Source organism: Bradyrhizobium sp. WSM4872 (assembly GCF_055811715.1).
Window position 1 is genome coordinate 55,665 of sequence record NZ_JBVVPT010000016.1, and the last position, 56,634, is coordinate 112,298.

Below are 56,634 nucleotides of genomic sequence, written 5' to 3' on the forward strand. Positions count from 1 at the left end.
CGCACCGGCGACCTGCGCAATCACATAAGGCAGGATCTGTCCGGCCGGAAAACGTCCGCCGGCGGCGAGACCGACGGTGACGGCCGGATTGAGGTGGCAGCCTGAGATGTGTCCGATCGCATAGGCCATCGTGACCACGCTCAGCCCGAATGCGAGCGAGACACCGACCAGACCGATGCCAACCTGCGGAAAGCCGGCTGCGATCACAGCGCTTCCGCAACCTGCGAATGTGAGCCAAAAGGTGCCGATAGCCTCGGCCGCGTATTTCTTCATATCCATGTGTCGTCCCCTGCTTTCAAAGATTCCGGAACAAAGCTCCGGAAACGGCCCCACCCTGGGCGTCAAATCTCCCAAATCAGGGCCGCACCGAGGTATTTTGCCTCATTTAATGGCTGAACTTGGCCCGAAAGCCCGCTTGGCCGGTGGACATCCCAGGTTTTGTCTGATACATCCGCGCCCTCAAGGTTAAGGGCTTGTGCGTTTCGCCATCCCCTTTGACTTACCAGAATTCAAATCCGATCCACTGAAGAGGATGCCGCGTGCAGGTTCTCGTTCGCGATAACAATGTCGACCAAGCCCTCAAGGCGCTGAAGAAGAAGATGCAGCGCGAGGGTATTTTCCGCGAGATGAAGCTCCGCGGTCACTACGAAAAGCCCTCCGAAAAGAAGGCCCGCGAAAAGGCCGAAGCCGTGCGTCGCGCACGCAAGCTGGCCCGCAAGAAGCTGCAGCGCGAAGGCTTGCTGCCGATGAAGCCGAAGCCGGTGTTCGGCGCTGGCCCCGGCGGTGATCGTGGCGGTCGCGGCGGCCCGGGTGCCGGTGCAAGTGCAGGTCCGCGCGGACCGCGCTGATTTACCGGACTTGAGAGATTTCAGTTTTCGATGACGCGGGCCCCTGGCCCGCGTTATTGTTTTGTGAGCGGTGCCTTCCTGGGATAGGGCACTACCGATGCGGCACTAGCGCGAGCGAACCGTAGATGGCCTCCCCTTTCCCCAAGCGCGGCTTGGCGCAGTTGCGCCAGATCTTGCTGCAGCCGTTTGCGCTGGCCTTGATGGGGATTTCGCTGTGCGGCTGCTCCTTCGACCTGGGATCGCTGACGCCGGAGAAGGAGAAGCCGCAGGAGGCACCCAAGGCAGCTGCGACCGCAGAGAACGTGGTCAGCGCAGTCAACGTCAGCGAAGCCCAGGCCCATACGGCAAAGGCCCAGGCTCTCGCAAAGTCCGGCGACGCAGCGGCTGCGCTTGATGAGTTCAACCGCGCGGTCGGGCTCGATCCCTATAATGCGCAGGCGCTCTATGGCCGCGCCCTGATCTACCAGGGCAATAACCAGCATGATTTCGCGATCGCCGATTTCAGCGCCGCGAGCGGACTCAATCCGCAGAAGGTCGAGCCGCTGCTCGGCCGCGCCATCAGCTATCTCGCCCTCGGCAAGGTCAAGGAGGCCGCGGCCGATCTGGATGAGGCTTCCGAGGCCGATCCCCACAATGCCCAGGTCTGGACCATACGCGGGCAAGCCTATGAACGGCTGGGCGACAGGACCAAGGCGGCGGCGTCCTACACCAAGGCGGTCTCGCTTCGCCCACGCGACGACGCCGCCCGCAGCGGCCTCGCCCGCGTCGGCGGCTGACGATTCTGGCGCAGCCGCAGGTGCGGTCCTAGTCCGGGGTGACGCTCTTCGGCAGAACGGAATGGAACATGGACTTGACGCCCGACAACATGTCGTCGGCGACATTGGTCTTCGGCCGCGGCATGGACAGGCCGGCATCGGCGCGCAGATCGAGCGGGGGCGCAATCATCGGGACCGGAATGTCAGCCGGGGGCGTCAGCCGATTCGGGTTCTCGTTGCCGATCGAGGCGGTATAGGGCGGGCTCGTCTGCGACGAGCCGCCATTGCCATAGGCCTCGGCTGCGGGTGTCGAGACCGTGATCGGCGGCGGCAACGGACGCACCGTTGACTGATCCAGGGGGATGACACGCGGTGCCTCTGGAGTGCGGGCGGCTTCGCGCACCGCAGGCTCCTGGATCTTCTCGGGCGCCTTGACCTCGGAAGCTCTGGCCTCCGAAGACCTGGCCTCCGAAGACCTGGCTTCCGAAGACTTGGTCTCAATCGACTTGGCCTCAACGGCCTTGCCCTCAGGCGACTTGCGCAGGCGCTCGATCGCGGCGCGCACGAGATCGTTGGCGTCGGGGGTTGCGACCGGCGCGGCAGCAGCCGGCGCCGAATTGGCCTCCACCACCGGAGTGGCGGAAGCGGGTGCACTGATGGCCGGGGTGGACTTGGCGACCGCCTTGTCGCGCGCGGACGGCTTGCCGCGCGGGGCAGCCTCGGCCGGTGCCAAATCCGCCGTCGACGTCTTCGACTCCGCGGCTGGCTGATCGGCAGCCTTCTCGGTCGCCGGCTTGTCCGTCACCTTCTTCTCGGAAATGCCCTTGGCCTTGACGCCGGGCGCGGGGAGGTTGGCCACATCCGCGGGCTTGCCGTTCTTGCCCGCCTCGGCAGGGGCCGTCACGGCAGCGGGTGCATCCGCCGCCGGCTTGGCGTTGATGTAATGATTAACGATATACGCCCCGATGATCGTTGCGAGCACCGAGGGGAAGATGTCCATCGAGATTTTAGCGATGTATTTCAGCATTCCGGCCACTCCCCGCGCGATCTGATGCGGGAACTTTGAGGCATAGTGAGGGATCAACTGCGACGGATCAATGGCAAAGGGGTACGCCGGACTTACGACTTCAGCTCAACCTCAAGGAACACGATCTCGGTTGCGGTTTCGTTAAGCACATCGTGCTGGACGCCGGCCTTGCGAAAATAGGATTTCCCGGCCGCAAGCTGCGCTTTGGACCGCTCGCCATTGGGTGCCACGATGGTCATTTCCCCTGCGACCACGGGAACAATGACGTAGTCCATGCCGTGGGTGTGATGCCCGGTGGCGCTGTCTGGCGCGAGCCGCCACTCGGTCACCCGAACCTGCTCATTGTCGACCTGAACTTCGGACTTGGCGGCAAGCATCGGAACTCTCCTGGGGCATATCCGGAAAACCGGTTCAGGGCACGAAAACCATGAACACGTAGACGGCAAATACCACCATATGGACCAGCCCGAACAGGACATTGGTCCTGCCCGTACCGAAGGTCAGCATGCTCAGGAAGAAGGTCAGGAGCAAAAGGACGCTGCCCTGCTCGCTGAGGCCGAGCGTGAGCTCCTTGTCGAGTGCATAGGTGGCGACACCGACGGCCGGGATGGTCAGCCCGATGGTGGCGAGCGACGAGCCGAGCGCGAGATTGATGCTCTTCTGGAGGTCGTTCTTGCGGGCAGCCGACACCGCCGCGACGCCTTCCGGCAGCAGGATCAGGAGCGCGACCAGAAGTCCGGCAAAGGCAGGCGGCGCACCAATTTTGGCCCCGACGGCGTCGACGACCAGCGAGAATTTCTTGGACAGCAGCACGACCGCCAGCAGCGCAATCAGCAGCAGCACGATGCTGAGCACCATGGTCCGGCCCGACAGATGCGCCTCGCCGCTGCCGCCGCCCGCCCGTTCGTGAACGAAGTAATCCTTGTGCAGTACGGTCTGGGTATAGAGAAACACCCCATACAGCGCGAGCGTGACCACGTCGACGAAGCCGAGTTGAACCGCCGAATAAACCGGGCCCGGCGTGGTCGTGGTGTAGTTCGGCATGATCAGCGTGATGGTCGCGAGCGCGAACAGCACGCTGAGATAGACGTTGGCGCCGGAGAGCTGAAAGCCCTGCTCGCGATAGCGCAGGCCGCCGATGAAGATGCAGAGCCCGACGAGGCCATTGCAGACGATCATGACCACGGCGAACACGGTGTCGCGCGCCAGTTCCGGGGCCGGCTTCTCGCCCAGCATGATCGTAGTGATCAGCGCCACCTCGATGATGGTCACCGCGAGCGTCAGCACCAGCGTGCCATAGGGTTCGCCGACCCGCTCGGCGATCACTTCGGCATGATGGACCGCGGCAAACACCGTGCCGAACAGGATGACGAGGAGCACGAGGGCGAAGACGAGCCCGCCGAACGACAGCGTGAACACGTAGCCCGTCGCGCTGACGGCCGCGAACAGCAGCACGGCAAGCGCCGGAAAGATCCAGGCCGACCGAGGCATCGGATTATGCGCGCTCATCCATCGGCTCCAATTGCTTCGCGCAAATTCATCGCATCTTGGGCGAGCAGTAGCAAATCGGCAGGCAGATTCAATGCCAGCGCAGGATCGGAGCGAACGGCAGCAGCGTCAGCAGGACGAACAGCGGGATCAACACCGCGCTGGCGCGCACGAAATAGCCGAAGAAGCTCGGCATCTCGATGCCGTTCTCGCGAGCGATGCTGCTCACCATGAAATTCGGCGCGTTACCGATATAGGTGAGCGCGCCCATGTAGACTGCGCCCATGGAGATGGAGGCGAGCGTGCCCGAGAGCTCGTGCATCATCACCTGCGGGTCCCCACCGGCCAACTCGAAGAACAACAGATAGGTCGGCGCATTGTCGAGGAACGCCGACATCAGACCGGTAAACCAGAAATAGGCAACCTCGCGCGGCGTGCCGTCCGGCGTCGTCACGGCCGACAGCAGCCAGGCGAACGCGCCGTGATGGCCGGCATTGAGCATGGCGATGACCGGGATGATCGCGATAAAAATGCCGGCGAACAGCTTTGCGACCTCGCGGATCGGCTCCCAGGTGAAGCCGTTGGCCTGCCTGTGCTCGTCGGGCGTCAACCACACCGACAGGCCCGCTATGGCCAGCAGCGCCGCGTTGCGGGCAATATCTTCCAGCTCCAGCCTGGTTCCAAGAATGTCGAAGGCGATGCCGGACTTCCACATCGCCGAGGCCAGCAGGCTCGCGACGATGGCTGCGATCAGCACCAGGTTGACGAGGCCGCGGATGCGGACCGGCTTCGCGGCGCCGGCAGCGCCAAGGAAGGGTTCGCTACGGAAGCGCCAGACGTCGATGACGACGAAGATCGCGAGCAGCAGTCCGGCAACGATCGCCGTCTGCAGCCAGATGGTCCGCGTGGTCCAGAAGAAGTCGACGCCATGCAGGAAGCCGACGAACAGCGGGGGATCGCCGAGCGGGCTCAGCGCGCCGCCGACATTGGCGACCAGGATGATGAAGAAGATGACAACGTGGGCGTTGTAGCGCCGCGGCCGGTTGGCGCGGATCAGAGGGCGGATCAGGATCATGGCCGCCCCCGTGGTGCCGACCACGCTCGCCATCACCGTACCGAGCGCGAGGATGCCGGCATTCGCTGCCGGCGTCGCCTTGATGTCGCCCGTCACGAGAATGCCGCCAGCCACGACATAGAGCGAGAACAGCAGCATGATGAAGCCGAGATATTCGGCGAGCATGGCGTGAACGAGCGCCGCCAGCGTCGCCATGCTCCCGGCAAGGATGACCAGCGAGGCGAGTGCCAGCAGCGACCAGGCCGCGGCGATCTTGCCGTAATGATGGTGCCAGAATCGTGCAAACAGTAGCGGACCAAGCGCGATCGACAGCAGGAGGCCGGCAAAGGGCAGCGCATAGGGCCAGCCCATCGCCGCGCCGTCGAGCGCGGTCGCCGCCCATGCGTGCTGTGGCAACAACATCACGAGGATCGCGGCGATGAACCCGCTCGCGCGCCGAACGACAAGTCGTCTAGAAAGCAATGAAGCGCCTCGCCGTTTCAATCGCACCGAATGCATCGAGATTGTCGTGTCCACCGCCTGCAAAGCGAACGAACTGCTTCGGTTCGTGCGCAAGCGCGAACAGACGCTCTCCGAACACGATGGAAATGGCAAGGTCATTGGTGCCATGCATCACCAATAGCGGCACAGTGACGCGCGGGATGCGCTCGTCGGAATGGAATGGATCGCGCATCAGCAGACGCACCGGAACGAACCAGAACGATGATGCTGCAATGTCGGCCGTCGATGTATAGGGCGCTTCCAGGATGAGTTTTCCAACACGATGCTCCGAGGCGACCGCGACCGCCACGCCAGTCCCGAGCGAAAAGCCCCAGACTGCGATTCGTTCCGCCGCGTAGCGCGCGGTGGTGAAGGCGTAGGCGGCCGCGGCATCGCGCAGCAGGCCCGCCTCGCTCGGTGCCCCGCTGGAGCCGGCATAGCCGCGATAGGACAGCGCGACGAGGCCGGTGCCGTCCGCCGTCATGGCCTTGAAACGACTGACGCCACCGGCGAGATAATCGCCATTGCCCGGAAAATACAGGATCACGGGGCGGCCGGGCCTCGCCGGCACGTGCCAGACGATGACCTTCTCGCCATCGGAGGTGGTCAGGACGTGCTCTTCGGCCTGAGGAAGGCCTGCGGCGTCCGGCGCGGTGCGACCGACCGGCGGGATCGGAAACAGCATCTCGCGCTGCCTGACATACAGCACGAGGAGACCGGCGCAATAGACGGTCACGAGCAGGATGGCGATCCACTTGACGATGGTCATGATGACACGGCCCGGCCCCGGTTCAGGGCCTGCACTGGCTCCGCAGCAATTTCATGACCTCGCGCGTGGCGCGCCGGAACGGCACAGCAGCCGCACGCCGCCGCATGGCGGCGCGCTTGGCAATGGCCCGCTTGCCGCCGCGCTACATCGCCTTGACGATGTTCTCGGTGACCTTCTTGGCATCGCCGAGCAGCATCATGGTATTGTCGCGATAGAACAGCGGATTGTCGATGCCGGCATAGCCCGACGCGAGCGAGCGCTTGATGAACATCACGGTGCCGGCCTTCCAGACCTGGAGCACGGGCATGCCGTAGATCGGCGAGGTCTTGTCCTCTTCGGCCGCGGGATTGGTGACGTCGTTGGCGCCGATCACGAAGGCGATATCGGCCTGCGCGAATTCGGAGTTGATGTCCTCGAGCTCGAACACCTCGTCATAGGGCACGTTGGCTTCGGCCAGCAGCACGTTCATGTGGCCGGGCATGCGGCCGGCGACTGGGTGAATGGCGTATTTCACCTCAACACCTTCCTTCTTCAGGACGTCGCCCATTTCACGCAGCGCATGTTGGGCCTGCGCCACCGCCATGCCGTAGCCCGGCACGATGATGACCTTCTGCGCGTTCTTCATGATGAAGGCCGCATCATCCGCCGAGCCGAGCTTGGCCGGCTTCTGCTCGCCGCCGCCACCGCCGGCAGCGGCGGTCTCGCCGCCGAAACCGCCGAGGATGACCGAGATGAAGGAGCGGTTCATCGCGTGGCACATGATGTAGGACAGGATCGCGCCGCTTGATCCCACCAGCGCGCCGGTGATGATCAGCGCGGAATTGCCGAGGGTGAAGCCGATGCCGGCCGCGGCCCAGCCCGAGTACGAATTCAGCATCGAAATCACGACCGGCATGTCGGCGCCGCCGATCGGGATGATCATGAGGACGCCGAGCGCCAGCGCGATGATGACGATCAGCCAGAAGTCGAGCGCGCTGCCCGACATCACCAGCCCGACGATGAAAACGACGAGCGCGATCGCCAGCGCGATGTTGATGATGTGGCGGAACGGCAGGATGATCGGCGCACCGCTCATGCGTGCGGACAGCTTCAGGAACGCGATCACCGAACCGGTGAAGGTCAGCGCGCCGATGGCGACGCCGAGCGACATCTCGACCAAGCTCTGCGGATGGATGTTGCCGGGGCTGCCGATGTCGAAGGCCTCCGGCGCGTAGAACGCACCGGCGGCGACCAGCACCGCGGCCATGCCGACCAGCGAATGGAACGCGGCGACCAGTTCCGGCATCGAGGTCATCGGCACCCGGCGGGCGATCACCGCGCCGACGCTGCCGCCGATCGCGATGCCAAGGATCACGAGGATCCAGGCGAGGCCGTCCGCCGGCGGATGGCTGGCGAGTGTGGTGGCGACCGCGATCGCCATGCCGATCATGCCGAAGAAATTGCCCTGCCGCGATGAGGCGGGGCTGGACAGCCCGCGCAGTGACAGGATGAACAGCACACCCGCCACGAGATACAGAACTGCAGCCAGATTGGCGTTCATCTCAGGTCCCCTTTGTCTTCGTCACCCCGAGGTGCACGCCGCTCACTTCACCTTCTTCTTGTACATCGCCAGCATGCGCTGGGTGACAAGGAAGCCGCCGAAGATATTCACGCAGGCGAAAATGAGCGCGATGAAGCCGAAGCCGCGCGCCCAGCCCGAGCCGCTCGAGATCATGCCGACGCCGACCGCGAGCAGCGCGCCGACCACGATCACCGAGGAGATCGCATTGGTGACGCTCATCAGCGGCGTATGCAGCGCAGGGGTCACCGACCACACCACGAAATAGCCGACGAAGACGGCGAGAACGAAGATCGACAGCCGGAAGACGAAGGGATCGACGACTTGTGCAATATGCTCCATGACGGCTCTCCTTACGCTTTCGGCTGGAAATTCGGGTGGATGACGGCGCCGTCCCTGGTCAACGCGGTCGCTTTGACGAGCTCGTCGTCCCAGTTCACGGCCAGCGCCTTGCTGGTCTTGTCGACCATCGTTTCGATGAAGTTGAACAAATTGCGCGCGTAGAGGCTCGAGGCCGACGCCGCGACGCGGCCGGCGACGTTGGTGTAGCCGACGATCTTGATGCCATCGACATCGGCGACCTCTCCCGCCTTGACGCCTTCGACATTGCCGCCGCGTTCGACGGCGAGATCGACCAGCACCGACCCTGGTTTCATCGACTTGACCATGTCGGCTGTGACGAGCTTCGGCGCCGGCCGGCCCGGAATGAGCGCGGTGGTGATCACGATGTCCTGCTTCTTGATGTGCTCGGCGGTGAGCGCGGCCTGTTTGGCCTGGTATTCCTTGGACATTTCCTTGGCATAGCCGCCGGCGGTCTGCGCGTTCTTGAATTCCTCGTCCTCGACGGCGAGGAATTTTGCACCGAGCGATTCGACCTGCTCCTTGGTGGCGGGCCGGACGTCGGTCGCGGTGACCACGGCGCCGAGACGGCGCGCGGTCGCGATCGCCTGGAGGCCGGCGACGCCGACGCCCATCACGAACACTTTGGCGGCGGGCACCGTGCCGGCTGCGGTCATCATCATCGGGAAGGCGCGTCCGAAGGCCTCGGCGCCCTCAATCACGGCGCGGTAGCCGGCGAGGTTGGCCTGCGAGGACAGCACGTCCATCACCTGCGCGCGCGTGATGCGCGGCATCAATTCCATCGCGAAGGCGGAGACGCCGGCATCGGCGATCGTCTTCAGCGCGGCCTCGTTGCCGTAGGGGTCCATGATGGCGATGACCAGCGCGCCGCGCTTGTACTGCGCGAGCTCGGAGGCTTCAGGGCGCTTCACCTTGATGATGATGTCGGCGTCCTTCAGCGCGTCGGCGCTGACGGTGGCGCCCACGGCGGTGAATTCGGAGTCCGGCAGACCCGACTTGAGGCCGGCGCCCGGCTCGACGGCGATCTCGGCGCCCAGCGCCTTGAACTTCTTCACCGTATCCGGCGAAGCGGCGACCCGCGGCTCCGACGGATCGATTTCCTTGGCAACGGCGATCTTCATAGGCCCTCCGGCGACGCGGGAAAGAGCGCGCACGCGAACTTAGCGTTACTCCCGCAACGTTGGATACCGGTTTTCAATCCGGCTTGATTGCAAATTTTATGGGCACCGACGACGCTGGCGGTGCTGCAGGAGATGGATCAGGTCAGGAAGATCGCCATCAGGATCACGATAAGCGCGACCGAGACCGTGCCGTACTTCACCAGCTTGATGAAGCCCTCGTAGGTCTGCTCGTGGGCAACGTAGTCGTTGCCGTCGGCGGTGCTGTACGCCACTTCGTTATGGTCAGCCATGAATTGTCCCCAGTCGAAAGTCGAATTTCATGGCTGGGATACCGCAAACTTTCGGGCAGGGCAACGGCAGGCAGGCGCGGTTTCCCGGCAAATCGGGTCATTTGGAATTCCGATTGGCGGAATCCCGCTCAGACCGGAGGTCCGCCCGTTGCAGGCGATCTCCGGTGCCACGAGCCGAAGGCCTCTCAGCGCAGGCCGAGCGCCCGGCGGACTGCGCCGATCGGCTCCACCTTGCTATCGCAGAAGTTTCGCTTTGCGCAGCGTTCTCCCGGAACGTTGACGACGATCGCATCTGCCCCCGCATCCTCAGTGAGAAAGCCGTGGGTCATGTGGAAACCCAGCGCGCGGTAGACCTCGAACTGCTCCTCCGAGAAGAACTGGTCACCGGTGGTTTCGTGCGGGAAGGTGTCGTTGCGGCGTGCATAGTCGCGGATGTAGTCGTTCTCGTCTCCGGTCAGGGACGATTTGATGTACACGAGGTACCCCTTTTCCCCCGAGCCGTAGTCGATGGTGCCGACCGCCATGTGCGGTCCGCCCGCGGCGTGCCGGGCCGCGCCCGGGGATTTGGCTGCGTTGCACTTCATCCACTCGCGCGTCGTGTTGCGGATCGGGGTCCACGGCAGGTCGATGATGATCCCGAGATCGATGCGCGCATAACGCTGCAGCGTCACCAGAGACGAGAAATTCATCGGCGCATCGGCTTCGGCGTCAACCGCGATGATCACCTTGCAGCGTCGTCGCAACAACTCGTAGACACCGAGATTCTCGATGTGTCCGCCGTCCGTCAGGTAGACCGCATCGGCATTCTCGTAGAGCCGGCCCGAGATCTCAGACCATAGAAACAAAGGGGTCGAGTGGTGCTGCGGCCTGTCCTTTGTCGAGACCCAGCGCGGGTTCTTCAACCAGTACCCGAGGCGCACGTTGAGGAGCGCCAGGGTCGGGGTCAGCGAGCGGATCGACCCCGAGCCCATGTTCGACGAAGCGGCGGCCCCGGAGATCGCCATCGCGGTCGCAAGATCGAGGCCCAGCGCGACCTTCTCGAACGCCGGTGTATTCGCATAGCCGGTGGCCTCGCTGCCGACGTGCAGCGGCGAGAATATGAAGAAATCAGCGTTCCGTCCCCGCCGATTGGCGAAGTCGGATCCTTGGATGTTCAGGGCGGCGTTGATGATGGGATATGGCGAGGCCAGGCTGCTTTTTTTCGATGTCGTGACCGTCATCGCTCCCGCTGGATCGACGCCGTAGTCCAACTGATGCAGCAGACCGCTCAGCTTCTCCTCGTCGAGCGGAAGGAAATCCCTCCCCTGGTCCAGGCTCGGCATGTTCCGCGACGGCTCCCCGTCGGCGTAGTAGAGCGGATTGAACAAGAAGGCCTTGCTGAGGCGATCACGATAGAGCCGGTGCAGCGAATTGGCATTCGGCCCGAGGATCCACGACAGGCTGAATAGGGCCGAGCCCGAGAAGAAGTAGAGCAGCACCATCCGCCAGCTGACACTGTTGCCGAACTGGTACTTCGACCAAGTGAATGTGCCCGGGGATTGCAATGACGCAACGGAAAACAGCCATGGGGGGATGTGCGAGATCGGCCCCACCGGCTTGGAGGCGACGACCTTTGCTTCGCTATTGGTGATCTCTGCCGAGAGCTTACGCGTCGCCGAGTCGAACTGGACATTTCCCTTGACGTCGACACCGGCCGCGGGCGGCACGGGTTGCACGCCAGCCGCTCCCCACTCCTCGATCATGGGGTATTGGCGGTAGGCGGCGTCGAGCGTCTTGTCGTTCGCGATACCCCAATAGCAAAGATAGAGATATCCGACCCAGATCAGTAAGGGCAGCGCCAGTCCCGCGACAAGCACGGCTGCTTTCGCCGCATGGGCGAGCAGGCGTGGGCCAAGGTCCGAGGCGCCGGCGCCCTTCAGCAGGTCGGCGAATTGCTGCCGGAACAGCGTGACGGCCGCCGCAACCGGCGCAGTAATGGCCGCAAGCGATTGGAGCCATTTGATTGCAACACCCCCAATGATGCCGCCGGACTGAGCCGTGTTGGCGTCGGCGAGGTCGAACATCTGGGCGATCATGAAGGGCTGAAATTCGAAGAAGCAGATGGCGGCAAGCAGAACGAGATAGGTCGCGCCGACAGTCGACGGATAGCCGCGGAATTCACCTCCCTTGGTCGACGAAATCGAGCGCAGCACCGCCCAGCCGAAGAAAAGCACGAGGCCGAGCAGGAGCGCTGCAAGCGAAAGCCCAAAGTGATCGACGTTCAGGCAGCTGGCGATCGCGCAGATGAGTCCCAGCGCAAACGCAAGACCGGCCAGGTAGCGAAAAAGCTCGCGCCGCCCGAATTTGAAAAGGCGCCCGACCAACAAAAGCAGCAAGGCGGCAACAAGGCCGCCAAGAAAGAAGGCAGGCATCAATCCCAGGCTGGAGAGGGGACCAAGATTGCTGGTGTCGTCGACGCTCAGCCCGAAGAAATTGGTCGTATAGAGTGACGAGCGTGCGGCGTTGGACAGGATCGTGATCACGGCAACGAGCAGTACGACCGGCAGCGTAAGGCTCAGATTGGCAACGAGTCCACGCACGACGATTGCGACGCCGGTGATCAGATCTCGCGCGCCGGCCGGAACGAGGTAGTTCGAGTAGTTCCGGATATGGCCCACCGCAGGCGTGTCACTGATCTCATTGGCGCTCTCGGCGCCAGGTGTCGGCGTGCTTCCGAACACGAAATTCTGCGCCCGCGTCATGGTCGCCGTGAACGAACAGCCGGTGTAACCGCCGCCCGATACGGTCGACAGATAGTCGATGTGCTTGATCAGCCCGTGGTGATTGAAAGCCTGCAAGACGCCGAGGCAGATTGCGGAGGATCGGATTCCGCCGCCCGACAACGCAAGGCCGACCGTGTCGATCGCCTTTTCGTCGCCAGGGTATGCGACGGGATCTATGCCTTGGGCGCGGCGGCGGTTGTTGATGGCTGCGAGCTCGCGCTTGACGATCTTGCGGTGCTGCGTCCCCCACAGCTGCTGTTCCTCCACAGCCCGTGGCGGCTCCACCTTGGGGTCTGGGGCACTGATCCTGGCCATGTTCGCCTCCCTGGCAAAGCACACCACGACGATCAACAATCACAGATTGCATTACAGGCCGAAACCGCCCGCAAGAATTAGTCTGGCTTTAGGCACAAACGTTCAATGTGCAGGGCGGGAACTATACAACCGGCCTCGCCCGTCGCCGGAACAACGGGACACTCGGACGGCCGACCCGACCTGCTCGCTGCAGCGCCGAAGACGGCGCGGCTCAGCCCATCGCTTCCAGCTCGTCGATCATGCCGGCGATGACGCTCAGGCCTCCGTCCCAGAACTTTGGATCCTTGGCATCGAGCCCGAACGGCCGCAGCAGCTCGGAATAATGCTTGGTGCCGCCGGCGGCGAGCATGTCGAGATAGCGCTCGGCAAAGCCTTCGGCCGCGTTCTCGTAGACGGCGTAGAGCGAGTTCACCAGACAATCGCCGAACGCATAGGCGTAGACGTAGAACGGAGAATGGATGAAGTGCGGGATGTACATCCAGTAGTTCTCGTAGCCCGCTTTGATTTCGATTGCCGGCCCGAGGCTCTCGCCCTGCACCGAGAGCCAGATCTCCCCGAGCCGCGTCGCGGTGAGCTCTCCGTTCTTGCGTTCGGTGTGGACCGCGCGCTCGAAGGAATAGAACGCGATCTGCCGCACCACGGTGTTGATCATGTCCTCGACCTTGCCGGCGAGCAGCGCCTGGCGCTGCTTTGCGCTTTTGGTCTGCGCCAGCAGCCGCCGGAAGGTCAGCATCTCGCCAAACACGCTCGCGGTCTCCGCCAGCGTCAGCGGCGTCGGCGCCATCAACGCGCCGTTCCTGGCCGCCAGCACCTGGTGCACGCCGTGGCCGAGCTCATGGGCGAGCGTCATCACGTCGCGCGGCTTGCCCTGGTAGTTCATCAGCACGTAGGGGTGCGCGGACGGCGTGGTCGGATGCGAGAAGGCACCCGGCGCCTTGCCCGGGCGCACCGGCGCATCGATCCAGCGGTCGGTAAAGAAGCGCTCGGCGATGTCAGCCATCTTTGGCGAGAAGCCGCGATAGGCGGTGAGCACCATGTTTCGCGCGTCGGGCCAGCCGATCACGTCGGTCGCCGCAAAAGGCAGCGGCGCGTTGCGGTCCCAATAGGCCAGACGCTTCCTGCCGAACCAGCGGGCCTTCAGCGCGTAGTAGCGATGCGACAATTTTGGATAGGCCGCGCGCACCGAGGCGACCAGCGCATCCACCACCTCGCGCTCGACGCGGTTGTTGAGATGCCGGGAATCCGCCACGTCCTTGAAGCCGCGCCAGCTGTCGGAGATGTCCTTGTCCTTGGCCAGAGTGTTGGTGATCAGCGCAAAGGTGCGCTCATTCGCCTTGAAGGTCTTTGCGAGCGCCTCTGCCGCGGCCTTGCGCTTGGCGCCGTCGCGGTCCTGCAACAGATTGAGCGTCGGCTCGATCGCGAGCTCCTTGGACCCGACCTTGAAACGCAGGCCCGAGATGGTTTGGTCGAACAGTCGGTTGAAGGCTGAATAGCCGGTCTGCGCCTTCTCCAGGAAGAGCTGCTCGAGCTTGTCGTCGAGCTGGTACGGCTTCTCCTTGCGCAGATCCTCGATCCAGGGACGGTAGTGCGCGAGCTCGGTGGCCTGCATCGCGCGGTTCAAAATATCGTCATCGACGCGATTGAGCTCGAGCGCGAAGAACAGCAGATGCGTCGATGCCGCCGTCAGGCGCTCGGAAACGTCGCCGTAAAACTTTGAAATCGCAGAGTCCACGCTGTCGCCGGCATGAACGAGGCCGGCGTACGAGCCGAGCCGGCCGGCGAGGTCGTCGATCGCCTCATAGCGTCGCACGGCTTCGGCGAGCCATTTTCCGCCATCTTCCTTTGCTGTTCCTGTTGCGAGCTTGCCCTTGTAGTCCGTCTCGAACGCGACGCAATCGGCATCCATCTTTTCGAGATCGCGCGCCACTTCCGGCGCATCGATCCCGGAATAGAGGTCGGCGAGGTTCCACTCCGGAAGCTTGCCGCTCTTGCTCGCAGGCTTGGCGGGTGAAGGCTTGGCGGGTGAAGGCTTGGCGGGTGAACGCTTGGAGGGTTTTGCCTTGGCTGCGGATGTCTTGGTGTTCGGCTTGCGGAGAGCGGGCTTGCTAGCGGCGGACTTCTTAACTGCAGACTTGGAGCGCGAATTCATTGTGTGGGAAACCTGTGTTCAACAAGCGCGACGGCGGGCGGGGGCATCAGGATTTAACAGTGCGTTAATCGGCTTCGGCCAGAGTGCCCCGATTCGAGACAGATAGTAGTAGCGTGCGGGGAACACCATGGCTGCCAGTATTTTGATCGCCGACGACGACGCTGTAGCCCGCCGGCTGGTCGAAAACATGGTGCAGAAATGCGGCTATGAGACGATCGTGGTGGACTCCGGCGACGCGGCGATTGCCGCCCTCACCGCCCCTGACGCGGCCATCGACGGCGTCATCCTCGATCTCGTGATGCCCGGCCTCGACGGCATGGGCGTGCTGGCGAAAATCCGCGAAGCGGGTCTCAGCATCCCCGTGATCGTGCAGACGGCCCATGGCGGCATCGACAATGTGATCTCGGCGATGCGCGCGGGCGCGGCCGATTTCGTGGTCAAGCCGGTCGGCCTGGAGCGGCTCCAGGTCTCCCTTCGCAACGCGCTCAATTCGTCCGCGCTCAAGGGCGAATTGCAGCGCATCCGTCACAGCCGCGAGGGCCGGCTGACCTTCTCCGACATCATCACCCGCGCCGAGGCGATGGCGGGCGTGATGCACGCGGCGCAGAAAGCCACCAACTCATCGATCCCGGTGCTGATCGAGGGCGAGTCCGGCGTCGGCAAGGAGATGTTCGCGCGCGCCATTCATGGCAGCGGCGAGCGCAAGGCAAAACCGTTCGTCGCGGTCAATTGCGGCGCGATCCCCGACAACCTGGTCGAGTCCATCCTGTTCGGTCACGAGAAGGGTGCCTTCACCGGCGCCGCCGAACGCCACACCGGCAAGTTCGTCGAAGCCCATGGCGGCACGCTGTTCCTGGACGAGGTCAGCGAGCTGCCGCTGGCCGCGCAGGTCAAGCTGCTTCGCGCGCTCCAGGAAGGCGCGGTCGAGGCGGTCGGCGGCCGCAAACCCGTGAAGGTCGACGTCCGCATCATCTCGGCGACCAACCGCAGGCTGCTTGAGCGGGTCAAGCAGGGCCACTTCCGGGAAGATTTGTTCTACCGCCTGCACGTGCTGCCGCTGACGATCCCATCGCTGCGCGCGCGGCGCGAGGACATTCCGCATCTGCTCAGGCATTTCCTGGCGCGCTTTGCCGCCGAGGAGAACCGCCCCATCACCGGCATCAGCGGCGAGGCCGTTGCGCACCTCGCCCAGCTCGATTGGCCCGGCAACATCCGCCAGCTCGAAAACGCGGTCTACCGCGCCGTGGTGATGAGCGACGGCGACCAGCTTGGCCTTGACGACTTCCCCCTGATCGCCTCGCAGCCGCATCCCGGAACAGACATTCCGACGGCTCCGCTGATGCTGGAGCCGATCGCGGCCCCCTCCGTCATATCAGGTAATGAAATACCGATCGCGCCACTGCCCTTGGCGGGCGCCCTCTCAATGCTGACCGCGACCGGCGAAGTCCGGCCGCTGGAGGAGATCGAGAACGAGATCATCCGCTTCGCGATCTCGCATTACCGCGGGCAGATGTCGGAGGTCGCCCGTCGCCTCAAAATCGGCCGGTCCACCCTCTACCGCAAACTCGATGAGGCAGGGGTTCCCGGCCATGGCGGCAAAAGCGGTGAGGAGACGCACTGAGCCTGACGCGAACGGAGGTTCGTCCGGGCGGAGCGATACGACTGTAAGCCGTTCGTACGACGACGGAATTCGACTGCGATTTGAACCGTGACTTGGAAGTGACAGACACAGGGAAAAGCGCGTGTCAGAAGCGCACAATCCGTTGCCAAGAGGCTTGCTTGAAGTCAGTTTGTCGTGAGTTGTCCCGGGTAGCGCTGGCTGCGAAATCGGGGCCTGTATATCGTCTGCGTAGGATTCGTTGCGTGCAGGCGTGCAACTTTCGAGAGGCCGGCGCGGTTTAGCCGAAGCTCAATAGGCGATAACGAAGCTGTTCCACGGGGGACAGTTCACCCGAGGGGTGCGACACAATGCGTGACTGTTTGAACCACCGTGCAGGCTTTGACCGCGTCTTGATGACGGTCGCGGCGACCTTCCTCACGGTATCGGCCAGCTCGGCCCTTGCGCAGGATCAGGCGCGCAGCAGCGCTGCCGAGCTCGCGATCGAAGCCGCGATCCCGCGCCCCGAACCCGCAAACGTCCCGCCCCCGACCGCATCCGACATCAAGCTCGACACCACCGCCACGGTTCAGGACTCGGCAAAGGAGCCGGTCAAGGAACCCGTGAAGGCCGAAGCCGCTCCCGCGCCGGACAAGGTCGAGACCAAGCCTTCCGTCGTCGCCACCACGCCGGCGACCGAGGCGCCGAAGAGCGAGACGGCGAAGACCGAACCTGCCAGGACCGAACCTGCCAAGGCCGACACGGCGACAACGCCGGCCGCGCCCGCCACCGCTGCGGCTTCGGAGCCGGTGAAGGCCGCGAGCAACATTCCCGCGGCCGACCAGCCGGTCGCTGACAAGCTCAAGGACATCATTGGCGCCAAGACTGCGCGCTATTTCGACCGCAAGAACGAACGCGCGGCGATCGAGAAGTTTTACGGTGCACGCGACTTCGCGCCGGTCTGGACCCAGGGCGGCAGCCTGACCGCGGCGGCCAAGGGCGTGATCGCACGACTGAAGGATGCTGCGTCCGACGGTCTCAATCCCGCCGACTACCCGCTGCCGGACTTCGCGGCCGCCACGACACCCGACACGCTTGCCGATGCCGAGCTCAAGCTCACCGCCAGCATGTTCGACTATGCGCGCCAAGCCCAGAGCGGCCGCATGCACTGGTCGCAGGTCAGCGGCGACATCCTCTATCCCGAGCATCCGGTCGATCCGAACGAGGTGCTCGCCAAGGTCACGACCGCAGCCGACGCCTCCGCGGCGCTCGACAGCTACAATCCGCCGCAAAAGCTCTACAAGGAGCTGAAGGCGAAGCTCGCGGAGCTCCGCGGCCAGGGTAACGGCCCGGTGATCGAGATCGCCGATGGTCCGGCGCTGAAATACACCCCGGCCCGCAAGAAGCAGGCTGAAATCGTCGTTGAAGATCCGCGCGTGCCGCAGCTGCGCGCCAAGCTCGGCATCGCCGAGAACGCCAACGACACCCGCTATGACGCGGCGGTCGCCGAAGCCGTGCGCAAGTTCCAGAACAGTGCCGAGCTCAAGGCGACTGGCATCCTCGACGACAAGACCGTCAAGGCGATCAACACTCCGAAGCGCGACAAGCAGATCGACGTGGTGCTGGTGAACATGGAGCGCTGGCGCTGGCTGCCGCGCGACCTGGGCGTGCCCTCGCTGGGCGATGCCTACGTCATCCTCAACATTCCCGACTACACGCTCAAGGTGATGCAGCGCGGCCAGCAGGTCTGGACCACCCGCGTCGTCACCGGCAAGCCCGGCACGCATGCGACCCCGCTGCTCACCGAGACGATGAAGTACATCACGGTCAATCCGACCTGGAACGTGCCGCCGTCGATCGTCTACAACGAATATCTGCCGGCGCTTCAGCAGGACCCGACCGTGCTCCAGCGCATGGGTCTCAAGCTCGAGCAGAACCGCGACGGCTCCGTGCACATCTCGCAGCCGCCCGGTGAAGCCAATGCGCTCGGCCGCATCCGCTTCAACTTCCCGAACAAGTTCCTGGTCTATCAGCACGACACGCCGGACAAGAACCTGTTCGCCCGGGACGAACGCGCCTTCAGCCACGGCTGCATGCGCGTGCAGAACCCGGATCAGTACGCCTCGGTTCTGCTCAACATCGCGATGCCGAACGAGAAGTACACGCCGGAGCGCGTGCGCAGCATGTACGGTAAGAGCGAGATCGACCTGAAATTCCCGACCCCGATCCCGGTCAACATCACCTATCAGACCGCATTCGTGGACGATGGCGGCAAGCTGCAATTCCGCAAGGACGTCTATGGCCGCGACGCGACCATGATCAACATCCTGAAGAACGGTCGCGGCAAGGATCTCGAGAACGTCGTCGCGCACTCCCAGCCGAGCTATTCACGCCCGGCAACGACGCTGCCGAACGGAGTGTTGGCAGCAAACAATGGCGGCTCGTCCGGCCCGAATTTCTTCGAGCGGCTGTTCGGCGGTGGGGCCCCTGCCCAGCCGCCGGCCCCAGTCGGCCGCAAGCCCCAGCGGGTGTTCACCCGCTGAGTCCTGCTCAGCGCGTCACTTCTTGAAATTCTGCAATAAAATCAGCGACCTCATCCTCTGGTTGGGGTCGCTTAACGTTAACCATTCTCCACCTGACGTCGGGCAGCGGGCGTTTTTTTGCCACACTCACCCGGTTAGGATTGTAGTCTGACTTGGTTTGGGGGGCGAGAAGGTCAACCTCGAATTAACCTTCTCGCTTTAACAAAGCGTTCATCCTCTTTCGCGCGCTAACGGGGTTAGCGGGAGAGTCCATTTTGAACGCTGGTCGACTGGGTGGGCTCTAACGTGCTGACTGGAATCGCACGCCAATTCGCTGTGCTGTCGTTGTCCCATGCGGGAGTGAAGGCCGGATCCCGGATCGGCCTCGCTGCCGTATTGCTGCTTGCTGCCGCGGGTTCGGTTCACAACGCCGCCGCGCTCAACGAGACCAAGACGCTCTCCTTCCACCACACCCATTCCGGCGAAGACCTCACCGTCACCTTCAAGCGCGACGGGCGCTACGACGAAGCGGCACTGAAGCAGCTCAACCATTTCCTGCGCGACTGGCGCACCCAGGACGAGACGGTCATGGACCGTCACCTCTTCGATATCCTCTGGGAAGTCTATCGCGACGTCGATGCCAAGCAGCCGATCCAGATCATCTCATCCTACCGCTCGCCCGCCACCAACGCCATGCTCCGCCGCCGCTCCTCCGGCGTGGCGCGCTTCAGCCAGCACATGCTGGGGCATGCGATGGACTTCTACATCCCGAACGTGCCGCTGGAGCAGATCCGCTTCGCCGGCCTGCGCCTCCAGCGCGGCGGTGTCGGCTTCTACCCGACCTCCGGCTCGCCGTTCGTACATCTGGACACCGGCAGCATCCGGCACTGGCCGCGCATGACGCATGACCAGCTCGCCCGGGTCTTCCCGGATGGACGCACCGTCCATGTCCCGACCGATGGCACGCCGCTGAAGGGCTATGAGCTCGCCAAGGCCGAGATCGAGCGGCGCGGCAGCGGCGAGGATTCCGGCAGCAGGTCGAATTTCTTTGCCAGCCTGTTCAAGGGCAAGCCGGCTCCGGCCGCCACGAGCAACGACGAGGATGACGAGGGCGCGCCCGCTCCGGCCGCGAAGCCTGTCGCGCCGACCGCGGTCGCCGCCGCGACCAAGCCGGCCGATCCGGTGCCGACGCCGCGCGCCAAGCCGTCAGTCGCGGCGACGATTCAGCTCGCCTCGGCCGATGCGCAGATGGTCGCGCTGCCCAAGTCGAAGCCAGCGCCCGTGGCTGACAAGCCGGCCGCCGGCAAATCTGCTGATGCAAAGCCTGAGACCCCTGCCGACATCATCAATGCCCGCGGCTTCTGGGACGCCCCGGCTACGCCGCAGCAGGCGACGCCAGCTCAAGTGGCTGCGCTGAAGGCACGGCAGGCGCTTGCCGCCGCCACCGATCCGCAGCCGACCGCGAGTGTATCCAGCGCCGCCTATCAGGCCCTGGCCTACGCGCCGGCGTCCGCCTCCCCCGTCGACCGCGCCAATGTCGTCGCCGCCTCCGCGCCGATCCCGCGCTCCGCCCGTCCCGCCGCCGCGTCGCGCAACGTTGCGCCCGCGACCGAGATCAACACGGTGGTCGGCAAGCGCGTCGACGGCATGGTCGCAACCGCGACCCGGCTCTCCGCAGCCAAGGGCGAAAGCATCTGGCTCAAGATCGTGATGCTGTCGCCGAGCGCCAGCCGCGCGATGTCGGTCACGCTGATGGGCGAGCTCGACACGGCCGCAATGCGCGCCTACTTCGTCAAGCCGCAGTCCGTGATCGCCATGGGTTTTGCCGACGATCCGATGCAGGGCCTGTCCTGCGACAGTTTCTCGGGCACCGCCACCGCCAAGCTCGAGACGACGTCCTTCGTCATGCGGACCGCCGCGCTGCGCTGAGGCTGATAAGCCGCGCCCTTACCAAAATCTCTGTCGTCGTCCTGGCAAAGGCCAGGACCCGTACCGCGTGATCCATCTGGCTCACGCGGTACGGATACCAAGCGACGAATTTTCGCCAAACTGCTCCCTGGGATAATGGGTCCTGGCCTTCGCCAGGACGACACCGGGGCTCAGATCATCCCCAGCGCTTGCATGTAGGTCTCGAGAATCGTCTCGGCCTCGGCGCGCTCGTTCGGGTCCTGCTTGCGCATGCGCACGATGGTGCGCAGTGCCTTGACGTCGTAGCCGTTGCCCTTGGCCTCGGCGAACACGTCGCGGATGTCGTCGGAGATCGCCTTCTTCTCTTCCTCCAGCCGCTCGATGCGCTCGATGATGGACTTGAGCTGGTCCTTGGCAAATTTCGTCGCAGGCTCGTCGTCGCGGACGGCGGCGGAGGTGGCCATCTTGGTACTCCCAATAAAACTGGCAAAACGAGGTGACGCCGGCATCCTCACCGCGCGTGCTGGTTAGACCCTTAGGGTTCGGACCTCTCGCGTTCAAGGCAGCATCGCGCTCGTCCACAGCGCGCCCACACCTTCCTGCGGCGTGTCGAAGAAAGCTGTTGTGTGATGCGACTCAAAGGCACCGCATATCGGGCTGCCGGCGAGGCCGTTCAGTGCCCGGGATGAACCTTCTTCATGGCATCGAGCTGCTCAGGCGTGGCCGCGCGCTGGTATTTCGCCTTCCAGGCCTCGTACGGCATGCCATAGACGGCTTCCCGGCTCTCATCCTTGCTCAAGGCGACGCCTTGGGCGTCGGCGGCGTCCTTGAGCCAGTTGGACAGGCAGTTGCGGCAGAAGCCTGCGAGATTCATCAGGTCGATGTTCTGGACGTCTGTCCGCGTCTTCAAATGATCGACCAGGCGCCGGAAAGCGGCAGCCTCGAGTTCCGTTCTGGTTTTGTCGTCGATTGCCATGGCTGGATCCCTCGGCTTTGCGAATTGGCTGTGATCTGGATGGGTCACCCTTACGAGATCAGGTGGGGCCTGTCACAGATTTTGCCATATCGCGGCGCAAAGGGGCGCGAAGCCGGCTTCGGGCAGTTCCCGGGCCCTACGCCAAATCGTCAATGATCTGATATAGCTTCCGCGACAATGATCGCCGAATCTCCCCGCTCCCGCCTTCGCCTGCTCGCCCGGTTGGTCCCGGTGCTGGTGGTTGGCCTGCTGTGCCTCTGGGCCAGCCCGGCCTCCGCCGATTTCCGGCTTTGCAACAACACGTCGAGCCGCGTCGGCATCGCGCTGGGCTACAAGGATGCCGAGGGCTGGACCACCGAAGGCTGGTGGAACATCTCGTCGCGCTCCTGCGAGACGCTGCTGCGGGGAACGTTGGTGGCCCGCTTCTATTACATCTACGCCATCGACTATGACCGCGGCGGCGAATGGTCGGGCCAGGCTTTCATGTGCTCGCGCGACAAGGAGTTCACCATCCGCGGCACCGAGGATTGCCTCGCGCGCGGCTATGACCGGACCGGCTATTTCGAGGTCGATACCGGCGAGCAGCGGGCCTGGACGGTGCAGCTCACCGATGCCAACGAGCAGCCGTCAAAGCAGCAGCGCGTACCCGGCCTCCCCGGCCCGGTTGGCCCGGGGGTTCCGGGTTTGCCCAATGGCCCGCCCGGTGGTACGCCCCCCGCCCCGCCTGGCCTCCCGCCAGCTCCCTCGCCCCCGTCTGGAAGTAAGCCATGAGGCGCCTTCGCCGTATCAAGATCCTCGCGACCCTCGGACCCGCTTCTTCGGACCTCGCGATGATCCGCCGCCTGTTCGAGGCCGGCGCCGACCTGTTCCGCATCAACATGAGCCACACCCCACACGACAAGATGCGGGAGTTGGTGGCGACGATCCGCAACGTCGAGAGCAGCTATGGCAGGCCGATCGGCATTCTGGTCGACCTCCAGGGCCCAAAGCTCCGGCTCGGTGCCTTCGCCGAAGGCGCGGTCCAGCTCCAGAATGGCCAGACATTCACGCTCGATTCCGACAAGGCGCCGGGCGACACCACCCGCGTCCAACTCCCGCATCCGGAGATCCTGGCCGCGCTTCGTCCGGGCCATTCGCTGCTGCTCGACGACGGCAAGGTGCGGCTGATCGCCGAGGAGACCTCGAAAGATCACGCGGTGACGCGCGTCGTGGTCGGCGGCCGGATGTCCGACCGCAAGGGCGTCAGCCTGCCCGACACCGACCTGCCGGTCTCGGCGATGACGCCGAAGGACCGCGCCGACCTCGAGGCGGCGCTGGTCACCGGCGTCGACTGGATCGCGCTGTCCTTCGTGCAGCGCGCCGACGACGTGCTCGAGGCCAAGAAGATGATCCGCGGCCGTGCGGCGGTGATGGCCAAGATCGAGAAGCCGCAGGCGATCGATCGCCTCGTGGACATCATCGACGCCTCCGACGCCCTGATGGTGGCGCGCGGCGACCTCGGCGTCGAGCTGCCGCTGGAACGCGTACCGAGCCTGCAGAAGCAGATGACGCGCATGGCGCGGCGCGCCGGCAAGCCGGTGGTGATCGCGACCCAGATGCTGGAATCGATGATCCAGTCGCCGGTGCCGACCCGCGCCGAAGTCTCCGACGTCGCCACAGCAGTCTACGAAGGCGCCGACGCCATCATGCTGTCGGCGGAATCGGCGGCCGGCAAATTCCCGGTCGAGGCCGTCTCGACCATGAACCGCATCGGCGAGGAGGTCGAGCGCGACCCGATCTATCGCTCCGTCATCACCGCACAGCGCCCCGCCCCGGAAGCCACTGCCGGCGATGCCATCGCTGACGCCGCGCGGCAGATCGCCGAGACGCTCGACCTGCCGGCCCTGATCTGCTGGACCAGTTCGGGATCGACCGCCGTGCGCGTGGCGCGCGAGCGGCCGAAGCCGCCGATCGTGGCGATCACGCCGAACGTCGCGGCGGGACGCCGGCTGTCGGTCGTCTGGGGCGTGCATTGCGTGGTGGCGGAAGATGCACGCGACCAGGACGACATGGTGAGCCGCGCCGGCCAGATCGCGTTCCGCGACGGCTTCGTCCGGGCCGGCCAGCGCGTGATCATCGTCGCCGGCGTGCCGCTCGGTATTCCCGGCACCACCAACATGGTGCGCATCGCCTCGGTCGGCCCCGAGGGCGAAGCGAATATCTAGGCCCGCCAGCACGCGGCAAACAAAAGATGTCGAAAACAACCCCATGCACAGTAGCCGGCGGGTCCGGCGCATGTGCTGAGGTTTTTCGAAAAGGCGAGCTCTGGCAATGGCCTGGGCGCGATCAGGTCGGCCGTCGATCAGGCGGACGTTTTAGGCCCCAACCAGCGCTTTCGCCGCCGGCAGCAACGTCTGCTGCACGACCAGGCCCCTGGCGCGGGCGTCCATGACGCCGACTGCACGAAGCGCCAGCAGCGTCACGGTCTGAACGGCATCGCGCATCCTGGCGGGGTCGTCGAGATTATCCGGCGCGAGTGGTCCGACCAGGGCCTCGTGCAGCGCGCCGAGCAGGGCCGTGGCGGCGAGCGCGGTGTCCTGCGCCGGCAGGTGGCCGGCGCGCACGGCGGCGTCGATCCGCGAGGCCATCTCGCCCGCAATCTCGCGCCGGCTGGCAAGGCGTGAAGCGCTGACATCGACATCGACCGGCTCGGCCAGGATACCCCAGGCGAGCCTGCGCTGTGACAGGGTATGCACCGCCACGGTGGTCACCGCCGCCGCCAGCGCCGAGGACGGTCCCGGCGCGGCATCGGCGGCTCGCCGGATCGCCGTGAGCTCGTCACGGGAGACTTCGGCGATCAATTCGGAGATCAAATCGGCCTTGGAGGGGAAGTAGCGGTAGACCGTACCCGCAGCGACGCTGGCGCGAACCGCGACTGGCGCAATCTGCACCGCCGCCATCCCGCCTTCCGCCGCCGCCTCCCGCGCCGCTGCCAGTATCGCACTGCGCCGGGCCGCAAGGCGCTTCACCACTTGATGCGTCCGCCGATAAACCATGGCGCGCTTCCTGTCCCCAGCATCCGGTCCGGCACAAAGCTCGACCGCATGCTCCTTCACTATCTTCGCCCAAATCGCCCTCAAGAACTGAACAACTATTCAGGCCGGATGACAAGACGCAAATGAGCATATGTGCGCGACGCAAACCTCGACACGGAAGCAGAGCAGGTAAACGCATTCTTGCCCGGCGCGGCCGCGGCATGACGGTCCGGTTTACCTCAACTTAAAAGCGATCATGCTCAGGTTGCTGATGCTTGCGCGCTGCTGCGTGCTGTCGTTTCAGCCCCGAGAGTCCGATGTCGGTTTCCATGACAAGCAGCGTGCCCGTCCGCGGTGTCGCGCGCTGGCTTTTGCCGTTCTGCATTGCCGCGGGCGTCTACCTGTTCTTCCTGGGCATCGGCGACATCATGCTGCGGGATACCGATACGTTGTGGCAGATCAAGATCGGGCAGTGGATTCTCGAACACCACGCGCTGCCCTACACCGACATCTATTCCTTCACGCGAGCCGGCGAGCCCTGGATCTCGAGCTCCTGGCTGTCGCAAGTCCTGTTCGCGCTGGCTTACGAGCCGTCGAACTGGTCGGGGGCAGTTGTCCTGACGTCGCTCGCGATCGGAGCGACCGCGGCGATTTTCGTCTACCTGCTTGAGCCCTATCTGGAGCCTGTGCGCGCCTTTCTGCTCGTCACCCCGCTGCTCTTCATGTCGATGGGCCACTTTCTCGCCCGCCCGCACATGCTGGCACTGCCTGTCATGCTGGCCTTTGTCGGCGGGCTGCTGGCGGCCGCCGATCGGCGCACCGCGCCGTCGTGGTTGTTGCTTCCCTTGATGGTGCTATGGGCCAATCTTCACGGCGGCTTCGTCATGGGGCTGGCGCTGATTGGGCCCATCGGCCTCGATGCGATCGCGTCCACCGATCGCAAGGGCCGCTTTGCACTGGCGTCGCGCTGGGCCTTGTTCGGGCTTGCTGCGCTTGCCGCAAGCTGCTGCACGCCCTATGGCTGGAATACGCCGCTCGCATCGGCGAAAATCCTCAGCCTCGGCAAGGTGCTCTCGCAGATCTCGGAGTGGATGCCCGCCGATTTCAGCTCGTTCGACTTGTTTGGAGCCAGCCTGCTCGGATTGATCGCCCTCGGCTACTATAAAGGATTGGTGCTGCTGTGGACCCGCCTTCTTGTGCTGCTCGGCCTGGTCTGGGCGGCACTCAACCACGTCAGAAACATCGAGGTCTTTGCGCTGTTGACGCCGCTCGTGCTGGCGAAGCCGTTGGCCGAACAATTGGGCGCAGCCAGAGTGCTCGCACGGACTGAAGCACGATCCTCCTTTGCAGTGACCGCAATCGCGGCGCTCGCGATCGTTGCGACCAGCTGGAGTATCACGCGGTCCTATGCCACGCCGACGCGGTATGCCTTTATCCGCAATTCGACCCCTCGGGCTGCAGTCGACCTCCTCGAGCAGCGGCACGCGCAACGCATCTTCAGCACCGCTCCTATCGGGAGTTATCTGATCTCCCGCAACATCAAGACCTTCATCGATGGCCGTGCCGAGCTGTACGGAGAGCAGTTCGTGCTTGACTATTTCGACGCCATCGAAGGCAAGAACGCGGAGACTCTGCTGCGTCTGCTCGATACCTACCAGATCGACGCCACACTGCTGAACGGATCGACTCCCGCCGCAAGGATCATGGACCATGTGCCGGGCTGGAAGCGGCTCTACTCGGATGATCTTGCCGTCATCCACGTCCGCGACAACGCACCGGCGAAGCTACCATCATCACCATGAGCCACGGATCAGACGTTAGACTCTCGCGGCCCTCGCATGGACGGACGGCTTCTGCGAAGAACAAGACTTGGCTAGAACAAGACTTGGCTAGAACAAGACTTGGCACAAAAGGCTTGGCACAAAAGAAAAGAGCCTTGTCCGGGACAAGGCTCTTTCTACTCTTGGTCCGTTCAGTCTTACTTGAGGCTGGTCGAGATAGAGGTGAACTTGGCGTTCAACGTGGTGCCCAGGTTATTGACGACAGTGATGATCGCCAGCGCGATGCCGGCGGCGATCAGGCCGTATTCAATGGCGGTGGCGCCGGATTCATCTTTCGCGAAACGCGCAACGAGGTTCTTCATAAAGAGCTCCAAATGAGTACACGAGGCTACAACTGATCTGGTCTGTTTGGGCTTCCCAGCGCCGCTCGACCATGAAACTGAACGTAGTGGCAAAGAATTGCGCCGCAGTTAACTCGACTGCGGAAACACAGAGCGGTTTGCGTGTATTCTCCGATGGTAAACCGAAATCTAAAACGATCCGTTAAATTGTCGAGACATCAAGCCGGCCCGGCATCGCCGGTTTACCGGGAATTATGACCGCCGTGGTCCAATGGCGACCGCTCGGCCCCCCGACAGAAACAAGAGGACGACGAGGCGGCATGTCCCTTTCCTTTGCCAGCAGCATCAGGGTGCAGGGGCGTGCGCGAGCCCTGGTGCCGCTATGCGTCGGAGCCGGCACCTATCTGTTCTTCCTTTATGTCGGCGACACGCTGCTTCAGGACTCCGACTCGTTCTGGCAGATCAAGATCGGACAATGGATTCTCGATCACGGCGCCATGCCGTACACGGACATCTATTCCTTCACGCGGACGGGCGCGCCGTGGATTTCAACGTCGTGGCTGTCGCAGGTGTTGTACGCTTTCTCTCATGCGCAATGGGGCTGGGCAGGTCCCGTCATCCTCACCGCAATGGGAGCCGCGCTCACGGCCGCGATCTTCGTCTATCTGCTCGACGCGCAGATCGAGGCACCGCGCGCAGTGCTGTTTGCGATGCTGGCCCTGCTGCTGTCGCTGCATCACGTCCTGGCGCGTCCGCACATCCTGGCGCTGCCTGTCATGGTGGCGTGGGTCGGCCTGTTGATTGCGGCCGCCGACCGCAGGAGCGTGCCGTCCTGGTACTGGCTGCCGCTGATGGCGCTGTGGGCGAACTTGCATGGCGGCTTCGTGCTCGGTCTGGCGCTGATCGGTCCGATCTCGCTCGAGGCCGTCGAGCACGCCGAGAAGGGGCGGCGGCTTCAGCTATTCCTGCGCTGGGTGCTGTTCGGCATCGGTGCACTGGTCGCGAGCTGCTGTACGCCGTACGGCTGGAGAACGCTGCTGGGCGCCACCAACATCTTGAGCCTGGGCGAATTGCTCTCGCTGATCTTCGAATGGATGCCGGCGAACTTTGCCACCTTCTCCTCGTTCGAAGGCGCCCTGCTCGGTCTGATCGCGTTCGGCTATTATCGCGGCCTCGTGCTCTCGGCGCCCAGGATCTTCCTGATCCTGTTCCTGACCTGGAGCGCGCTGACCCACGTCAGGAGCATCGAGGCGTTCGCGTTCCTGGTGCCGCTGGTGCTGGCGAAGCCGCTCGGCCAGCTGGCCTCGCGCCCGCAGCCGGACTTAACCGGCGCCGACGGCTGGCCGGCCCGCTATGTCACCGCGCTTGGCGCGCTGATGATCGTCGCCGCGGGCTGGACCTCGACATCGCTTTACATGCAGCATCACCACTTCACCTTCACCATAACGCAGACTCCGGTCGCGGCAGTCGACTTGCTCGAACAACGCAAGGTCCAGCGCGTCTTCAACGCCTATCAGTTCGGCGGCTATCTGATCTCGCGCGACGTCCCTGTTTACGTCGACGGCCGCGCCGAGCTCTACGGAGAGAAATTCGTCATGGACTTCTTCAAGGCGACCGAGGGCAAGAAGCCCGAGCTGCTTCCGCGCCTGCTCGACGAATACAAGATCGATGCAACGCTATTGGCCGCCGACGCGCCCGGACCGCAGATCCTGGACATGCTCAAGGGCTGGAAGCGGATCTATACGGACGATATCGCAGTGATCCACGTGCGGGACGATGCGGCTGCGACGCCGCCGAAGTGAGAAGATAGGTCCCGGGCGTGTACCGTGAATGGGACGTCCGCTTCAAAGCCTGAAGCAGACTTGAACAGGCGCTCGTGCCACTTCGCCGCTTGAGCCGAAGCGGGCATCTCCGCCGCGGCATATCCGGTCTGTGGTGGCAACAGCGCAAATCACTATTTCCCAAATGCTGATAGCGCCATGTCGGTTATCTCCCTTACAAACCTATGCTTTGCTTTGCGAAAGCCCTCGATGTTCTCGCCAAATTCAGCCGCGAGCGATTTCTTTAGGCTTCCGTACGCGGCTGCGATTTCCGGGTGTAAGCGCAAGTAGTCGCGAAACAGCAGGAAGTCTCTCCAGCGTGGATTGCATTGCTCCATGACGTGAAGATGGTGTGTCCAAGGTCCGGGCATCCCCTTCCGAAAAAACAGTTCACCGGGTAACCATGCTTCGTACTCGGGGATATAGCTATATCCGAGTTGCGCGAATGGCCTCGCAAACGCGGACTTCGCCCGCAACAAGTTCGGGACGCCGACCAAAATGTCGATAATCGGTTTGGCCGAGAGGCCGGGCACAGACGTACTGCCCATGTGTTCGATCTTGAGCGCCGGACCGACCACCAATCGCAAACGACTGCACTCTTGGTCGAAAAGAACTGGCCAGTGGGGATCATAATCACGGATCTCGATGGCGCCCCCTCCGTACCTCTCCATGCTGTCCCCTCGATGGAAGCCACTTACTCGTGCCCTTCTTGAAGCAGACCACTCGGCTCTGTATGTGATCCGGGTCACCGCAATGCGCGGCCTCTCCTGATATGCAGGTCGGCTTCTGGCGGCATAGCCGAGATGCCAAGCGAGTTGATCTACTCCGCTCCCGCGGGCTTAGCAGACATGGCATGCATTCGCGGCCCGATCGGATTTATGAGTAGGGAGAGATGATCCGAGTTCCGGACTCGCATTGGATCGACCAAAAAGCCGATCCCTCATCAATCATCAATTGCCCGTTTGCAGTTCGCCGAAGCGCTCCCAACTCTTGCCATTGAAGCGCATGAACTGCATCTGGTCGACCGGGACATGGTCGGTGGTGCCGGTGTTGACCTTGATGCCGGGCAGCAGCATCGGCAATTCGAGATCGCGGATCGCAAACGCCTGCCTGAGGATGTTCTCGGTCGACAGATCATTGCCGCAGGCTTTCAGCACCGCCTCCAGCGCCATGGCGCTGTTGTAGGCGTTGACGTAATTGGTGTCGTGCTGGTCGGCCTCCGGCAAATATCTGGTCATGAATTCGCGCCAGCCCCTGACGCCGGCATCGTCCTTCCAGGCGGGATCGTCGGGGTCTTTCACGTAAGCGGTGGAGAGGATGCCGGTGCCGGCTTCCAGTCCCGCCGGCTCCATCACCGTCGAAACCCACACCGCAACGTTGGACAGGAACGTCATGGGACGCCAGCCGATCTCGAAGGATTTGCGGATCGCTTGCGCCGCGAATTTCGGGGTCGCCGCGATCACGAATACATCGGCGCCCGAGGCCTTGAGTTTCACGATTTGGGAATCGATTGTCGGGTCCTGGATCTCGTAGGTCGCGCCCGTGACGACGCTATCATATTTCTCGCCGAGCACGTCCTTCAGCCCGGCGAGATAGTCTCGGCCGTAATCGTCGTTCTGCGAGATCACGGCGAACTTCGCGTTCGGATTCTTCGCCAGTGCGTAACGCGCATAGAGCCGCGCTTCATAGCGGAACGGCGCCTGCACGCCCATCGTCGCCTGCGGATATTGCGCGACGTCGGCGAATTTCGAGGCGCCGGAGCCGATGAAGAGCTGCGGCACGTTCTTGGACTGGAGGTATTTCGCGATCGCCGTGTTGTGGGCGGTACCGATCGAGGAGAAGATCAGCCCGACTTCGTCGCTCTCCACCAGCCTGCGGGTCTGCTCGACCGATTTCGGCGGCGCATAGCTGTCGTCGAGCGAGATCAGATTGACCTTGCGGCCGTTGATGCCGCCCTTCTCGTTCAGCATCTTGAAATAGCCGACCTCGCCCTTGCCGAGCGCCCCGAAAGCCGACACCGGCCCGCTATAGGGCATGGTCTGGCCGATCTTGATCTCGGTCGCGGTGACGCCGCGCATTTCAGCGGCGGATGGAGCGGACAGGAACGAGAATGTCACGAACGATACGGCGCCAAGCGCGCCCAATGCCCTCGCAAAGCGCATCGGCTTGCCCCTCCCCTTTGCCTGCGCGGTCGAGCCGCACCTTCATTGAGGAGAGCATGCCACGACATCACCGCAGACTCCAATCGCCATGAGTGGCGGGGATCGGAGAGCGAGCAAAGGTTGGGTGCCATCAACGGCGGCGCCCCATAGATGGTCGGCACTGCGCAAGGGCGGCTTTGCGCACCTAGCTGTTCGTCGCGAGATGCTCAGTTGCCCACGTTCGAAAAGCACCGTCCAACAAAAAAACGCGGCGTTTCCGCCGCGTTTTTCAGTTCAATCTGCCGTTCGCGGTTACGCCTGGGGCTGCGGCTCCAGGCCGGGATCCGGATCGGGCCGCGGGCGCGACTTGCCGGCCGGCGGCACGGCCGAGGCGCGCGGCGTGGTCGGCTCGAGCACGGATTCGCGGTTCGGCTTCTTGCCCTTGAGCAGGTCGATGATCTCGTCGCCGGAGAGCGTCTCGAATTCGAGCAGGCCCTTGGCGAGAGCTTCGAGATCGGCGCGCTTCTCGGTGAGAATACGCGTCGCTTCGTTGTAGCCTTCTTCGACGAAGCGCCGGATCTCGGTATCGATCTTCTGAACGGTGGCTTCCGATGCGTTCTGGGTGCGCGACACCGACATGCCGAGGAAAACCTCGTCCTGGTTCTCGCCGTAGGACACGGTGCCGAGCGCCTCGGACAGGCCCCAGCGCGTCACCATCATGCGCGCCAGACGCGTCGCCTGCTCGATGTCGGACGACGCACCCGAAGTCACCTTCTCGCGGCCGAAGATGAGCTCTTCGGCGACGCGGCCGCCCATCATGATGGCGAGGCGCGAGGTCATCTGCTCCAGCGACATCGACAGCTTGTCGCGCTCGGGCAGCTGCATGACCATACCCAGCGCACGGCCGCGCGGAATGATGGTCGCCTTGTGGATCGGGTCGGTCGCGACGACGTTGAGGCCGACGATGGCGTGGCCGCCCTCGTGATAGGCCGTCAGCAGCTTCTCTTCCTCGGTCATGACGAGCGACTTGCGCTCGGCGCCCATCATCACCTTGTCCTTGGCTTCCTCGAACTCGGCCTGGGTCACCATCCGCTTGTTGCGGCGGGCTGCGGTGAGCGCGGCTTCGTTGACGAGATTCATCAGGTCGGCGCCGGAGAAACCCGGGGTGCCGCGCGCGATGGTCTTGAGGTTGATATCCGGCGCCAGCGGCACCTTGCGGACGTGGACCTTGAGGATCTGCTCGCGGCCGACGACGTCCGGGTTGGGCACCACGACCTGACGGTCGAAGCGGCCGGGACGCAGCAGCGCGGGATCGAGCACGTCGGGACGGTTGGTCGCGGCGATCAGGATCACGCCCTCGTTGGCCTCGAAGCCGTCCATCTCGACCAGCAGCTGATTCAGCGTCTGCTCGCGCTCGTCATTGCCGCCGCCGAGGCCGGCGCCACGGTGACGACCGACGGCGTCGATTTCGTCGATGAAGATGATGCAGGGCGCGTTCTTCTTGGCCTGCTCGAACATGTCGCGGACGCGGGAAGCGCCAACGCCGACGAACATCTCGACGAAGTCCGAACCCGAAATGGTGAAGAACGGCACGTTGGCTTCGCCCGCGACCGCACGCGCGATCAGGGTCTTGCCGGTGCCGGGAGGGCCGACCAGCAGCACGCCGCGCGGAATGCGGCCGCCGAGACGCTGGAATTTGCCGGGGTCGCGGAGGAATTCGACGATCTCCTGCAGATCCTGCTTGGCTTCGTCGACGCCCGCGACGTCCTCGAAGGTAACGCGGCCATGCGCTTCAGTCAGCATTTTTGCGCGCGACTTGCCGAAGCCCATCGCCTTGCCGGCGCCGCCCTGCATCTGCCGTGACAGGAAGATCCACACGCCGATCAGCGCGATGAAGGGCAGCCAGGAGACCAGCAGCGAAACGAACCACGGCACGTTGTCGCCGGGCGGCTTCGCCGTGATCTGCACCTTGCTGTCATAGAGGCGCTTCACGAGCGTCGGATCGCTCGGCGCATAGGTCTGGAAGCTCGAGCCGTTGGTGAAGGTGCCGTGAATGTCCGGCCCCTGGATCACGACGTCGCGCACATTGCCGCGGTCAACCTCGCTCAGGAGCTGGGAGAAGGCGATGTCCTGCGAGGAGGCGCGCTGACCCGGATTCTGGAAGAGCGTGAACAACGCCAACAGCAGCAGGACAATGATGACCCAGAGGGCGAAATTGCGCAGATTGGCGTTCATCGATCTTCCTTCGTGGTCGCGCGGATCGCGGCCTGAGCCTTGGGCAGTTATTTGGGCAGCGCGAGGAAATCCCCAAGGAATCCTCTCGGTTAGACCCGTACAATCTAGGTGTCGCTCCGGTCGCTGCCAAGGGAACGAGATGGGACTATTTAGCCCATCTTAGTCCGATTCCCGCTGAAATAATGGCGCCCGGATCCGGGTTTTTCCTGCCTGGTTAAGGTGTCCTCACGGCGCGGTCTCGAAACGGCCGGTGCCATGATCCGCCCTTATCCACCCTTGATCCATCCTTGCGCCGGGCCGGCGCCGGCGCGATGCGGATACGTCCCCCGGCAAGGCTGATCAAGGCTCCCGCAAGCGTTTGCTTCAGAGCCGGCCGGCCATTTGCGGGTGCGCGGGGGCTTGCGGCAATGGCCTGATCGAGCACGGCCAGAAGGGATTCGGCCTTGCCGAGTTCCGCCGGTCCCTCATGCCCGAACGCGTTGATGGCCCGCAGCAGGATCCGCAGCCGGACCTCCTCCGGCAGGGCGGCAAACACGGGGGCCTCGAAGCTTCGACCACCGGCCTGCGGCGCATCGCCGCGATCCCGCAAACGGAGGAAGCGCTCGGCCCCATCGGTCAGCACCTCGACGGCCGCATTGGCGCGCGCCAGCCTTGCCGCGAGCCGAGCCAGGCTGCGGGCATCACCGCCCTCGGCCGCGAGCTGCGGCAGCAGCGCACGTAGCCGCGGCCGGGTGAAGGCAGCGTCGTGGTTGGTGGGATCGTCGGCAAAGCCGATCTTCGCCCGCTTCAAGGTCGCGATCAGTTGCGACTTCGGAACGTCGAGCAGTGGACGCGCAAGGACGACGCCGTCGCGCTCGGTGAGACGGGCCATCGCCGACAGCCCGGCTAATCCGCTGCCGCGGACAAGCCGCATCAACAAGGTCTCGGCCTGGTCGTCGCGGGTGTGAGCGGTCAGCACGTGGCTCGCGCCGGCGACGCGCGCGGCCTGCACAAGCAGGCGGTAGCGGGCTTCGCGCGCGGCGGCCGGCAGTCCCGTTTTCGGCTTTGCCCCGCGCCAGCGCACGGTCCGATGCGGCAAGCCAAGCCCGGTCGCGAGACGCTTGACCTCGCGCGCCTCGCGCGCCGCCTCCGGCCGCAAGCCGTGGTCGATGGTGACGACGGTGAGACGTGGCCCGCGCGCGAGGCCGCGATGCCAGCGCGCCGCAAGCCACATCAGCGCGACCGAGTCTGGCCCGCCGGAGACCGCGAGCAACAGTCCCCGCGCGCCTTTCAGGCCTGCGAAGAGGCGCCTGGCCTCACGCGCCGAGATCGGTGAATTGTCCTCTGACATGACGCTGCAATCGTCCGCGGATGGACCGACTGTTTAGCGCAGCGCCATCAATCTTGTCAGGATCAATCGCCGCGGGTCAGCACTTCACCCGCTTCTGCTCGCGGTCGACCGCGGCTTTGACGCCGGCGGAAGCGCGCGGATATTTGCGGCCGACTTCGCCGAAGGCGGCGCACGCCGCCTCCTTCTCCTTCAACGCGGCCAGCGACTGGCCGAGCCGCAGCAGGGCATCCGGCGCCTTGGCGGATTTGTCGTATTTGGTGGTGACGGCGAGGAAGGCTTCCGCGGAGTCGCGATATTGCTGGCGCTGGAAATAGCTCTCGCCGAGCCAGTATTGCGCGTCGCCGAGCAGCGGGTCGCTCGGATATTTCTGCGAGAAATTCTTCATGGTCTGCTCGGCCAGCGCATAGTCCTTGCGCTGCATGTAGCCGATGCCGAGGTCGAATTCGTCGCGCGGCGTGGCCGAGGGCGGCAGGGTCGTCAGCGCCGGGGCGCCTGCCGGCGCGGGAGAGCCGGATTGGGCCGGCGGATAACCGGGCTGCGCTGCCGGCGGCACCCCTTGCTGGTAGCGCGGACCGGTGTTGGCGAGATCGAGCGGTTCGCCGGCGCCACGGCCGCCGGGCGCGGCGCTCGGGGCACCTGCAGGCATCGGTTGCTGCCCGCCGCCGAGCGCGCGCGGCGCACCCGGCGCATTCGGGCTCTGGTTCGGGTCGAAGGCATCGCCGCGGCGGCGTATGCCGGGCGCGCCGGGCGCAGGCTGCTCCTGAACGATCGGCGCCGGAGAGGCGATCTGCGGCTGTTCGTAATTCGGCTGGGCCGCTTGCTGGTGCGGCGGCTGGCGATAGGCCGGCGCGGCTTGCGCGGGCGGCATGGCCGCGACATTGGGTTGGACCGGCGTCTGGCCGGGCGCAGCTTGCGCGCCGCCCTCGAGCGCTCGCAGCCGCTCTTCGAGCTGGCGGTTGCGATATTGCAGCTCTTCGTTCTGGCCCGTGAGCTGGCGCAATTGGTTCTCCAGCCGCTCGATCCGCATCTCGGGATCTGCATCGTCCGATTGTGCGAGGGCGGGCGAGCACAACGAGAGCAGCGCGGCGATCGCCACGGTGCCGGTGAAGACCTTGAATCTGGATGACATCTTGCCCTGACGACGAAAGCGAAATGGCCTGCGACCGAACATTCGACGCGCCACACATTGAAGGGGAGTACGCCAAAACTGTGACTGTAACAAACGGGTTTCTGTCACAGATCGCTGAAACGAAACCGGCGCCCGAGAGGGCGCCGGCATAATCGGTTTCTGAAGATGAACGGCGCCTGACCGGTCGTCAGGAGCTCGCGTTCAGCACGGTGACGGCGCGGCGGTTCTGCGACCAGCAGGAGATGTCGTTGCAAACGGCCACCGGCCGCTCCTTGCCGTACGAGATCGTGCGCATGCGGTTCGGATCGATGCCGCGCGAGGCGAGGAACGAACGCACCGACTGGGCGCGGCGGGCGCCGAGCGCGATGTTGTATTCGCGGGTGCCGCGTTCGTCGGCATGACCTTCGACCGTGAAGCTGTAGCGCGGATAGCTCTGGAGCCACTGCGCCTGCTTCTCCAGGGTCACGATCGCCTGCGGGGTCAGATCGGTCTGGTCGCTTTCGAAGAACACGCGGTCGCCGACATTGACGACGAAGTCTTGCTGGCTGCCCGGCGTCGCCGCGTTGGCCATCGCATCCGTGGCAGCGTTCTTGTTGGCGCAGGCCCCCATCGACAACGCGACGGCAAGCACCGCGGCCAGCTTCAATCCCTGGAGGATGCGCATAGGATGTTTCATTCCGGAGCCTCCACGCTCACGTTTCGTCCACTGCTGTCCGGTCTACAGGGGGTTGGTTAAGCGAACGTTCCGTCAACCTTGATGGAACCTTGCCACAGCCGGTCAAATGCCCCCAACCAGCGAAAAGCAACCGTCATGGTTAATGGGTTGTAAATGTGGCGCGATGGTGAAGGCAAGCCGCGCCGACGGCAAAAACCGCGGGCTTTGCTGGAATTTTAGGCTCGTCGCGTGGAGACCCCGGGGCCAGACCTTGGCGCCAGACCCTGGGCCTAGCGGGCAGAACCCGTTGCCGAGGCGGCGACATCCGGGGTCCGCTGCGTGGCCAGCGACACCGGGCGCGGGGCCGCGTGGCGCGGGCTGCTGCGTTGAAACAACATGCGCCGCTCAAAAGCGCTGGAGCGCATGATCGGAAAGCGCGTCAGGACCTTTTCCCGCTGGTTCCGGAAATCGGACGCCATCAGCACGGCCTTCTTGGTGGGCCAGCCCGGAAACCCGCGCGGCTCCGGTGAAATGGTCTCGTGCAGGAAGACGCGACGATAGAACGCCTGATGATCGGTCCGGATCATGGCCAGCCCGGTATCGGCGTTGAAATGATCGCAAGCCACAAAAGCCAGCCGCACCGTCAGATAGGGCAGTTCCGGAAAACGCTGGTGCTTTTCGGGATCGGCAACAAACCGGCATGGATCGATGAGAACTTCGCCGCGGTCGAGGCGGGGATGCAGAACGTCGGCAAACACTTCGGTCGTGTAGGACATCCGCCAGTCGGACGTCAGGACGTGAATGCGAACGGAGCTGCAGAGCTCTCCATCGACATAGACCCCGAAATTCCAGGTGTTGGGCGCATCGTCGAAGCGATCGGTCACACGCCGCGACTCCGACGGCTCGATCAGTCCGGCGTGCAGATAGGCCCGATACCGCATCAGATAGAGGTTGTCTCGGTCCTCGGGAGTTTCGATTAGGCGGTAATCGATTCGGTCAAACAGAGCGGCTCCCCGCGGAAGGAGCACCGTTTGCGGTTCAGCTCCAGACGTCATCCAGTACCCCTACACTCCAAAGCAACTTCTGCGAGTGTGACGAGATTAATGGTTCATTAACGGAATTGCAAAGGCTTAGAAACGTTAGGGTTAACCTTTGCGGCCCGCAAAAACACGGGCAAATGAGGGCTAACTGCGTTGAAGGAGCGAGGCAGAGAAAGATCAGGCGATCGATCGGGAGGACACCATGACGATCTGGTCCTCAGCCCCGCGACGGCCATGCGAGGCATTGAGCAATTGGCGAATCCGGACTGCCGGCACCGGCCGGCTGAACAGATAGCCCTGCCCTTCGGTCACGGTGCCGTCGGCGCTGATCAGCTCGAGCTGATCATTGGTCTCGATGCCCTCGACCACGACGGCCATGCCGAGATCGGCCGACAGCCGCGCCACGCCGCGCAGCAGCGTCAGCGGCCGGTCGGCATCGATGCCTTCGAGGAAGGAGCGGTCGATCTTCACCTTCTGCATCGGGAAATTGTGCAGGTAGCTGAGGCTCGAATAGCCGGTGCCGAAATCATCCAGCGAAATGCGCACGCCGATCGCATGCAATTGCGACAGGATGTCGTGCGTGAGCTGGGTGTTGCGCAACAGCGAGGATTCGGTGATCTCGATCTCCAGCCGATGCGCCGGGAGCCCCGAAACCTCGAGCGCGTAGCGAATTTCGCTCAAGACGTCGCGCTGGTGGAATTGCTGCGGCGAGAAGTTGACGGCGACGCTGACGCCCTCCGGCCATTTCATGCATTCCATGCAGGCGCGGCGCAGGATCCAGCGGCCGAGATCGACGATCAGCCCCATGTCCTCGGCGACCGGGATGATGTCGACCGGCGAGACCGTGCCGCGCACCGGATGATTCCAGCGCAGCAGCGCCTCGCACGTCGTGATCTTGCCGGACTTGAGATTGACCAGCGGCTGGTAGAACAGCTCGAATTCCTCGTTGGCCAGCGCCTTGCGCAGGTCGAGCTCGAGGATGCGGCGCGCTTCGACGGTCGCCGCCATCTCGTCGCGGAAGAAGCAGAAGGTGCCGCGGCCGTCGGCCTTGGCCCGGTACAGCGCCATGTCGGCGTTCTTGAGCAGCGTGTCCGCGCTGACGCCCTCCGGAGAGGTCAACGCGATGCCGACGCTGGCGCCGATCTCGACCAGATGATTGTCGATGCGGTAGCGCTCGCTCAGCCGTTCGACGATCCGGCGCGCCAGCGCAGCGGCGTCCTCGGGCGAGGAGATGTTCTCCTGGAACACGACGAATTCGTCACCGCCGAAGCGGGCCACGAAATCCTCGGGGCGCAGCATCTCGCGCAGACGGTTGGCGACCGCGCACAAGAGCTGGTCGCCGCAGGGATGACCGAGCGTGTCGTTGACCTGCTTGAACTGGTCGAGGTCGACGAACAGCAGCGCGGACAGGCGCTCGGCGCCGTGCGAGATCGCCAGCAGCCTTTCGATCTCGTCGCGGAAATGAACGCGGTTGGGCAGCGCGGTGAGGTCATCGTAGCGCGCCAGATGCGTAATCTTGGCTTCGGCGCTGCGACGGTCGGTAATGTCCTCGAGCAGCACCACGGCGCCACCGTCAGCCATCGGCTGGACAGTCCAGGACAACGACCGGTTTCGCTGCGTATCGGGATCGGCGGTGATGATCTCCTTGGCTTGCGAACTCTCGATGTCGGTGACGATCCGCTCGCCGCTTCCAGCCGAGATGGATCCGGCGCTGACGCACGCCGCGACGATGTCACGCGCGTTGACGCCGCGTTGCGCCAGACCTTCCGGCAGATTCATCATTGCGCCGAAGCGGTGGTTCATGACCGCCAGCTGTCCGTCGACGCGGAACATGCAGAGGCCGTGCGGCATGTTGTTCAGCGCCGTATCGAACTGGCCGGCAAGCGCGGCTTCACGCTCCCGTGCCACGACCGCTCCCATGAAGATGCGGTGCAGATTCACCGAGAGCTGCATGATCGCCATCAGGAACGCGGCGCTGACCAGCGCCATTGCGATGTAGTAGGGCGTTCCACGCAGCGCCAAGGCAAGCACGGCCGGGCCGAAAATCAGCACGGCCTGGAGGTGGAAGATCGCAGGCCGGCCATATGCTCTGCCCGCGCCGCCCGCCGCGATTCCGGTGGTGACCGACAAGGCGATCATGTGGGCCACGGCGTCGTCCGTGGCCAACAGGGCCGTGGCGCACCAGATGCCGATCGCAGCCGCCTGGATCTTTGCCCCGATCTGATAGCGCTTCTGCCAGCGTGCCGCCGCCTCGACGGTCATGACCGCATGACGTGCCTGATAGAGGCGCAGGTCGATCGCCCGCGCGGTCCCGGCCAGCACAAGAAGTGCGACGCACGCCCAGATCAGCGGCTCGCCCGTCCTCAGCGCGGTCAGGGCCGCGCCGATCGATACGAAAATGAGTCCTGCCAGCAGCGGACCAGGCGCTTCGAACAGCGAATCGATTTGCGCCGCCGAAGTTTTCGGCGGCCGCTGTTCCGGCTCTCCGCTCTGACTTGCAAACTGCATCTGGTGTTTACGCGCGTCCTGTCTGGAGCGCAGTTTTACCGATCCGGTATGAAGTCTTTCTGAGGGAACATCGTTAAAGTCGAGTTGTTTTGAGTGGACAATAGTCGAAATACATCAATAGAAACAAACCCATGGGAAAAGTTTGCCGAGTGCAACCTTAAAGAACAATTATCGCGGGGAAACATCGCGCCAAGTTTTCGAAAAAGGCGCGCGGTCAAATCATCGCGCACCGAGGACGGGCGGCTAGCCCGATGTCGAGGACAAGAGCGGTGACCATGCCGGGTCGGAGGCGAAGCCCGGCGTCGGCACCTTCAGCTCATTGCGGCCCGAGATGTCGACGGAGAACAGCGACGGCCCGCCGCTGCCGCCGGGATCGCGGAAGAACATCAGCACGCGGCCGTTCGGCGAGAAGGTCGGGCCTTCGTTGTGATAGCCGGAGGTGAGAAGCCGTTCGCCGGAGCCGTCCGGCTTCATCACGCCGATCGAGAACTGCCCGCCGCCTTGCCTGGTGAAGGCGATGTAATCGCCCCGCGGCGACCACACCGGCGTCGAATAGGTGGCGTTGTTGTCATCCTTGGAGAAGGAGATGCGCTGCGCCGCTCCGCCGCCTGCGGCCATGACATAGATCTGCGATCTGCCGCCGCGATCGGACTCGAAGCAGATGCGGGTGCCGTCCGGGGAGTAGGACGGAGAGGTGTCGATCGCGGGCGTGTCGGTGAGGCGCGTAGTCGAGCGCGAGCGCAGATCCATCACGAACAGGTTGGAATTGCCGCCCTGCTGCAGGCTCATGATGACGCGCTGGCCGTCCGGCGAGAACCTCGGGGCAAAGGTCATGCCCGGAAAGTTGCCGACGATCTCGCGTTGGCCGGTCTCGATGTTGAACAGGTAGACCTTCGGATCGCCCTGGCCAAACTCCATGTAGGTGATCTCTTGCGAGTTCGGCGAGAAGCGCGGCGTCAGCACGAGGTCGGAACCGCGGGTCAGATAGCGCACATTGGCGCCGTCCTGATCCATCATCGCGAGCCGCTTGACGCGACGCTCCTTCGGCCCGGTCTCGTCGACGAACACCACGCGGCTGTCGAAATAGCCCTTCTCGCCGGTGAGCTTCTCATAGATCTGGTCGGAGATGATGTGGGCGATGCGGCGCCAATATTCCGGCGAGGTGAAATATTGCTGGCCGGCGAGCTGTTGGCCGGTGACCACATCCCACAAGCGGAATTCGGCCTTGAGGCGGCCGTCCGGCTGCCGCGTCATGCGGCCGGTGACGAGGGCCTGCGCGTTGAGGGTCTTCCAGTTCTCGAATTGCGGCGCGACGTCAATGTTGCTGATGCGCTCGATGAAGGCGGCCTGGTCGACCGGCGCGAACAGGCCCGAGCGCTTCAGATTGTTGGTGATGACCTGGGTGACGCCGTTGCCGACGTCACCGTCGGCAGGCGAGCCCGGCACGAAATTGGTGATCGCAATGGGGATTGGCCGAAACTCGGTGGGGTCGATGCGGAGCCGTCCCTGCGCCTGCTGGGCGAAGGCCTGTCCGCCCCCCAGCATCGCGAGTGTCGATCCGGTCAGGGTCATGAAGCGGCGGCGGTTCATCGATCGAACGTCATTCATCGCAAAATTCTTTTGTTCGGATGTCACAACATGTCTTTCAGGCCGAAAGTCATCGGAATGAGTTTCCAGCTCTCGTATTGCTGCTTCGGCATGAACGAATAGACCTGACACTGCACGATGGCGCGCCTGGCACTCTCCGCCACCGCCTGTGCGATCGACCGCGACGGTCCCCTCACCGCGACGACGATCGGCTCGGACGCGAGCGATCCGTCGATCTTCATGGGAATGTCGATGTCGGCTTCGTATTGATCTGCATCCTGCCCGTTATAGGTCGGCGTGAAGCAGCGCTTCACCGCCCCCTGGAACGCCCCCCGCCAGGTCGCAATATTGTTGGCGGCCGTTCCACTCGTCGATCCCAGCGAAGCCGACGCATTCAGCGTCGAGCCGGCCAGTTCGTGCCTGGTCGCCGCGCGCTTGTCGAGATCGCGCTGGATCTGCGCGGGATCGAAGCTGCGCTCCTTGGGCTTCGGCAGCTGCTGCGGCTGCACCGCCGCGACCTTTTGCTCCGGCGGCTTGGGCGGCGGCTTCTTGGTTTCCAGCTTTTTCTGCAGTTCGGCGATCGGATCTTCCTTGGCCAGATCAGGCTTCTTTTCTGGTGGCTTCGGCTCTTCCTTCGGCTTCGCCTCGGCGACGGGCTTGGGCGGCTCTGGCTTTTTCTCGACCGGCTTCTCCACGGGCTTGGGCGGCGGCTCGGGCGTCGAGTTGGTCTTGATCAGCTCTTTCTTCTCGGTGACCTTGCCGACGGCGTCTTCCTCGGGCTTGGCTTCCGCAATCTTCTCGACCTTCGGCTTCGGCTCTTTCTTGTCGCCGGTCTTCTGCCCCGACATCATCTGCGCGAGTTGGTCGGTGGAGATGATGTCGATCGGCAGCGACTCTTCCGGCGCGACGAAAGCCCTGCTGCTAAAGGTGACGAGCCCCCATCCCAGCACGAGGACGTGGAGGGCAATCGACGCAACGAGTGTCTTGTCGACCTTCACCTTCACGGTTTACCCCTGATCCGCTTCCGTGACGAGCGCCAGCTTCTTAAAGCCTGCGCCGGACAACTGGCCCATGACCTTGGCCACCGTCCCGTAATCCGCCTTCTTGTCGGCGCGCAGATAGATGCGTTCCTCGAGGCCGCCGCGCGCGTCCGTGATCGCCTTCAGTTTGGGGATCAGTTCGTTGATCGCGATCTCGGCGTCGTTGATGAACACCTTGCCCTTGATGTCCACCGACATCTGGATCGGCTTCTGGTCGTTGTTTTCGAGGCTCTTGGCCTGGGTCTGCGGCAGGTCGAGCGGCACGCCGACCGTCAGCATCGGCGCCGACACCATGAAGATGATGAGCAGCACCAGCATCACGTCCACCATTGGCGTGACGTTGATTTCGGCCACGACCGGCTTGCGCCGGCCACGGCGTCCACCGCCTCCGGACGAACTCGCAACGTTCATGCCCATGGTCTGGTGCCCAAATTGCCCTTCACACTATACATGCCGTCCGTCAGCCCCGCTCGTCGATCTGGCGCGACAGGATGGCTGAAAATTCATCGGCGAAGCCTTCGAGCCGCTGGGCCTGCCGGTTCACCTCGGAGGTGAACTTATTGTAGAAAATAGTGGCAGGAATGGCGGCGATAAGGCCGACGGCGGTCGCAAACAGCGCCTCCGCGATGCCGGGGGCCACCACCGCCAGAGAGGTATTTTTCGACGCCGCGATCGACTGGAAGCTCGACATGATGCCCCAGACGGTGCCGAACAGGCCGACGAAGGGCCCTGCGGAGCCGACGGTGGCCAGCACCAGCAGCCGGCGCTCCAGCCGCTCGACCTCGCGGGCGATCGAGACATTCATGACCTTGTCGATGCGCATCTGAAGGCCTGCGACCGAGCGGGCCTGGCTCTCGAACGAACGCTTCCACTCGCGCATCGCCGCGACGAAGCAGGCGGCCATCGAATGCGTCGGCTTGGCCGAGAGCGTGCGGTACAGGTCTTCTATCGACTCGCCGGACCAGAAAGCCTGCTCGAAACGGTCCATCGAGCGGCGGGTGCGGGCAAACAGGAAGATCTTGTCGATGGCGATCGCCCAGACCCAGACCGAGCAGGCGAGAAGCCCCAGCATCACCGCTTTCACGATCCAGTGAGCCTGCCAGAACAGCGCGATCAGCGACACGTCGGCGGAAGCGGCAACCGGAAGGGCTGACTGAGCCACGTCGGCCGGATTCATAAGCAGTATCCTCTCAAGGCGATCGTTACCTAATGTCCCGACCTAATGTCCCGGCCAGCAAATGGCCGCCGGTTCCCCAATGGCCGCGCTAGAGCCGGCGCGGCCGGCAAGCCCGCTCAAAGCCTTGTCTTTCTGGGGTGCAGGGCTCGTCCAAAGCCGGCCGCCTGCATTCCCTGCCAAGATGTCAAAACTATGGGCCCGACCCCAAGGCTCATACTTCGGGCTTTGGGCGCGATTGTCCGCAATTACCAGAGCCCGGCGATGGTTAATTCGGGGTTACCGGGACTGAATTTGGCTGCGGGAAAGCCAGGCGTTGCTGGCGGTTGGCAATCTGCCGGCCCCGGCAGTTGCCGACATCACGGCGGGGGAACCAGCCCTCGACCGAAAATTTGTCTGGAAAATCACTTCTCGCGAGGTTTTGCCATGAGCATCAACCCCAAGACGACCGCCGCCGTCGGCGATCATCCGCTCCACCCCATGATCATCCCGTTCCCCGTCGCCTTCCTGGTCGGCGCGCCCATCGCCGATCTCGCCTTCATCGGAACCGGTGACGGCTTCTGGGCCAGAGCCGCCATGTGGCTGATCGGCGCCGGCATCGTCATGGCGCTCGTTGCCGCCGTGGCCGGATTCACCGACTTCTTCAGCGACGCCCGCGTCCGCGGTCTCAACGACGCCTGGTATCACATGATCGGCAATCTCGTGGCAGTCGTGCTGGCCCTGATCAATTTCTACCTCCGCTACACGCAAGGCGCCGAGGCTGCGATCAAGCCGTGGGGCGTGGTGCTCTCGCTGATCGTGGTCGGCATCCTCCTGTTCACGGGATGGAAGGGCTGGGAAATGGTTTACCGGCATCATGTCGCGGTGCTGGACGCGCCGTGCCAGACCAGTTCGGAACCGGTCACCCCGCATCATGGCGGCGAGAGCCGCCGCCGCGCCGCCTGAACGAGGAGCACGTCGCCTGATGACGTGAGCGCGAGTCAGGCCGCCGAGGCGGGTTCGGGGCAATTGGTTAGCCGCGCCGGATTGCCAACGGCGGTGCAGCCCCGGGGCACGTCGCTCGTCAGGACGGTGTCGGCGCCGACCTTTGCAAAATCGCCGATCCTGACGTTGCCGAGAATTGTCGCGCCGGAGCCGATGAACACGCCGCGACCAATGCGAGGCGAGCGCGCCGGCAGTTCCGTGCCACGACTGATGCTGACGTTCTGAAGGATGGTGGCCTCGTCGCCGATCACCACATCGGCACCGATCACGATGCCGGTGGCGTGGTCGAGATACACCGATGATCCCAAGCTCGCCGCCGGATGAATGCTGACCTGCAGGACGTTCGACGCCTCGTTCTGAAACAGCAGCGCCGCGTCGCGATGGTCGTGATGCCAGAGCCGGTTCGAGACGCGCCAGGCCTGCAAGGCGACGTAGCCCTTGAAATGCAGCAGCGGCGCCAACAGTCCGGTGATGGCGGGGTCGCGGAGAACGATGGCTTGCAAGTCGCGGCCGGCCGCCTCGATCAGATCCGGCTGGCCATTGAAGGCGTCGCGGGAAAATATCGTGAAGCGCTCGCGTTCGGCCGCGCCGTCGCCAAGCCGGCGTCCGATCAGGTCGGACAGTGCGGCGGTAAAATCGTCATGGGCGAGGATGAGACTGACAAGAGCCTTGCCGAATATGGGGTCGGCTGCCGCTGCGCGCTGCGCCTCGTCGCGGATCTTCTGCCAGAGGGTTTCGCTCGTCATCATCGCCGCTTCCGCCATCGTTGCTGCCTGCGGTATTTTGACGCTTCCTTTTCACTGTCGGATATAGACCGTAGGCAGCCCGCGCGCCACGCACCCCGTGAGGCTACGAGCTTGCACGCCAGGCAGCCTGGATCATATATATAGTCCGTCGAGTTCGCGGTCGAAGCTATGGCCTCACTTTGCCGCGTGCGGCCGCCTTGGGCCAGGGTTGTCCAGGCAAAGCATCTCGTTCAAGACCCCGCGGTGGTCCGCCATCGCCGGGTTTTTCGTACACAGCGGCCCTCAATGCTGCCGAAGCGAAACTCGAATCCCTGTCATCCAAGGTCACGCCAATACATGTCGCCCAACGCCCCCGCCGACGACCAACACGACGACATCATGTATCCCTCCGCCCTGCCGTTCCTGCTGGTCCATCTCGGCTGCATTGCAGCCATCTGGACCGGCGTTACCTGGCAGGCCGTCGCGATCTGCGCCTCACTCTATGTCGTCCGCATGTTTGCAATCGGAGCGGGCTATCACCGCTATTTCTCCCATCGGGCTTTTGCGACCGGCCGGGTGTTTCAGTTCATCCTGGCCTGGCTTGCGCAAAGCACCGCGCAGAAAAGCGTTTTGTGGTGGGCGGCCAAGCATCGACATCATCACCTACATTCCGATACCGAGGACGACGTGCATTCGCCGCGTCATCGAGGCTTCCTCTACAGTCATCTCGGCTGGATTTTTTACAGGGAGCACGATGGCACCGACCTCGTGAAGGTCGGAGATTTCGCCGCGTATCCGGAACTGATGTGGCTGCATCGCCTGGAACTCCTGCCGGCCGTCACGCTGGCTGCGCTCTGCTTCCTGGTTGGCGGATGGTCCGGTCTCGTCGTCGGCTTCCTCTGGAGCACCGTGCTGGTCTATCACGCGACCTTCTGCATCAACTCCCTCGCCCATGTGCATGGACGCAAGCGGTACGTGACCGGCGATGATTCCCGCAACAATTGGCTGCTGGCCTTGTTCACCCTCGGTGAGGGCTGGCACAATAATCACCACGCCTACCAGAGCAGCGTGCGGCAAGGTTTTCGCTGGTGGGAAATCGACGTCACCTATTACATCCTGAAGGTGCTGTCCTGGTTCGGCGTCGTCTGGAACATGAAGTCGCCGCCCGAGCAGGTGCTGCGCAACGAGCAGCCGCTCGGCGCACGCGTCATCAACCGGGCCGCTCGCGAGCTCGCCGGACGGTTCGATGCGCAGACCCTGGCGCACGCGATCTCTTCGGCGCTCCGCCGAGCCGATTTGGCCCAGCTGCAACTGCCGACGCTGCACGACATCCTCAGTCGCGCGCACGAAGGCGTCGATGCACTGACGCATCTGCATTTGCCGAAGATTCCGACCCGCGAGGAGTTTCTCACCGAGGCCAAGGCGATGTTCGCGCGAACGCGATCACTCAACGAGATCGTGGACTACGCCTACGAACACTTCCTGGAGTCGGTTCGCGCGCAGCTCGCCACGGCGCGCTGACCAAGTCTCTCTCTGGACCAGACTTCCAGAGCAAGGCAAATCCGGACGGTCGCGGCAGTCTGACGCGCATTCCCAAAACCAAACCGCCCGCCTGCGTGTTGCGCAGGCGGGCGGCTCGGGGCCATCAGGACTTTGGGGGCATGCGCCTGACGGCTTTGAGAGGCGTCAGTCCCGAGATCAACCTTGAGATCAACCTTGAGATCAACCTTGCTGCTGGTCGGTCGGCGGCGGGGTCGGGCGCGTCTTGTGTTGCGCCATGAACTGGTCGAACTCTTCCTTGTCCTTGGCGTGACGCAGACGGTCGAGGAAGTTCTTGAACTCGACCTGCTCTTCCTCGAGCCGCTGCAATGTCTCGGTGCGGTACTCGTCAAAGGCGCGGTTGCCACTCGAGGGCGGGCCGAAGCCAAAGCCGAAACCGTGGCGCTCCATGCGGCCGCGCATACGGTCCATCTTGTACTGCATCCGCTCCATCTTGTTCTGCCAGCGATCCTGGTTGCTCCAGCACGACATTCTTCTGCTCCCGAGTGTGAAAAAGAGAAGGGCAAGTCCGATCGGCCACCAGATGATGAAGCCGAGGATGGTCACGGCGATCCAGCCGGGATGCCAGGGCGTGTTGAGCATGTGGGGGCGCTCGTAGTGTTGGTCCGAAGGGCCGCGCCATCGATTGACATCAGCGGTGTAGGCCATTTCCCTCTCCATGACGGCATCAGCGCCGTTGTGAATGTAAATAACATTTACATAGGTAGATCATCCCGCGATTTTGTCAAGCCGACCGCCCAACAGGGCGGGGGAATTATTTGGGTAACTTTATTTCGGCTTGCCCCAGGGACCACCGGGCGGCACGCCCGAACCGGAGGATGCCTCCGGTGGCACCGGCGGCGGCTCGGCGCTTTTCGCCGGGGGACGGCGATCGGTCGGGAAGCCGAGACCGCGCAGATAGATCAGCACCTCGGCTTCGAGCAGCTCGTCCGGCGACATCGGCAGCTTTCGACGCGCGGCGTCGCCGCGGGAGAACAGCGAGGCCACGCCATGCGCCATCGACCAGATGTGCAGCGCCATCATCATCGCCGGAGGCCGCGGCGTGCCCGGCGGCGCCAGCGCGGCAAGCCGCTCCGCCGCGGCACGAATGACGTTGAAAGCACGCTCGCTAGCGGCCTGTAGCGCCGGATTGGCATCCACCGGCACGCCCGATTCGAACATCGCATTGTAGAACGCCGGCTCCTCGCGGGCGAAGGCGAGATAGGCCCTGCCGACACGCTCGAACGCCGTGACGGTGTCGGGCCGTCCGTCGTCCCAGGCCGCGGTCAGGCGCGCTTCGAACTGCTCGAAGCCACGCTGCGCGATCGAGGACAGCAGTTCTTCACGGTCGCGAAAATGCCGGTACGGTGCCGCGGCACTGACGCCAGCCATGCGCGCGGCATCGGCAAAGGTGAAGCCGGCCGCGCCCTTCTCGGCGATCAGTCCGAGGGCGGCCTGCAAGAGGGCTTCCTTCAGATTGCCGTGGTGATAGCCGCGCTCGGCGCGGCGCGTCTCCTTGCGCCAGCTCATGTGAACGACCTTTACATGAGCTGGGCAGGAAGGTCACTAGCGGCGACGGGTTTGGTTAACCCGTATTCTTCCGGTCTGGGGCGGCCGCCGAAGTCTAGCCGCCAGGGATCGGCAGCACCGGCATGATCTCGACGCGTTCGCCGGGGAAGATCGTGAAGTGCGGGTGGTTCTCGAACATCTTCGCCGCGGCTTCATGGGATGCCGCGCGCACCACGGTGAAGGCGCCCATCTCGTTGGCGATGTCGGCCATGCCCTTGCCGTCGACCTTCTTGGTCTTGCTGAGCGGGCCGCCCATAGCCTCGATCGCGCCCTGGTGCTTTTCGACCCAGCCCTTCCAGGCCGCCATGCCCTCCTGCTCCTTCGCCTTGCGCTCGGCCTCGGGCATCGCATTCCAAGCGGCCCATTTGGAGCTGGTCTTGCTGCCGAGGAAAACGGCGAGATAGGTGTCGGTGCCCATCGGTTCTCTCCTTTGCTGATGGATAGACGAAGCTGCGGCTATTTCTTGAGGTCGCCGAAACCGGCGGCGGCCTCCTGCACGTCAGGCGGAAAGTCGCTCATCTCCTGCACCTGACGTATCTCGATGATTTCGTTCGGTGCGGCCGGACACCGCTTGGCCCAGGCGATCGCCTCGGCACGCGAGGCAACCTCGATCATCCAGTACCCGCCCAGGACCTCCTTGGCCTCGGCGAACGGACCATCCGTCACGATGGGCTTGCCGGTCGCAAACGAGACGCGCGCGCCCATCGAGGGCGGGTGCAGGCCGTCGAGCGTGATCAGCACGCCGGCGTCCTTCAGCGCCTCGTTGTAGCGCATCATCGCTGCGACCCGCTCGGGATCGAGTTGAACGTCGGGCGCCGCGGTCTCGTAGCCGAGCGGGATCATCAGCATCATGAATCGCATGAGCACTCCTTGCGTGCTTTTGTCGTTCGGATTGCGCGGCGAGGCGCCACTCCGGATGGACGGGAGCGACGGCTCGGGCCGCCCGCCCTTACCTCCAAGACGAAGGAACCTTGACGAAACCGACAGGTGACGAAAATTATTCTGGAGATTATTGGCTGGCGCTAGCGCGCCTGCGGCAGGAAACGCCCGTCCTGCCGGGCAGCGCCGAAATAAACCTCGATGCGGCGAACCTTACCGCCGATGAAGGTGAAGAACTCGGTGTTGCGAAAGCTCCTGCCATCTGTCGCCAAGCAGAGATAGGTGACGAAGGCCTGGTCGCCTTGGACGAAAATCCGCTCGATGTCGTGCCGCGCAATCCAGCCGGTGTCCCTCCAGCAACGCTCGAAATAGGCCGCCTTGTCGAGGTCGTCGTCGAACGGGCTGGTGAAGCGGAAATCGTCGGCCAACGCGTCGGCGACCCGTTGCGGGTCGTTGCCGAGATAGGCGGCGAAAAGGTCTCGAATCAGGCGTTCGGGGTCAGTCATCGAACGGTTCCGTGATCAGCATCGTCTTGAAGACGATTGAGGCGCAGCCGCGCCGACATCACGTCCGGCAGCAACCACGCGAAAAATAATGCACGCGGTCGCCCGTATAAATACGGCGCGTTCTATGAACTCCGCCGTGCATATGAGTCGAGAATACTTGCAACCTGAGCAACATGGCCGAGGCGTACGAAAGACAGAACGGGCGCCGCCTCGTGCAGGAGTTTACAGTTGCTAAAGAAGCCCATGCAACTTTTTAGCTTGAGCGAAACGGTATGACGATCCGGCTGATTCGCCCCTCAGCATTAGGCGGAGCTTACGTGTTCAACTTCCAAAGCAAGAAAGTCAGGCACGCGGTCGCGGAGGTCGAGGCGCTCGACCGGTCCCAGGCCGTGATCGAATTCGGCCTCGACGGCACCATTCTCGATGCCAACGAAAATCTCCTCAAGATGAGCGGCTATACGCTCTCGGAGATCAAGGGCAAGCATCACAGCATCTTCGTCAGCGCGACTGAACGCGAAAGCGCCCGTTATCGCGACTTCTGGGCCAGCCTGAACCGCGGCGAGTTCCAGACCACGCAATACAGGCGCTTCGGCAAAAACGGCAAGGAAGTCTGGGTCCATGCGTCGTACGCGCCGCTGCGCGACGAGAACGGCAAGGTGGTGAGCTTCATCAAGTTCGCAACCGACATCACGGCTTACAAGATGAGGACCATGGAGGACGCGGGCAAAATCGCCGCGATCGGCCGTGCCCAAGCCGTGATCGAATTCAACATGGACGGCACCATCGTCACCGCCAACGAGAATTTCCTCGGCGCGATGGGCTACTCGCTCGACGAGATCCAGGGCAAGCACCACAGCATGTTCGTGACGCCGGAAGATCGCGCGAGCTCGGCCTATGCCGACTTCTGGGCGCGGCTGAACCGCGGCCAGTTCGAGGCCGCCGAATACAAGCGGATCGGCAAGGGCGGACGCGAAATCTGGATTCTGGCGACCTATAACCCGATCCTCGACGAGATCGGCAGGCCGTTCAAGGTGGTGAAGTTCGCGACCGACGTCACCGCGCAGAAGATGAAGGCGGCCGACAATGACGGGCAGCTCGCCGCGATCCAGAAATCGCAGGCGGTGATCGAGTTCAACATGGACGGCACCATCCGCGCCGCCAACGAGAACTTTTTGAACGCGATGGGGTATTCGCTAGCCGAGATCAAGGGACAGCACCACTCCATGTTCGTCGAGCCGAACGAGAAGAATTCGGCGGCCTACCGCCAGTTCTGGGAGACGCTCAACCGCGGTGAATACCAGGCCGCCGAATACAAGCGGATCGCCAAGGGCGGCCGCGAAATCTGGATCCAGGCGTCCTATAACCCGATCCTCGACCTCAACGGCAAACCCTACAAGGTGGTGAAATATGCCACCGACATCACCGCGCAGGCGATCGGCCGCAAGAAGGCCGACAACGCGCGCGGTTTGATCGAGGCGGTCGCGGCCGGCAGCGAAGAGATGAGTGCATCGATTCGCGAGATCTCCGCGACCATGGCGAAGTCGCGCGAGACTTCGAAGGTCGCGACCACCCGCGTCGAGGCCGCCGACGGCCAGGCGCAGCGGCTGAACGCGGCGGCGCAGGCGATGAGCGGCATCGTCGAGATGATCTCGGGCATCACCGGCCAGATCAACCTGCTCGCGCTCAACGCCACGATCGAATCGGCACGCGCGGGCGAAGCCGGCCGCGGCTTCGCCGTGGTCGCCTCCGAGGTGAAGAGCCTCGCCAACCAGGCCAAGCAGGCGACCGACACAATCACATCCGAAATCGACGCGCTGAACACCATCTCCGACGACGTCGCAAGCTCGCTCACCGCAATCAAGGTCGCGATCGCCGGCGTCAACGAGTTCATCGCCTCCACCGCCGCCGCGGTCGAGGAACAGAGCATCGTGACGGCCGACATGTCGGCCAACATGCAGCGCGCCACGGCGGAGCTGGCTTAGGCCGCCTTGCGCGGCTGCAAAAGCAGAGCCTCGAAGAGCCAAAGGCGCGATACTTTGTCGCGTCCTCCTCGCGGCTTTCGTGGTAGGGAGACCGCCTCAATTTCCCGAACCACGGATAAGCTATGACCGCCTCCCCGCAGAAAATCGCCCTCGTCACCGGAGCCGCGCGCGGCATCGGGCTTGCGACCGCGAAGAAGTTTTTGAACGAGGGCTGGCGGGTGGCGTTGCTCGACATCGAGGGCGAGCTGCTCGGCCGCGCGGTCGCCGAGATCGGCCGGGACGAGGCCACGCTGGCGTTGACTTGCGACGTCTCGGACGCCGCCGCGGTTGCCGCCGCGATGACGACGGTCGAACGGCGGTTTGGCCGGCTCGACGCGCTCGTCAACAATGCCGGCATTGCCGTGTTCGCGCCGCTGATGGAGACGTCGGAGACCGATTGGCGGCGCGTGCTCGAGGTCAACCTCACCGGCCCGTTCCTCTGCACCAAGGCGGCGGTGCCGCTGATGCGCGACGGCAATGGCGGCGCCATCGTCAACATCACCTCGATCTCGGCGGTGCGCGCCTCGACGCTACGCTCGGCCTACGGCACCAGCAAGGCGGGCCTCGCGCACCTTACCAAGCAGCTCGCGGTCGAGCTCGCGTCCCTCAGCATCCGCGTCAACGCGGTCGCGCCGGGGCCCGTTGACACCGCGATGGCGAAGCAGGTGCACACCAGGGAGATCCGCGCCGACTATCACGACGCCATCCCGCTCAACCGCTACGGCCTGGAAGAGGAACTCGCCGAAGCCATCTACTTCCTGTGCTCGGAACGATCGAGCTACATCACCGGACAAATTTTGGCCGTCGATGGCGGCTTCGATGCGGCGGGCATCGGCCTGCCGACGCTGCGCGGCGAGCGGAGGAACGGGTAGGCACGGCGCAGGTTGGATTTGCGAAGCGTCACCAATCTCTTCTCGTCGGCCTGTCCTACGGACTCGAATTCGCGGAGGCTTCATGCGGCGCGTCACCTTCCTCAGGGCCTTGATGCTCGCATCCGCGCTGTTCGCCGCCACGCCTGCCCTGGCCGAAATCCGCATCATCCAGTCGCCCGGTGGACAGGTCGGGCCGTTCCTCGATTTGTTCGAGAAGGTGCGCGAGAGCGGCGAGCGCGTGGTGATCGATGGTCCCTGCCTGTCCGCCTGCACGCTGGTGCTGAGCATCGTGCCGGGAGAGCGGATTTGCGTCACCAAGCGCGCCGTGCTCGGCTTTCATGCGGCGCGCTCGGTCGATCGGCGCGGACGCTTCTACGCCGAGCCGGAAGCATCCGATGCGGTGCTTGCGGCCTATCCCGGCCCGGTGCGCGACTGGATCAGCCGCCGCGGCGGCCTCTCGTCGCGGTTGCTTCTGCTGAAGGGACGCGACCTCGCCGCGATCTATCCGCGCTGCCGGTGATGATCAGGCGAACGCAAGCGCCCGCTAAATCGCGCCGGTCACATGCTTCTTGAGGTCTAATAGAAACTCTGGATCAACTCGGTCAATTCCATGCTCGCGCAGATGAGCATACCCCAAAGTGCAAAGTTGATCTGCAGCGCCGCCGCCATCGGTCGCTCCCCTTCCAAGTCCGCCCGCCCCAGTTTTTAGAATTTATGACGAAATAAATAACGATTCTGCCCCGGAGTTCACAGCCTAATATTGCGCCAGTTGTTGTGCGCTGCGGTCCGCATCATTTCACGAAGCGGCCTCACTGCTCTCGCAATGTGGTGCGACAGCAAAATCCATATTCCGCCGTGTCGGCCAGGCGTTTTCCTTAGGTTCCATTTGAGCGGTGCGTCGCAAGCTTCGGCATGCGGACTTCGCGCGTCGCATACACACCCAGGGTCCGGCATGATGCGACACGGCTTCGTCTTGCTCACTTTTTGCGCAACGCTCATGGGATGCGTGGTTGCGCCTGCGCAGGAACGCCGTCCGATCGCATGGGACGGCATCGGTCAGGATCCGAACCGTCCCTCCGTCATCAAGCGTCGTGTGGCGACCCAAACTCCCGCGGCGAGTGATCCGAATCGGGAGCGGGAGAGAGTCCTCGGCACCTTGCGCCCGTACTCCGCTGCGTGGTGGGCAATCCATGACGAAATCGAAGCGGAGAATGACAGGCAGCTCGGGACGAAGCTCGTGATCTGTCCGCGCTGCGTTCCCTCCTCCCAACCACCGAGCAATGACGCGACCGGATCGATCCGCTGAGAGGGCGCGCGGTCGATCGGCACATGGCGCAACGTCTCATGCGCGCCCCTCTCCGCATCGTCGGGGAGGGGGGATCGCCGCCTGGCGCGTCAGGTGATCGCGCCTGTCACATTCCCTCGGCCGGGCAGTTCACCATCCAGGGAATGCCGAACTTGTCGACGCACATGCCAAAACCCTTGGCCCAGAACGTCTTGCTGAAGGGCATGGTAACGCTGCCGCCGTCGGCGAGCGCGTTGAACTTGCGTTCGCCCTCTGCCGGGTCCGCGACCGTGAGCGAGATCGAGAAGCCCTGCGGCTTGTGAAAATGCTCGCCTGGTGCGTCGGAGGCCATCAGCACGCTGCCGTCGGGCAGCGACATCCGCGCATGCATGATGATCTTCTCGCGGCCAGGCGTGGCGGGCACCTCCGGCGGCGCATCCGAGGCGCGCATCATCGCATCGATCTTGCCGCCCAAGACCTTGGCGTAATAATTGAATGCCGCTTCGCAGGTGTCCTGATAGAACAGATAGGCATTGAGCATCGTTTCTCTCCGTTTTGCTTTCGTTCGGGGTGATGGCGCTACTTCTCGGTGAGCTTCTTCAGGCTGGCCAGGCCCGCCTCAAAATCCTTGCCGATCATGCTGTCCATGTTGATGAACACCTGCATGATCTTGGACAGGAACGGGGCCGGACCGGACATCGCCCACGTGACAAGTGTGGCATCGCCTTGCGGCACAAAGGTGAACTCGGCGGTGTTGTGGCCTTCGAAAGGCCGCTCGAAATCGAGCTTGATGCGGAGTTTCGACGGCGCACTCGCCTCGAGGACCTCCATATGGCCGGCGCCGACATTGTTGTTGCCGTCCCAGGCATAGGTCGCACCCTTGCCCGGCGCAGTTCCGCCGAAGGAGCGCTTCATCGCGGGATCGCGGCTCTCGTAGGGGGACCAGGCTGTCCAGCGATGGAAATCCGCGACCAGCGGATAGATCGCATCGGCGGGCGCCTTCACGGCGAGGCTGCGCTCGACGCGGAATGTGTCGGGCTTCGTCAATGCGAAGACGAGGACACCCGCGAGTCCGACAGCGAGCACGACGGCGATGACGGCAATGGCTCTCAGCATGAATGGCTCCCTGGATACGCTCCTAGGACGAAGGGAGGGGACCGGGCCCGACAAGGCGAAGCGGAAATTTTGCTGGCCCTGAAGCAGGCGCTCCCTACGTCACCTTGGCGCCTTCGACCTTGGCGTCTTGCCTGGCGCCGCCATTTGCGCCCTTGGCCTGGCTGTCCCGGATCAGGCGATCGAGATGCATGCGGATGTGAGCAGCTTCTGCGGAAGTGTTGGCGAGGGCGATGGCGCGGTCGAAGGCGATGCGGGCTTCGTCGTTGCGGCCGAGCTGCATCAGGAAGGCGCCGCGCACGCCATAGAAATGGAAGTAGTTGGCAAGCTTTGGCGCCAGCGGCTCGATCAGGTCGAGCGCGGCTTGCGGTCCGCGCACCTTGGAAACCGCGACCGCGCGGTTGAGCGTCACCACCGGCGAGGGCTGAACCACCTCCAGCGCACCATAGAGCAGGTCGATCTGCGCCCAGTCGGTCTCCGCGGGCGTGGACGCGCGGGCATGCAGCGCGGCAATCGCGGCCTGGATCTGGTAGGGCCCGCTGCGGCGATGGCGTATCGCCTTGTCGATCAGCGCGAGGCCTTCCGCGATCATGGTGCCGTTCCACAACGAACGATCCTGGTCGTCCAGCAGGATCAGCGAGCCATCCGCGGCAAAGCGCGAGGCACTGCGCGCATGCTGCAACAAGATCAGCGCCGTGAGCCCCATGATCTCCGGCTCGCTCTGGAACAGCCGCAGCAGCAACCGCGCCAGCCGGATCGCTTCCTCGCACAGTGGCTTTCTGATTTCGGCGGTGTCGCCGCTCGCCGAATAGCCCTCGTTGAAGATCAGATAGATCATCGCGGCAACACCGGCGAGCCGCTCCGAGCGTTCGACCGCGCCCGGCGTTTCAAACGGCGTCCCGGCCTCCGCGACCTTGGCCTTGGCACGCGTGATGCGCTGCTCCATCGCCGCTTCCGACACCAGGAAGGCGCGCGCGATCTGCTTCACCGTCAGGCCGCAGACGATACGGAGCGCCAGCGCGATCTGCTGCGTCGCCGGCAGCCCTGGATGGCAGCAGATGAACATCAGCCGCAAAATGTCGTCGCGGTAGTGCGAGCCGTCGAGCCGCTCGGCGAGCGCGCCCTCGGCGTCGTCGAGATCGGAGATCGCCTGGTCGTCCTCCGGCAGCGGCTGCTGCTTGCGGGTGCGGCGCACCTCGTCGATCGCAACGTTGCGGCCGACCATGATCAGCCAGGCCGCGGGATCGCGCGGCGGTCCGTTCTGCGGCCAGGTCTTCAGCGCGCGCAGGCAGGCGTTCTGGAATGCCTCCTCGGCGGTGTCGAGATCGCGGAAATAGCGCAGCAGC

52 protein-coding genes (2 of these 52 running past the window's edge) are annotated in these 56,634 nt (G+C 63.9%); 15 read left to right on the forward strand and 37 right to left on the reverse strand.

The features are described from left to right. Window positions 1–279, reverse strand: the beginning of a protein-coding gene (aqpZ, locus tag AC0L3C_RS21385; protein WP_018453820.1) for an aquaporin Z. 444 nt of this gene lie to the left of the window's left edge; the window shows 279 of its 723 coding nt (coding positions 1–279); the start codon lies at window positions 277–279; the stop codon falls past the left edge of the window. Window positions 280–539: 260 nt separating this feature from the next. Between aqpZ and rpsU the strand changes: the two genes are divergently transcribed. Then, complete coding sequence (rpsU, locus tag AC0L3C_RS21390) at window positions 540–848, forward strand: 30S ribosomal protein S21 (RefSeq protein ID WP_007596265.1); 309 nt, start codon at window positions 540–542, stop codon at window positions 846–848. Between the two features lie 125 nt (window positions 849–973). Next, window positions 974–1,624: a tetratricopeptide repeat protein gene (locus AC0L3C_RS21395; protein ID WP_473281103.1), complete on the forward strand. Its 651-nt coding sequence runs from the start codon at window positions 974–976 to the stop codon at window positions 1,622–1,624. Window positions 1,625–1,652: 28 nt separating this feature from the next. Here the strand turns inward: AC0L3C_RS21395 and AC0L3C_RS21400 are convergent, their stop codons facing one another. The 11 genes from AC0L3C_RS21400 to AC0L3C_RS21450 form a co-directional block, all read right to left on the reverse strand. After that, window positions 1,653–2,630 carry a hypothetical protein gene (locus AC0L3C_RS21400; RefSeq protein WP_473408904.1) on the reverse strand — a complete coding sequence of 326 codons (978 nt, stop codon included), beginning with the start codon at window positions 2,628–2,630 and terminating at the stop codon, window positions 1,653–1,655. Window positions 2,631–2,722: 92 nt separating this feature from the next. Beyond that, window positions 2,723–3,007: a cupin domain-containing protein gene (locus AC0L3C_RS21405; RefSeq protein WP_473264875.1), complete on the reverse strand. Its 285-nt coding sequence runs from the start codon at window positions 3,005–3,007 to the stop codon at window positions 2,723–2,725. Between the two features lie 34 nt (window positions 3,008–3,041). After that, window positions 3,042–4,139, reverse strand: coding sequence for a calcium:cation antiporter (locus AC0L3C_RS21410; RefSeq protein ID WP_473281098.1), 1,098 nt, complete (start codon window positions 4,137–4,139; stop codon window positions 3,042–3,044). Between the two features lie 70 nt (window positions 4,140–4,209). After that, entirely contained in the window at window positions 4,210–5,691 is a 1,482-nt protein-coding gene (locus tag AC0L3C_RS21415) for a sodium:proton antiporter (protein ID WP_473281096.1), read from the reverse strand. Continuing rightward, complete coding sequence (locus AC0L3C_RS21420; RefSeq protein WP_473408905.1) at window positions 5,645–6,442, reverse strand: alpha/beta hydrolase; 798 nt, start codon at window positions 6,440–6,442, stop codon at window positions 5,645–5,647. Before AC0L3C_RS21420 ends, AC0L3C_RS21415 begins: the two co-directional genes overlap by 47 nt. 142 nt (window positions 6,443–6,584) lie before the next feature. Next, on the reverse strand, window positions 6,585–7,982 hold the full coding sequence (locus AC0L3C_RS21425) for an NAD(P)(+) transhydrogenase (Re/Si-specific) subunit beta (RefSeq protein ID WP_007596277.1): 1,398 nt from the start codon (window positions 7,980–7,982) through the stop codon (window positions 6,585–6,587). A gap of 42 nt (window positions 7,983–8,024) precedes the next feature. Beyond that, the gene (locus tag AC0L3C_RS21430) at window positions 8,025–8,342 is read right to left on the reverse strand and encodes a proton-translocating transhydrogenase family protein (RefSeq protein WP_007596278.1); all 318 of its coding nucleotides are present in this window, start codon (window positions 8,340–8,342) and stop codon (window positions 8,025–8,027) included. Between the two features lie 11 nt (window positions 8,343–8,353). Continuing rightward, window positions 8,354–9,481: a Re/Si-specific NAD(P)(+) transhydrogenase subunit alpha gene (locus AC0L3C_RS21435; RefSeq protein WP_473264879.1), complete on the reverse strand. Its 1,128-nt coding sequence runs from the start codon at window positions 9,479–9,481 to the stop codon at window positions 8,354–8,356. Between the two features lie 137 nt (window positions 9,482–9,618). Next, the gene (locus tag AC0L3C_RS21440; protein ID WP_473408906.1) at window positions 9,619–9,771 is read right to left on the reverse strand and encodes an aa3-type cytochrome c oxidase subunit IV; all 153 of its coding nucleotides are present in this window, start codon (window positions 9,769–9,771) and stop codon (window positions 9,619–9,621) included. Between the two features lie 185 nt (window positions 9,772–9,956). Further along, window positions 9,957–12,848, reverse strand: a complete 2,892-nt coding sequence (locus tag AC0L3C_RS21445) for a cell division protein (protein WP_473264880.1) — start codon at window positions 12,846–12,848, stop codon at window positions 9,957–9,959. Between the two features lie 211 nt (window positions 12,849–13,059). Continuing rightward, a complete protein-coding gene (locus AC0L3C_RS21450; RefSeq protein ID WP_473408907.1) occupies window positions 13,060–14,997 on the reverse strand; it encodes a M3 family oligoendopeptidase in 1,938 nt (645 codons plus the stop codon). A gap of 127 nt (window positions 14,998–15,124) precedes the next feature. Here AC0L3C_RS21450 and AC0L3C_RS21455 point away from each other — a divergent pair, with 127 nt between their 5' ends. The 3 genes from AC0L3C_RS21455 (at window position 15,125) to AC0L3C_RS21465 (ending at window position 21,045) form a co-directional block, all read left to right on the forward strand. Next, window positions 15,125–16,618 (forward strand): sigma-54-dependent transcriptional regulator, encoded by a 1,494-nt coding sequence (locus tag AC0L3C_RS21455; protein ID WP_473408908.1) that lies wholly within the window; start codon window positions 15,125–15,127, stop codon window positions 16,616–16,618. A gap of 347 nt (window positions 16,619–16,965) precedes the next feature. Continuing rightward, a complete protein-coding gene (locus AC0L3C_RS21460) occupies window positions 16,966–19,137 on the forward strand; it encodes a L,D-transpeptidase family protein (protein WP_473408909.1) in 2,172 nt (723 codons plus the stop codon). 285 nt (window positions 19,138–19,422) lie between these two features. After that, the gene (locus AC0L3C_RS21465; protein WP_473408910.1) at window positions 19,423–21,045 is read left to right on the forward strand and encodes a peptidoglycan L,D-endopeptidase MepK; all 1,623 of its coding nucleotides are present in this window, start codon (window positions 19,423–19,425) and stop codon (window positions 21,043–21,045) included. 170 nt (window positions 21,046–21,215) lie between these two features. On the opposite strand, the gene AC0L3C_RS21470 is transcribed toward AC0L3C_RS21465, so the two are convergent. Together AC0L3C_RS21470 and AC0L3C_RS21475 are read right to left on the reverse strand one after the other, a co-directional pair. After that, window positions 21,216–21,488, reverse strand: coding sequence for a DUF2312 domain-containing protein (locus AC0L3C_RS21470; protein ID WP_007596286.1), 273 nt, complete (start codon window positions 21,486–21,488; stop codon window positions 21,216–21,218). A gap of 209 nt (window positions 21,489–21,697) precedes the next feature. Next, window positions 21,698–22,000, reverse strand: coding sequence for a DUF1244 domain-containing protein (locus AC0L3C_RS21475; protein WP_473408911.1), 303 nt, complete (start codon window positions 21,998–22,000; stop codon window positions 21,698–21,700). A 177-nt stretch (window positions 22,001–22,177) separates the two neighbouring features. On the opposite strand from AC0L3C_RS21475, the gene AC0L3C_RS21480 reads away from it, so the two are divergent. Then, a complete protein-coding gene (locus AC0L3C_RS21480) occupies window positions 22,178–22,771 on the forward strand; it encodes a DUF1036 domain-containing protein (protein WP_473281077.1) in 594 nt (197 codons plus the stop codon). Continuing rightward, entirely contained in the window at window positions 22,768–24,204 is a 1,437-nt protein-coding gene (pyk, locus tag AC0L3C_RS21485; protein ID WP_473408912.1) for a pyruvate kinase, read from the forward strand. Before AC0L3C_RS21480 ends, pyk begins: the two co-directional genes overlap by 4 nt. Window positions 24,205–24,354: 150 nt before the next feature. Here the strand turns inward: pyk and AC0L3C_RS21490 are convergent, their stop codons facing one another. Continuing rightward, window positions 24,355–25,035, reverse strand: coding sequence for a TetR family transcriptional regulator (locus AC0L3C_RS21490; RefSeq protein ID WP_007614253.1), 681 nt, complete (start codon window positions 25,033–25,035; stop codon window positions 24,355–24,357). A 296-nt stretch (window positions 25,036–25,331) separates the two neighbouring features. Here AC0L3C_RS21490 and AC0L3C_RS21495 point away from each other — a divergent pair, with 296 nt between their 5' ends. Then, the gene (locus tag AC0L3C_RS21495) at window positions 25,332–26,816 is read left to right on the forward strand and encodes a hypothetical protein (RefSeq protein WP_473408913.1); all 1,485 of its coding nucleotides are present in this window, start codon (window positions 25,332–25,334) and stop codon (window positions 26,814–26,816) included. A 176-nt stretch (window positions 26,817–26,992) separates the two neighbouring features. Here the strand turns inward: AC0L3C_RS21495 and AC0L3C_RS21500 are convergent, their stop codons facing one another. Next, entirely contained in the window at window positions 26,993–27,157 is a 165-nt protein-coding gene (locus AC0L3C_RS21500) for a Flp family type IVb pilin (RefSeq protein ID WP_106941974.1), read from the reverse strand. Between the two features lie 299 nt (window positions 27,158–27,456). Here AC0L3C_RS21500 and AC0L3C_RS21505 point away from each other — a divergent pair, with 299 nt between their 5' ends. After that, window positions 27,457–28,938, forward strand: a complete 1,482-nt coding sequence (locus AC0L3C_RS21505) for a hypothetical protein (protein ID WP_473265414.1) — start codon at window positions 27,457–27,459, stop codon at window positions 28,936–28,938. 152 nt (window positions 28,939–29,090) lie between these two features. On the opposite strand, the gene AC0L3C_RS21510 is transcribed toward AC0L3C_RS21505, so the two are convergent. From AC0L3C_RS21510 to tolQ, 12 genes are all read right to left on the reverse strand, one after another. Further along, window positions 29,091–29,627, reverse strand: coding sequence for a GrpB family protein (locus tag AC0L3C_RS21510; RefSeq protein ID WP_473408914.1), 537 nt, complete (start codon window positions 29,625–29,627; stop codon window positions 29,091–29,093). 279 nt (window positions 29,628–29,906) lie between these two features. After that, a complete protein-coding gene (locus AC0L3C_RS21515) occupies window positions 29,907–31,118 on the reverse strand; it encodes an ABC transporter substrate-binding protein (RefSeq protein WP_473408915.1) in 1,212 nt (403 codons plus the stop codon). 291 nt (window positions 31,119–31,409) lie between these two features. Next, complete coding sequence (gene ftsH / locus AC0L3C_RS21520) at window positions 31,410–33,332, reverse strand: ATP-dependent zinc metalloprotease FtsH (RefSeq protein ID WP_007596301.1); 1,923 nt, start codon at window positions 33,330–33,332, stop codon at window positions 31,410–31,412. Between the two features lie 214 nt (window positions 33,333–33,546). After that, complete coding sequence (gene tilS / locus AC0L3C_RS21525) at window positions 33,547–34,662, reverse strand: tRNA lysidine(34) synthetase TilS (protein ID WP_473265419.1); 1,116 nt, start codon at window positions 34,660–34,662, stop codon at window positions 33,547–33,549. A 76-nt stretch (window positions 34,663–34,738) separates the two neighbouring features. Beyond that, window positions 34,739–35,791, reverse strand: a complete 1,053-nt coding sequence (ybgF, locus tag AC0L3C_RS21530) for a tol-pal system protein YbgF (RefSeq protein WP_473265421.1) — start codon at window positions 35,789–35,791, stop codon at window positions 34,739–34,741. A gap of 187 nt (window positions 35,792–35,978) precedes the next feature. After that, window positions 35,979–36,467: a peptidoglycan-associated lipoprotein Pal gene (pal, locus tag AC0L3C_RS21535; RefSeq protein WP_007596304.1), complete on the reverse strand. Its 489-nt coding sequence runs from the start codon at window positions 36,465–36,467 to the stop codon at window positions 35,979–35,981. Between the two features lie 269 nt (window positions 36,468–36,736). Then, on the reverse strand, window positions 36,737–37,501 hold the full coding sequence (locus AC0L3C_RS21540) for an N-acyl amino acid synthase FeeM domain-containing protein (RefSeq protein WP_473408916.1): 765 nt from the start codon (window positions 37,499–37,501) through the stop codon (window positions 36,737–36,739). Between the two features lie 162 nt (window positions 37,502–37,663). Then, the gene (locus tag AC0L3C_RS21545; protein WP_473281062.1) at window positions 37,664–39,994 is read right to left on the reverse strand and encodes a putative bifunctional diguanylate cyclase/phosphodiesterase; all 2,331 of its coding nucleotides are present in this window, start codon (window positions 39,992–39,994) and stop codon (window positions 37,664–37,666) included. A gap of 243 nt (window positions 39,995–40,237) precedes the next feature. Then, window positions 40,238–41,584, reverse strand: a complete 1,347-nt coding sequence (tolB, locus tag AC0L3C_RS21550) for a Tol-Pal system beta propeller repeat protein TolB (RefSeq protein ID WP_473265557.1) — start codon at window positions 41,582–41,584, stop codon at window positions 40,238–40,240. Between the two features lie 41 nt (window positions 41,585–41,625). Beyond that, the gene (locus AC0L3C_RS21555; RefSeq protein ID WP_473265427.1) at window positions 41,626–42,585 is read right to left on the reverse strand and encodes a protein TolA; all 960 of its coding nucleotides are present in this window, start codon (window positions 42,583–42,585) and stop codon (window positions 41,626–41,628) included. Window positions 42,586–42,588: 3 nt separating this feature from the next. Beyond that, a complete protein-coding gene (gene tolR, locus AC0L3C_RS21560) occupies window positions 42,589–43,038 on the reverse strand; it encodes a protein TolR (protein ID WP_018453789.1) in 450 nt (149 codons plus the stop codon). A gap of 43 nt (window positions 43,039–43,081) precedes the next feature. Further along, window positions 43,082–43,798, reverse strand: coding sequence for a protein TolQ (gene tolQ, locus AC0L3C_RS21565; protein ID WP_007596319.1), 717 nt, complete (start codon window positions 43,796–43,798; stop codon window positions 43,082–43,084). 423 nt (window positions 43,799–44,221) lie between these two features. Here tolQ and AC0L3C_RS21570 point away from each other — a divergent pair, with 423 nt between their 5' ends. Further along, a complete protein-coding gene (locus AC0L3C_RS21570) occupies window positions 44,222–44,740 on the forward strand; it encodes a DUF2231 domain-containing protein (RefSeq protein ID WP_473408917.1) in 519 nt (172 codons plus the stop codon). A 35-nt stretch (window positions 44,741–44,775) separates the two neighbouring features. Here the strand turns inward: AC0L3C_RS21570 and AC0L3C_RS21575 are convergent, their stop codons facing one another. Further along, on the reverse strand, window positions 44,776–45,543 hold the full coding sequence (locus tag AC0L3C_RS21575; protein WP_473408918.1) for a serine acetyltransferase domain-containing protein: 768 nt from the start codon (window positions 45,541–45,543) through the stop codon (window positions 44,776–44,778). Between the two features lie 318 nt (window positions 45,544–45,861). Here AC0L3C_RS21575 and AC0L3C_RS21580 point away from each other — a divergent pair, with 318 nt between their 5' ends. Continuing rightward, window positions 45,862–47,025, forward strand: a complete 1,164-nt coding sequence (locus AC0L3C_RS21580; protein ID WP_473265434.1) for an acyl-CoA desaturase — start codon at window positions 45,862–45,864, stop codon at window positions 47,023–47,025. 201 nt (window positions 47,026–47,226) lie between these two features. Here the strand turns inward: AC0L3C_RS21580 and AC0L3C_RS21585 are convergent, their stop codons facing one another. The 5 genes from AC0L3C_RS21585 to AC0L3C_RS21605 all read right to left on the reverse strand — a co-directional run bounded on the left by AC0L3C_RS21585 (window position 47,227) and on the right by AC0L3C_RS21605 (window position 49,997). Next, the gene (locus tag AC0L3C_RS21585; protein ID WP_007596323.1) at window positions 47,227–47,712 is read right to left on the reverse strand and encodes a DUF2852 domain-containing protein; all 486 of its coding nucleotides are present in this window, start codon (window positions 47,710–47,712) and stop codon (window positions 47,227–47,229) included. Window positions 47,713–47,832: 120 nt separating this feature from the next. Continuing rightward, on the reverse strand, window positions 47,833–48,573 hold the full coding sequence (locus AC0L3C_RS21590) for a TetR/AcrR family transcriptional regulator (RefSeq protein ID WP_354102956.1): 741 nt from the start codon (window positions 48,571–48,573) through the stop codon (window positions 47,833–47,835). Window positions 48,574–48,667: 94 nt separating this feature from the next. Continuing rightward, window positions 48,668–49,030, reverse strand: coding sequence for a hypothetical protein (locus AC0L3C_RS21595; RefSeq protein WP_473408919.1), 363 nt, complete (start codon window positions 49,028–49,030; stop codon window positions 48,668–48,670). A 38-nt stretch (window positions 49,031–49,068) separates the two neighbouring features. Next, window positions 49,069–49,473, reverse strand: a complete 405-nt coding sequence (locus tag AC0L3C_RS21600; protein ID WP_473408920.1) for a YciI family protein — start codon at window positions 49,471–49,473, stop codon at window positions 49,069–49,071. Between the two features lie 161 nt (window positions 49,474–49,634). Continuing rightward, a complete protein-coding gene (locus tag AC0L3C_RS21605) occupies window positions 49,635–49,997 on the reverse strand; it encodes a nuclear transport factor 2 family protein (protein ID WP_473281049.1) in 363 nt (120 codons plus the stop codon). A 317-nt stretch (window positions 49,998–50,314) separates the two neighbouring features. Here AC0L3C_RS21605 and AC0L3C_RS21610 point away from each other — a divergent pair, with 317 nt between their 5' ends. From AC0L3C_RS21610 to AC0L3C_RS21625, 4 genes are all read left to right on the forward strand, one after another. Then, window positions 50,315–51,979, forward strand: a complete 1,665-nt coding sequence (locus tag AC0L3C_RS21610; protein ID WP_473408921.1) for a methyl-accepting chemotaxis protein — start codon at window positions 50,315–50,317, stop codon at window positions 51,977–51,979. 122 nt (window positions 51,980–52,101) lie between these two features. Beyond that, window positions 52,102–52,890, forward strand: coding sequence for an SDR family NAD(P)-dependent oxidoreductase (locus tag AC0L3C_RS21615; RefSeq protein WP_473265448.1), 789 nt, complete (start codon window positions 52,102–52,104; stop codon window positions 52,888–52,890). 82 nt (window positions 52,891–52,972) lie between these two features. Next, window positions 52,973–53,410: a hypothetical protein gene (locus tag AC0L3C_RS21620; RefSeq protein ID WP_473265451.1), complete on the forward strand. Its 438-nt coding sequence runs from the start codon at window positions 52,973–52,975 to the stop codon at window positions 53,408–53,410. A 432-nt stretch (window positions 53,411–53,842) separates the two neighbouring features. Further along, on the forward strand, window positions 53,843–54,196 hold the full coding sequence (locus tag AC0L3C_RS21625; RefSeq protein WP_473265453.1) for a hypothetical protein: 354 nt from the start codon (window positions 53,843–53,845) through the stop codon (window positions 54,194–54,196). 106 nt (window positions 54,197–54,302) lie between these two features. On the opposite strand, the gene AC0L3C_RS21630 is transcribed toward AC0L3C_RS21625, so the two are convergent. The 3 genes from AC0L3C_RS21630 to AC0L3C_RS21640 form a co-directional block, all read right to left on the reverse strand. Then, window positions 54,303–54,716, reverse strand: a complete 414-nt coding sequence (locus AC0L3C_RS21630; protein WP_473408922.1) for a VOC family protein — start codon at window positions 54,714–54,716, stop codon at window positions 54,303–54,305. A gap of 38 nt (window positions 54,717–54,754) precedes the next feature. Then, window positions 54,755–55,291 carry a K(+)-transporting ATPase subunit F gene (gene kdpF, locus AC0L3C_RS21635; protein ID WP_473265458.1) on the reverse strand — a complete coding sequence of 179 codons (537 nt, stop codon included), beginning with the start codon at window positions 55,289–55,291 and terminating at the stop codon, window positions 54,755–54,757. Between the two features lie 94 nt (window positions 55,292–55,385). Next, window positions 55,386–56,634, reverse strand: the 3' portion of a protein-coding gene (locus tag AC0L3C_RS21640) for an RNA polymerase sigma factor (RefSeq protein ID WP_473265459.1). It continues 68 nt past the right edge of the window; the window shows 1,249 of its 1,317 coding nt (coding positions 69–1,317); the start codon falls outside the window, past its right edge; the stop codon is at window positions 55,386–55,388.

Coding starts and splice junctions, on each gene's coding strand:
- pal (WP_007596304.1), bottom strand. CDS start 36,467: ATGAAACATCCTATGCGCATCCTCCAGGGATTGAAGCTGGCCGCGGTG.
- AC0L3C_RS21630 (WP_473408922.1), bottom strand. CDS start 54,716: ATGCTCAATGCCTATCTGTTCTATCAGGACACCTGCGAAGCGGCATTC.
- AC0L3C_RS21585 (WP_007596323.1), bottom strand. CDS start 47,712: ATGGCCTACACCGCTGATGTCAATCGATGGCGCGGCCCTTCGGACCAA.
- tolB (WP_473265557.1), bottom strand. CDS start 41,584: ATGAACCGCCGCCGCTTCATGACCCTGACCGGATCGACACTCGCGATG.
- AC0L3C_RS21545 (WP_473281062.1), bottom strand. CDS start 39,994: ATGCAGTTTGCAAGTCAGAGCGGAGAGCCGGAACAGCGGCCGCCGAAA.
- AC0L3C_RS21615 (WP_473265448.1), top strand. CDS start 52,102: ATGACCGCCTCCCCGCAGAAAATCGCCCTCGTCACCGGAGCCGCGCGC.
- AC0L3C_RS21620 (WP_473265451.1), top strand. CDS start 52,973: ATGCGGCGCGTCACCTTCCTCAGGGCCTTGATGCTCGCATCCGCGCTG.
- AC0L3C_RS21415 (WP_473281096.1), bottom strand. CDS start 5,691: ATGCATTCGGTGCGATTGAAACGGCGAGGCGCTTCATTGCTTTCTAGA.
- AC0L3C_RS21460 (WP_473408909.1), top strand. CDS start 16,966: ATGCGTGACTGTTTGAACCACCGTGCAGGCTTTGACCGCGTCTTGATG.
- AC0L3C_RS21450 (WP_473408907.1), bottom strand. CDS start 14,997: ATGAATTCGCGCTCCAAGTCTGCAGTTAAGAAGTCCGCCGCTAGCAAG.
- AC0L3C_RS21480 (WP_473281077.1), top strand. CDS start 22,178: ATGATCGCCGAATCTCCCCGCTCCCGCCTTCGCCTGCTCGCCCGGTTG.
- AC0L3C_RS21540 (WP_473408916.1), bottom strand. CDS start 37,501: ATGACGTCTGGAGCTGAACCGCAAACGGTGCTCCTTCCGCGGGGAGCC.
- AC0L3C_RS21410 (WP_473281098.1), bottom strand. CDS start 4,139: ATGAGCGCGCATAATCCGATGCCTCGGTCGGCCTGGATCTTTCCGGCG.
- AC0L3C_RS21490 (WP_007614253.1), bottom strand. CDS start 25,035: ATGGTTTATCGGCGGACGCATCAAGTGGTGAAGCGCCTTGCGGCCCGG.
- tolR (WP_018453789.1), bottom strand. CDS start 43,038: ATGGGCATGAACGTTGCGAGTTCGTCCGGAGGCGGTGGACGCCGTGGC.
- AC0L3C_RS21575 (WP_473408918.1), bottom strand. CDS start 45,543: ATGGCGGAAGCGGCGATGATGACGAGCGAAACCCTCTGGCAGAAGATC.
- kdpF (WP_473265458.1), bottom strand. CDS start 55,291: ATGCTGAGAGCCATTGCCGTCATCGCCGTCGTGCTCGCTGTCGGACTC.
- AC0L3C_RS21590 (WP_354102956.1), bottom strand. CDS start 48,573: ATGAGCTGGCGCAAGGAGACGCGCCGCGCCGAGCGCGGCTATCACCAC.
- AC0L3C_RS21495 (WP_473408913.1), top strand. CDS start 25,332: ATGTCGGTTTCCATGACAAGCAGCGTGCCCGTCCGCGGTGTCGCGCGC.
- AC0L3C_RS21400 (WP_473408904.1), bottom strand. CDS start 2,630: ATGCTGAAATACATCGCTAAAATCTCGATGGACATCTTCCCCTCGGTG.
- AC0L3C_RS21430 (WP_007596278.1), bottom strand. CDS start 8,342: ATGGAGCATATTGCACAAGTCGTCGATCCCTTCGTCTTCCGGCTGTCG.
- pyk (WP_473408912.1), top strand. CDS start 22,768: ATGAGGCGCCTTCGCCGTATCAAGATCCTCGCGACCCTCGGACCCGCT.
- AC0L3C_RS21420 (WP_473408905.1), bottom strand. CDS start 6,442: ATGACCATCGTCAAGTGGATCGCCATCCTGCTCGTGACCGTCTATTGC.
- tolQ (WP_007596319.1), bottom strand. CDS start 43,798: ATGAATCCGGCCGACGTGGCTCAGTCAGCCCTTCCGGTTGCCGCTTCC.
- AC0L3C_RS21470 (WP_007596286.1), bottom strand. CDS start 21,488: ATGGCCACCTCCGCCGCCGTCCGCGACGACGAGCCTGCGACGAAATTT.
- AC0L3C_RS21515 (WP_473408915.1), bottom strand. CDS start 31,118: ATGCGCTTTGCGAGGGCATTGGGCGCGCTTGGCGCCGTATCGTTCGTG.
- tilS (WP_473265419.1), bottom strand. CDS start 34,662: ATGTCAGAGGACAATTCACCGATCTCGGCGCGTGAGGCCAGGCGCCTC.
- AC0L3C_RS21445 (WP_473264880.1), bottom strand. CDS start 12,848: ATGGCCAGGATCAGTGCCCCAGACCCCAAGGTGGAGCCGCCACGGGCT.
- AC0L3C_RS21425 (WP_007596277.1), bottom strand. CDS start 7,982: ATGAACGCCAATCTGGCTGCAGTTCTGTATCTCGTGGCGGGTGTGCTG.
- ybgF (WP_473265421.1), bottom strand. CDS start 35,791: ATGTCATCCAGATTCAAGGTCTTCACCGGCACCGTGGCGATCGCCGCG.
- AC0L3C_RS21570 (WP_473408917.1), top strand. CDS start 44,222: ATGAGCATCAACCCCAAGACGACCGCCGCCGTCGGCGATCATCCGCTC.
- AC0L3C_RS21500 (WP_106941974.1), bottom strand. CDS start 27,157: ATGAAGAACCTCGTTGCGCGTTTCGCGAAAGATGAATCCGGCGCCACC.
- AC0L3C_RS21440 (WP_473408906.1), bottom strand. CDS start 9,771: ATGGCTGACCATAACGAAGTGGCGTACAGCACCGCCGACGGCAACGAC.
- AC0L3C_RS21600 (WP_473408920.1), bottom strand. CDS start 49,473: ATGCGATTCATGATGCTGATGATCCCGCTCGGCTACGAGACCGCGGCG.
- AC0L3C_RS21510 (WP_473408914.1), bottom strand. CDS start 29,627: ATGGAGAGGTACGGAGGGGGCGCCATCGAGATCCGTGATTATGATCCC.
- AC0L3C_RS21505 (WP_473265414.1), top strand. CDS start 27,457: ATGTCCCTTTCCTTTGCCAGCAGCATCAGGGTGCAGGGGCGTGCGCGA.
- AC0L3C_RS21435 (WP_473264879.1), bottom strand. CDS start 9,481: ATGAAGATCGCCGTTGCCAAGGAAATCGATCCGTCGGAGCCGCGGGTC.
- AC0L3C_RS21475 (WP_473408911.1), bottom strand. CDS start 22,000: ATGGCAATCGACGACAAAACCAGAACGGAACTCGAGGCTGCCGCTTTC.
- AC0L3C_RS21580 (WP_473265434.1), top strand. CDS start 45,862: ATGTCGCCCAACGCCCCCGCCGACGACCAACACGACGACATCATGTAT.
- AC0L3C_RS21595 (WP_473408919.1), bottom strand. CDS start 49,030: ATGGGCACCGACACCTATCTCGCCGTTTTCCTCGGCAGCAAGACCAGC.
- ftsH (WP_007596301.1), bottom strand. CDS start 33,332: ATGAACGCCAATCTGCGCAATTTCGCCCTCTGGGTCATCATTGTCCTG.
- AC0L3C_RS21455 (WP_473408908.1), top strand. CDS start 15,125: ATGGCTGCCAGTATTTTGATCGCCGACGACGACGCTGTAGCCCGCCGG.
- AC0L3C_RS21605 (WP_473281049.1), bottom strand. CDS start 49,997: ATGACTGACCCCGAACGCCTGATTCGAGACCTTTTCGCCGCCTATCTC.
- AC0L3C_RS21405 (WP_473264875.1), bottom strand. CDS start 3,007: ATGCTTGCCGCCAAGTCCGAAGTTCAGGTCGACAATGAGCAGGTTCGG.
- AC0L3C_RS21625 (WP_473265453.1), top strand. CDS start 53,843: ATGATGCGACACGGCTTCGTCTTGCTCACTTTTTGCGCAACGCTCATG.
- AC0L3C_RS21395 (WP_473281103.1), top strand. CDS start 974: ATGGCCTCCCCTTTCCCCAAGCGCGGCTTGGCGCAGTTGCGCCAGATC.